The 49,408-nt window shown below is 44.5% G+C and carries 47 protein-coding genes, 1 pseudogene and 1 riboswitch; of the genes and pseudogenes, 8 read left to right on the plus strand and 40 right to left on the minus strand.

Features of this window, described 5'->3' with window-relative positions; genetic code table 11:
- The 13 genes from A9E74_RS08475 to lepA form a co-directional block, all read right to left on the minus strand.
- Positions 1-328, minus strand: a 328-nt coding sequence (locus A9E74_RS08475; protein WP_176718915.1) for a choice-of-anchor K domain-containing protein, incomplete at its 3' end; no start/stop codon positions are given.
- An 18-nt stretch (positions 329-346) separates the two neighbouring features.
- A riboswitch (cyclic di-GMP riboswitch) is annotated at positions 347-424 on the minus strand.
- A gap of 80 nt (positions 425-504) precedes the next feature.
- Positions 505-1,842: a 23S rRNA (uracil(1939)-C(5))-methyltransferase RlmD gene (gene rlmD / locus A9E74_RS08480; protein ID WP_069296200.1), complete on the minus strand. Its 1,338-nt coding sequence runs from the start codon at positions 1,840-1,842 to the stop codon at positions 505-507.
- Between the two features lie 82 nt (positions 1,843-1,924).
- Complete coding sequence (locus A9E74_RS08485) at positions 1,925-2,521, minus strand: YdbL family probable chaperone protein (protein WP_069296201.1); 597 nt, start codon at positions 2,519-2,521, stop codon at positions 1,925-1,927.
- 11 nt (positions 2,522-2,532) lie between these two features.
- Positions 2,533-4,554, minus strand: coding sequence for a translocation/assembly module TamB domain-containing protein (locus A9E74_RS08490; protein WP_141696791.1), 2,022 nt, complete (start codon positions 4,552-4,554; stop codon positions 2,533-2,535).
- Positions 4,555-4,601: 47 nt separating this feature from the next.
- A complete protein-coding gene (cysM, locus tag A9E74_RS08495) occupies positions 4,602-5,489 on the minus strand; it encodes a cysteine synthase CysM (RefSeq protein WP_069296203.1) in 888 nt (295 codons plus the stop codon).
- Positions 5,482-5,871 (minus strand): holo-ACP synthase, encoded by a 390-nt coding sequence (gene acpS / locus A9E74_RS08500; protein ID WP_069296204.1) that lies wholly within the window; start codon positions 5,869-5,871, stop codon positions 5,482-5,484. Before acpS ends, cysM begins: the two co-directional genes overlap by 8 nt.
- Positions 5,868-6,599: a pyridoxine 5'-phosphate synthase gene (pdxJ, locus tag A9E74_RS08505; protein ID WP_069296205.1), complete on the minus strand. Its 732-nt coding sequence runs from the start codon at positions 6,597-6,599 to the stop codon at positions 5,868-5,870. The genes acpS and pdxJ overlap by 4 nt, the downstream gene beginning before the upstream one ends.
- A 12-nt stretch (positions 6,600-6,611) precedes the next feature.
- Positions 6,612-7,328: a DNA repair protein RecO gene (gene recO, locus A9E74_RS08510; RefSeq protein WP_069296206.1), complete on the minus strand. Its 717-nt coding sequence runs from the start codon at positions 7,326-7,328 to the stop codon at positions 6,612-6,614.
- A gap of 12 nt (positions 7,329-7,340) precedes the next feature.
- Complete coding sequence (gene era, locus A9E74_RS08515) at positions 7,341-8,246, minus strand: GTPase Era (RefSeq protein WP_069296207.1); 906 nt, start codon at positions 8,244-8,246, stop codon at positions 7,341-7,343.
- A complete protein-coding gene (gene rnc, locus A9E74_RS08520) occupies positions 8,243-8,926 on the minus strand; it encodes a ribonuclease III (protein WP_069296208.1) in 684 nt (227 codons plus the stop codon). The genes era and rnc overlap by 4 nt, the downstream gene beginning before the upstream one ends.
- Positions 8,923-9,303, minus strand: coding sequence for a DUF4845 domain-containing protein (locus A9E74_RS08525; RefSeq protein WP_069296209.1), 381 nt, complete (start codon positions 9,301-9,303; stop codon positions 8,923-8,925). The genes rnc and A9E74_RS08525 overlap by 4 nt, the downstream gene beginning before the upstream one ends.
- A 30-nt stretch (positions 9,304-9,333) precedes the next feature.
- Positions 9,334-10,134 (minus strand): signal peptidase I, encoded by an 801-nt coding sequence (gene lepB, locus A9E74_RS08530; protein ID WP_218104302.1) that lies wholly within the window; start codon positions 10,132-10,134, stop codon positions 9,334-9,336.
- A gap of 12 nt (positions 10,135-10,146) precedes the next feature.
- Positions 10,147-11,943, minus strand: coding sequence for a translation elongation factor 4 (gene lepA, locus A9E74_RS08535; protein ID WP_069296211.1), 1,797 nt, complete (start codon positions 11,941-11,943; stop codon positions 10,147-10,149).
- Between the two features lie 277 nt (positions 11,944-12,220).
- Here lepA and A9E74_RS08540 point away from each other — a divergent pair, with 277 nt between their 5' ends.
- Positions 12,221-13,576: an MATE family efflux transporter gene (locus A9E74_RS08540; protein ID WP_069296212.1), complete on the plus strand. Its 1,356-nt coding sequence runs from the start codon at positions 12,221-12,223 to the stop codon at positions 13,574-13,576.
- An 83-nt stretch (positions 13,577-13,659) separates the two neighbouring features.
- Here A9E74_RS08540 and A9E74_RS08545 read toward each other — a convergent pair whose 3' ends face one another.
- From A9E74_RS08545 to rpoE, 8 genes are all read right to left on the minus strand, one after another.
- A complete protein-coding gene (locus A9E74_RS08545) occupies positions 13,660-15,654 on the minus strand; it encodes a TonB-dependent receptor domain-containing protein (RefSeq protein WP_069296213.1) in 1,995 nt (664 codons plus the stop codon).
- Between the two features lie 138 nt (positions 15,655-15,792).
- Complete coding sequence (locus A9E74_RS08550; protein ID WP_069296214.1) at positions 15,793-17,142, minus strand: sensor histidine kinase; 1,350 nt, start codon at positions 17,140-17,142, stop codon at positions 15,793-15,795.
- A complete protein-coding gene (locus tag A9E74_RS08555; RefSeq protein ID WP_069296215.1) occupies positions 17,139-17,843 on the minus strand; it encodes a response regulator transcription factor in 705 nt (234 codons plus the stop codon). Before A9E74_RS08555 ends, A9E74_RS08550 begins: the two co-directional genes overlap by 4 nt.
- Positions 17,844-18,037: 194 nt before the next feature.
- Complete coding sequence (locus A9E74_RS08560) at positions 18,038-19,468, minus strand: DegQ family serine endoprotease (RefSeq protein ID WP_069296216.1); 1,431 nt, start codon at positions 19,466-19,468, stop codon at positions 18,038-18,040.
- On the minus strand, positions 19,468-19,890 hold the full coding sequence (locus A9E74_RS08565) for a SoxR reducing system RseC family protein (RefSeq protein ID WP_069296217.1): 423 nt from the start codon (positions 19,888-19,890) through the stop codon (positions 19,468-19,470). Before A9E74_RS08565 ends, A9E74_RS08560 begins: the two co-directional genes overlap by 1 nt.
- On the minus strand, positions 19,887-20,867 hold the full coding sequence (locus tag A9E74_RS08570) for a MucB/RseB C-terminal domain-containing protein (RefSeq protein WP_069296218.1): 981 nt from the start codon (positions 20,865-20,867) through the stop codon (positions 19,887-19,889). The genes A9E74_RS08565 and A9E74_RS08570 overlap by 4 nt, the downstream gene beginning before the upstream one ends.
- A gap of 3 nt (positions 20,868-20,870) precedes the next feature.
- Positions 20,871-21,440 carry a sigma-E factor negative regulatory protein gene (locus A9E74_RS08575; RefSeq protein ID WP_069296219.1) on the minus strand — a complete coding sequence of 190 codons (570 nt, stop codon included), beginning with the start codon at positions 21,438-21,440 and terminating at the stop codon, positions 20,871-20,873.
- 5 nt (positions 21,441-21,445) lie between these two features.
- Positions 21,446-22,021, minus strand: coding sequence for an RNA polymerase sigma factor RpoE (gene rpoE / locus A9E74_RS08580; RefSeq protein WP_069296220.1), 576 nt, complete (start codon positions 22,019-22,021; stop codon positions 21,446-21,448).
- Between the two features lie 128 nt (positions 22,022-22,149).
- Here rpoE and nadB point away from each other — a divergent pair, with 128 nt between their 5' ends.
- Complete coding sequence (gene nadB, locus A9E74_RS08585) at positions 22,150-23,751, plus strand: L-aspartate oxidase (RefSeq protein ID WP_069296221.1); 1,602 nt, start codon at positions 22,150-22,152, stop codon at positions 23,749-23,751.
- On the opposite strand, the gene A9E74_RS08590 is transcribed toward nadB, so the two are convergent.
- On the minus strand, positions 23,726-24,163 hold the full coding sequence (locus tag A9E74_RS08590; RefSeq protein WP_069296222.1) for a protein YgfX: 438 nt from the start codon (positions 24,161-24,163) through the stop codon (positions 23,726-23,728). The genes nadB and A9E74_RS08590 overlap by 26 nt on opposite strands.
- A gap of 80 nt (positions 24,164-24,243) precedes the next feature.
- On the opposite strand from A9E74_RS08590, the gene ygfZ reads away from it, so the two are divergent.
- Entirely contained in the window at positions 24,244-25,155 is a 912-nt protein-coding gene (gene ygfZ / locus A9E74_RS08595; protein ID WP_069296223.1) for a CAF17-like 4Fe-4S cluster assembly/insertion protein YgfZ, read from the plus strand.
- Between the two features lie 6 nt (positions 25,156-25,161).
- Here ygfZ and A9E74_RS08600 read toward each other — a convergent pair whose 3' ends face one another.
- The 5 genes from A9E74_RS08600 to suhB form a co-directional block, all read right to left on the minus strand.
- Positions 25,162-26,517, minus strand: coding sequence for a sigma-54-dependent transcriptional regulator (locus tag A9E74_RS08600; protein WP_069296224.1), 1,356 nt, complete (start codon positions 26,515-26,517; stop codon positions 25,162-25,164).
- Positions 26,514-28,109, minus strand: a complete 1,596-nt coding sequence (locus A9E74_RS08605) for a sensor histidine kinase (RefSeq protein WP_069296225.1) — start codon at positions 28,107-28,109, stop codon at positions 26,514-26,516. Before A9E74_RS08605 ends, A9E74_RS08600 begins: the two co-directional genes overlap by 4 nt.
- Positions 28,109-28,327, minus strand: a complete 219-nt coding sequence (locus A9E74_RS08610; RefSeq protein WP_069296226.1) for a PP0621 family protein — start codon at positions 28,325-28,327, stop codon at positions 28,109-28,111. Before A9E74_RS08610 ends, A9E74_RS08605 begins: the two co-directional genes overlap by 1 nt.
- 64 nt (positions 28,328-28,391) lie before the next feature.
- On the minus strand, positions 28,392-30,224 hold the full coding sequence (gene typA / locus A9E74_RS08615; RefSeq protein WP_069296227.1) for a translational GTPase TypA: 1,833 nt from the start codon (positions 30,222-30,224) through the stop codon (positions 28,392-28,394).
- 64 nt (positions 30,225-30,288) lie between these two features.
- Complete coding sequence (gene suhB / locus A9E74_RS08620) at positions 30,289-31,083, minus strand: inositol-1-monophosphatase (RefSeq protein ID WP_069296228.1); 795 nt, start codon at positions 31,081-31,083, stop codon at positions 30,289-30,291.
- 223 nt (positions 31,084-31,306) lie between these two features.
- Between suhB and A9E74_RS08625 the strand changes: the two genes are divergently transcribed.
- Positions 31,307-31,606, plus strand: a complete 300-nt coding sequence (locus tag A9E74_RS08625; RefSeq protein WP_069296229.1) for an Lpp/OprI family alanine-zipper lipoprotein — start codon at positions 31,307-31,309, stop codon at positions 31,604-31,606.
- Between the two features lie 86 nt (positions 31,607-31,692).
- On the opposite strand, the gene A9E74_RS08630 is transcribed toward A9E74_RS08625, so the two are convergent.
- Positions 31,693-32,856 (minus strand): L,D-transpeptidase family protein, encoded by a 1,164-nt coding sequence (locus tag A9E74_RS08630; protein ID WP_069296230.1) that lies wholly within the window; start codon positions 32,854-32,856, stop codon positions 31,693-31,695.
- A gap of 146 nt (positions 32,857-33,002) precedes the next feature.
- Between A9E74_RS08630 and A9E74_RS08635 the strand changes: the two genes are divergently transcribed.
- The gene (locus A9E74_RS08635; protein WP_176718916.1) at positions 33,003-33,785 is read left to right on the plus strand and encodes an outer membrane protein assembly factor BamD; all 783 of its coding nucleotides are present in this window, start codon (positions 33,003-33,005) and stop codon (positions 33,783-33,785) included.
- 28 nt (positions 33,786-33,813) lie between these two features.
- On the opposite strand, the gene A9E74_RS08640 is transcribed toward A9E74_RS08635, so the two are convergent.
- From A9E74_RS08640 to sucC, 4 genes are read right to left on the minus strand one after another with little or no spacing between them, the layout of a single operon-like run.
- Complete coding sequence (locus A9E74_RS08640) at positions 33,814-34,152, minus strand: P-II family nitrogen regulator (RefSeq protein WP_069296231.1); 339 nt, start codon at positions 34,150-34,152, stop codon at positions 33,814-33,816.
- Between the two features lie 8 nt (positions 34,153-34,160).
- Positions 34,161-35,804, minus strand: a complete 1,644-nt coding sequence (locus A9E74_RS08645) for an NAD+ synthase (RefSeq protein ID WP_069296232.1) — start codon at positions 35,802-35,804, stop codon at positions 34,161-34,163.
- Positions 35,804-36,676: a succinate--CoA ligase subunit alpha gene (sucD, locus tag A9E74_RS08650; RefSeq protein WP_069296233.1), complete on the minus strand. Its 873-nt coding sequence runs from the start codon at positions 36,674-36,676 to the stop codon at positions 35,804-35,806. Before sucD ends, A9E74_RS08645 begins: the two co-directional genes overlap by 1 nt.
- A gap of 6 nt (positions 36,677-36,682) precedes the next feature.
- Positions 36,683-37,846 carry an ADP-forming succinate--CoA ligase subunit beta gene (sucC, locus tag A9E74_RS08655; protein WP_069296234.1) on the minus strand — a complete coding sequence of 388 codons (1,164 nt, stop codon included), beginning with the start codon at positions 37,844-37,846 and terminating at the stop codon, positions 36,683-36,685.
- Positions 37,847-37,986: 140 nt separating this feature from the next.
- Between sucC and pip the strand changes: the two genes are divergently transcribed.
- The 3 genes from pip to A9E74_RS08670 are packed head-to-tail and all read left to right on the plus strand — an operon-like array spanning position 37,987 to position 40,026.
- A complete protein-coding gene (gene pip / locus A9E74_RS08660) occupies positions 37,987-38,952 on the plus strand; it encodes a prolyl aminopeptidase (protein WP_069296235.1) in 966 nt (321 codons plus the stop codon).
- Positions 38,949-39,392: a D-aminoacyl-tRNA deacylase gene (dtd, locus tag A9E74_RS08665; protein WP_069296236.1), complete on the plus strand. Its 444-nt coding sequence runs from the start codon at positions 38,949-38,951 to the stop codon at positions 39,390-39,392. The genes pip and dtd overlap by 4 nt, the downstream gene beginning before the upstream one ends.
- 13 nt (positions 39,393-39,405) lie before the next feature.
- Entirely contained in the window at positions 39,406-40,026 is a 621-nt protein-coding gene (locus A9E74_RS08670; RefSeq protein WP_245652118.1) for a lytic murein transglycosylase, read from the plus strand.
- Here A9E74_RS08670 and A9E74_RS14750 read toward each other — a convergent pair.
- From A9E74_RS14750 to ccoG, 8 genes and pseudogenes are all read right to left on the minus strand, one after another.
- Positions 40,011-40,976: a putative bifunctional diguanylate cyclase/phosphodiesterase gene (locus A9E74_RS14750; protein WP_281198093.1), complete on the minus strand. Its 966-nt coding sequence runs from the start codon at positions 40,974-40,976 to the stop codon at positions 40,011-40,013. The genes A9E74_RS08670 and A9E74_RS14750 overlap by 16 nt on opposite strands.
- Positions 40,955-41,488, minus strand: a complete 534-nt coding sequence (locus A9E74_RS14755) for a diguanylate cyclase domain-containing protein (RefSeq protein WP_281198094.1) — start codon at positions 41,486-41,488, stop codon at positions 40,955-40,957. Before A9E74_RS14755 ends, A9E74_RS14750 begins: the two co-directional genes overlap by 22 nt.
- A complete protein-coding gene (locus A9E74_RS14760) occupies positions 41,479-43,350 on the minus strand; it encodes a PAS domain S-box protein (RefSeq protein ID WP_245652119.1) in 1,872 nt (623 codons plus the stop codon). The genes A9E74_RS14755 and A9E74_RS14760 overlap by 10 nt, the downstream gene beginning before the upstream one ends.
- Before the next feature lie 38 nt (positions 43,351-43,388).
- Positions 43,389-44,563 (minus strand): annotated as a pseudogene (locus A9E74_RS08680) (ABC transporter substrate-binding protein).
- Entirely contained in the window at positions 44,544-44,756 is a 213-nt protein-coding gene (gene ccoS / locus A9E74_RS08685; RefSeq protein ID WP_069296237.1) for a cbb3-type cytochrome oxidase assembly protein CcoS, read from the minus strand. The pseudogene A9E74_RS08680 and the gene ccoS overlap by 20 nt, the downstream one beginning before the upstream one ends.
- A 3-nt stretch (positions 44,757-44,759) precedes the next feature.
- Positions 44,760-47,216 (minus strand): heavy metal translocating P-type ATPase, encoded by a 2,457-nt coding sequence (locus A9E74_RS08690; RefSeq protein WP_084003013.1) that lies wholly within the window; start codon positions 47,214-47,216, stop codon positions 44,760-44,762.
- Positions 47,217-47,248: 32 nt separating this feature from the next.
- The gene (locus A9E74_RS08695; RefSeq protein ID WP_245652120.1) at positions 47,249-47,755 is read right to left on the minus strand and encodes a FixH family protein; all 507 of its coding nucleotides are present in this window, start codon (positions 47,753-47,755) and stop codon (positions 47,249-47,251) included.
- The gene (gene ccoG / locus A9E74_RS08700) at positions 47,752-49,173 is read right to left on the minus strand and encodes a cytochrome c oxidase accessory protein CcoG (protein WP_069296239.1); all 1,422 of its coding nucleotides are present in this window, start codon (positions 49,171-49,173) and stop codon (positions 47,752-47,754) included. The genes A9E74_RS08695 and ccoG overlap by 4 nt, the downstream gene beginning before the upstream one ends.
- Positions 49,174-49,408: the final 235 nt, after the last annotated feature.

The following is a 49,408-nucleotide window of genomic DNA, read 5'->3' on the forward strand; positions in this document are numbered from 1 at the left end:
AATCTACACTATCTGCTTGTGTGCCAGAGTAAATGATACCGTTGTAGAAATTTAGGTAACCAGCAATAAATTTTTGGTCAACATCTACATTGAAACCTGTCCCAGTCATTTTTAATTTACTTGGGTCTTCTTGACCAACTGGGAAAAACCAAAAGTATTGTGTAGCGCCTTGACCCCAAGTAAATTCATTTGTACCAACACCAGTTGTTACCATGCCGGCAGGGCCAGTAGGGTTTTCAAATGTGCCAGAGGTACTGCCTTGGAATGTAGCAGCATTAGCTGTCAAAGAAGCAGCCAGAAGTGAAGCAAAAAGTAGCAAATTTTTCATAAAATTTCCTTTTCAGAAAAAAGCAACCCGGCTATCTTTTTTTAAGACCCGTGGCTTTCCGTCTCTTGGCTCACACCAAGGTTGGCACTCAGTTAATTAATATTGTTCCGGTTACCTTCTGGAGCAATGGTGCCTATCTTAGAGAAAAAAATCCTTGAAACAATTGTACCTTGGTACTAGCTAATAACTTTTTTGAATAAAGCGATAGATTCAACGTGGCTGGTGTGTGGAAACATATCCATAATTCCAGTCTGAACTAATGTATATCCATACTGGTTTACTAACTCTCCGGCATCACGAGCCAGGGTTGCCGGGTTGCAGGAAACATAAACAATGGTTTCAGCTCCCAAATCGGCAATTTGACCGAGTACTTCAAAAGCACCGCTTCTTGGAGGGTCTAATAACACTTTAGTAAACCCGGCTTGAGCCCAAGGATAATCTTTAAGTTGTGTCGTGGTGAGATCGGCCATTTCAAATTCAGCATTATCCAAACCGTTAATTGTGGCATTGCGCTGTGCATGGGCTATCAATGATTTATCGCCTTCAACACCAATGACACTGCTGACTCGCTTTGCCAGTGGCAGGGTAAAATTCCCTAAACCACAAAATAAATCCAGAACGCGATCATTTTGCTGCAAATCCAGCAGCTCAATCGCTTTGGCAATCATTTTATGGTTAATACCCGCATTGACCTGAGTGAAATCACCCGGTGCAAACTCCAGTCTGAGCCCCTCCTCCGGCGCATAATGCAATTGCGGTACTTCAGGCCATAATGGACTGACGGTATCCGGACCACCAGGCTGCTGATAGATCCACAAATCATGCTGTTGACCATAGTTGATCAGTTTTTGCTTATCCGTTTCACACAATGGATCCATATTTCTAAACACCAATGCGGTATGGGCATCGTCCATGGCAACTTCTATCTGTGCGATGCGATTGTAGGCTTCAAGACTAGCAATCATTTTGCCCAGCTCTTCCAAGCGTAAGCCAACCCGAGGGTCAAGTACTTCACATTGAGTGAGTTCAGCTAGATACGGTGTGCCTTTTTCACGAAAGCCTACCAATACTTTTTCTTTTTTAGTGACATAACGCACGCCCAGCCGAGCTTTACGACGATACCCCCACAAGGGTCCAGTTAAAGGTGGCAACCAATGTTCAGGAGTAAGTTGACCAAAATGTGACAGCTGTTCCTTCAACGTATCCTGTTTCAAGCTTAGCTGTGCTTCAGGTGCCATGTGCATCAAACTGCAGCCGCCACAAATACCAAAATGTTGGCATTTGGGTTCTACGCGATCTGCTGACGCATTTTCAACAGAAACTACTTTGGCTTCGTCGTATTTTTTATGTAGCCGGGTATACATGAAAGAGACATTCTCGCCTGCCAATGCCCCATCAACAAAAACCGTTTTGCCGTCAATTCTGGCAATGCCACGACCATCATGTGAAAGGCTTTCTATAACAGCCTGGACAGCTTCTGCAGGAAGCCGTTGTTTGTGATTACGTCGTGCCATTTATTCAAACCTATAAACTGAAATTACATAAAAAAAGTCCGGCTATGCTTTTGCATAACCGGACTTTCACTTGATTAGAAAATTATTTTTGTTGCCAACTGCCGCCTTGTTGGAACCACCAGCCTTTAGCTGCGTTACTAATCCAACGTCTGGCAAAGGTTTCCTGAATATCAGATTCCCATTCTGGATGACCATTCGCACGGGCGATTTCAGCATATAAAGCTTTACGATCCTGATTCTCTTCGGCAATAAGTGTATTTACTGTATTACGATCTTTAAGCGGTACTGCTGAGGCTTCACGTAAGGTAATCAAACCGTTACTGGTCAGGCCAATAGCGCCCGTTTGATAAAACGGATGTAACAGCTCATGGCGTTGCTTCATTTTAGCCTGCAATGCATTAATTGCCGGTGAGTTAATATTCAGATTAACTTCTGCTTGAGCAGGTGATACCAGCCAATTCAAAACCTGCATCGCGAGCGGTAATGTTTGTTTCAGCTCGCTTGTATCTTCCGGAGAAGTTGATTTCGGTTGGGATTGAACTTCCCGTCCCCAGACGTCTTCAATAATGCGGTCTGCGGCTTTTTCAGCAGCAGCGGCAGGAAAATAAATATTTATCGTGACACAGGAAATCAGCATTAAACCTGCTGTGCTTCCCATTAACCATTTTAATAAACGCATTCGACTTTCCTTTATTGAATAACTGGCCCGTCACTGTGACGAACCGCTTTTAACCTGGCTATTAATTCAGGCCAATCTACTTCCCGGGTAAACCCCACCACATTAATCCATGGAGGAAGACCGCCACCTTTGACAATATAGTACCCCTGCTCAGTCGGTTCGACACCATCCATCTGGCAAACTGAATTCATCAAACGACAACTTAGACCAATTTTTTGATAGGAAAAATCTTCAAATAAGCCCATAAATCCTCGCGATAAAATTGCTGAAGGTCCGCCACCGACTTGCGAAATATTATTTACAGCCCGCTGACTGATTCGCCGCCTTCCAGGATCTTTTTCCGGCGTCATAAAGACCGCGTCGAACTGTACCGGCTCCCAGTTTGATAAGCGTAGATTATGTATCTTGCCATCAATTTTGCCGCTTATATTACCAAAATCAAACGTGCTGGTGAGGGTCTGCAGATCTAAACGACTAATATCAATATTGGCGTATAGCTGCGGCAAACTGCCAAATGGCTGCTGTAAACGTAAATCTCTGATGACGGTAGTGCCATCAAATATTTTCAGCAATAACGCACCGTCTACAGTAATCACTTCGTCCCGATAACTGACATTTGGAATCATGCCGGACAATTTCCCCTGTAACTCAGGCCATCCCATCAAGCTGCTTAATTGATCCATAGATACCGGACTAAGCAAGCCTTGAAACTGCCATTGCATTCCTTGTTCTCCTGCCAAACTTAGCTCGAAATCATTCAGTGATAATTTCCCATCTAGAATCGGCAGTGATAGGCTTTCAGTAAAACGAATCTGATTCTGGCTAACCTCAGCCAATAGTTTCGAGCCACCTAGCGGTAAAGACAACACCGAAGCCGATTGCCAGCTTAAATCTATCGGCAAAACTGAGGCCTGATTGGTCCAACCCAATTGACCGTCCAGATTTTCAATGCTGAACCGCCCTGCCTCATCGGAAATACTGACGGACTGTAAATCTATATTGAATTGATATTGTTCAGCCTGCCATTGCACATCGGCTTTAAGTTCTCCGGTCGTTTGTAAACGACTTAAAGATGAACCTGGAAAAAAGGGTTGTAACCAACCTTTATACAGAGAATCCACATCATCACTCTTAAGCGCCAGTTGCAAGCTCGTTAATTGCAAAGCCTTGCCTTGTAGCTGCCCTGTTGCCTGAACAGAGTCTCCCTGTTCTAATCCAAAACGGTTTACCTGCCACTGAAGATTCTCTTTAGCAAAATGGCCTTCACTGTGAATGGTCACTGGTTGCTCGGCCAAATCGAGAAAGATTGGCTCAAAATAGGCCTGACCATCATCTATCGTGAGGGTTTGTTGCCAGTTCCAAGTGCTCGAATCGGCTTGTAGTTGCAATCTGACCTCTGCTGCTAAAAGCTCACCGACATAACTTCCGCTTGGATCAGAAAAGCCGACATTAGTTAATTTACCGCTAACATCAGCCGAATTGAGTTGTTGTTGCTGACCACTAAGTTTGGCATTGATATCGGCTTTGGCATTTACATTCCATTGGGAAAGCGTCGTAAGTTGCTGCTCAGTGAGATAGGTACTGACAAAATTGACCAGATCCGCCAATTCTATTTGTTGTCCCGTTAGATCGGCTTGCCAGTTTCCCTGCTGGTAATTTGCCTGAAGATCGACACGACCTTGCTCTATTCGAATACCGTTAAGTGTTAACTGATAACTTTCTTCTTCCGCTCTGGATTGAACTTTAAATGTAATTTGTTGATTGCCCCATTGTGCATGGGTGAAGTCCAATTGACCGGCCAGGCAATCAAGTTGGCCGGAAAACCAGCGCAACGTATCACAACGAAGTCTGACATTGGTCAATTGCCCTATAGGTTCAACTAATTGAACTTTTCTGGTACTGGCGGTAACTGCCAGTCCCGATGACTTGAGGCTAATGTCAACTTGCAGATCAGTGATATCAAGCTGCTCGCTTGACCAGAGGCCTATCTGAATAGCGACCTGATCTATAGCACGTACGGAGGTGGTTACCACGAGTAACAAAACCATCAAAACGATTAAATTTCTCGTGTTGAATGGCATTAGTCTGCTGGAAACACACCCGTGGAAAGATAGCGATCACCACGATCACAAATGATGCAGACAATTACTGCATTGTTAACTGTTTCGGATAGACGTAAAGCTGCAGCGACATTGCCGCCCGATGAAACGCCACAGAAGATACCTTCTTCACTGGCAAGTCGGCGCATGGTTTCTTCAGCAACTTCCTGCTGCATATCCAGAGTAATATCTACCCGTTCAGGTTCAAATATTTCCGGTAAATATGCCGCTGGCCAACGGCGAATACCGGGTATTTTTGCCCCATCCACTGGTTGCACACCGACAATTTGTACTGCTGGATTTTGTTCTTTTAAATATCGGGAAACGCCCATGATGGTACCGGTAGTGCCCATGGCACTGACAAAATGTGTCACTTTACCTTTTGTATCTCGCCAGATTTCCGGCCCGGTAGTTTCATAATGCGCTAATGGGTTGTCAAAATTACCAAATTGATTCAGTACCTTACCTTCTCCCATCGCCTGCATTTGGAGTGCCAAATCACGAGCCGATTCCATACCGTCGGTCAGAATGATTTCAGCACCATAAGCCCGCATTGATGCACGGCGTTCCAGACTCATGCTTTCCGGCATAATCAAAATCATCCGATAGCCAAGAAGGGCAGCGACCATCGCCAGAGCAATACCGGTATTACCACTGGTGGCTTCAATCAAGGTATCGCCGGGCTGAATATCACCTCGTTGCTGGGCATGGCGGATCATGCTGGCAACTGGTCGGTCTTTAACCGATCCAGCCGGATTATTGCCTTCGAGTTTGGCCAGAATAGTATTGCTGGTATTTCCGGGTAAACGCTGCAAACGAACTAGCGGCGTATTGCCAATGAATGATTCAATGGTTGGATAGTCAGTCATTCTGGCCTTCCACTAAAACAACGTAAGCTGTGGCGTAATCACCATCGTCACTGAGACTGAGCATGGCGGTTTGGATATTTTTTTCAGATAACAATTGCACGGCATAGTCATGAAATACCAGCTCGGGTTTACCCAGACTATTATTACGCACAGCGATATGTTGCAGGCTCAATCCATCGCGAAATCCAGTGCCTAATGCTTTGGCGGTGGCTTCTTTTGCGGCGAACCGTTTGGCCAGAAATGCCGCAGGTTGTTTGTTTTGTTGAAACTGCTCGAATTCAGTTATATCCAGGATGCGCTGCGCGGCTTTATCGCCGTACTTGCTTAACATTTCAGCTATGCGGGGAATATGTACTAAATCCGTGCCAATACCGCTAATCATCCGCGACGGGCTTCCAGCATTAATTGTTTCATTTCACGCACCGCAGTCTGAAAGCCGGTAAAAAATGAGCGAGCCACAATGGCATGACCGATATTGAGTTCAACTAATTCTTTAATGGCCGCAATAGGCTGCACATTATGGTAATGCAAGCCATGACCGGCATTGACCTGCAATCCCAGCGCATGGGCTTGTTCAGCCGCTTTGCGAATAACCTTTAGTTCTTTCTTGGCTTCAGCCGCTGAACTGGCCTCGGCATAACGACCGGTATGCAATTCAATGACTGGCGCACCACAGGCAACCGCCGCTTCAATCTGTTTTAATTCAGGATCGATAAATAACGAAACTGTTATTCCAGCTTCTGCTAAACGCACGCATGCATCGTGCATCCGTGATTGCTGGCCAGCTACGTCCAGTCCACCTTCTGTCGTGAGCTCTTCACGACGTTCCGGTACCAGGCAGCAATCAGCCGGACGATAAAGTTCAGCAATACCGAGCATTTCATCGGTAACCGCCATTTCCAGATTCATTTTTGTTTGTAGGATATCGGCCAGCATTCTGACATCACGATCTTGGATATGACGCCGATCTTCGCGTAAATGCAGCGTAATACTGTCAGCTCCGGCTTGTTCAGCTTCAATGGCCGCTTGAATCGGATCGGGGTAACGGGTACCGCGGGCTTGTCTTAACGTAGCCACATGATCAATATTGACGCCAAGATAAATCGACATGATGTTCCTTAATTAACTGTTTTTAATGCCGGCATAACGCTGCATTTCAGCAAACAACTGCCGGCTTTTCAGCGGTTTGCCATCTAAATAGTAATTTATTATCAAACGCATCAACTGCTTTGTTTCACTGAGGCTAACAGGATCATTGAGGTTTTCCTGTTTTAGCTGTAACAAACTAGCGCCTGAAATAATACGTTTGGTGTCATTTATTAAACACGGCTGCAATCCTAGTTCTGGCTGATAACTGTAATGTAGATGCGCTTCTACCGGGTCACCCTGATTATCAGTAGTCAGATCCAGTCCATAGCCTAATGCTTCCAACAAGCGTTTTTCAAAAAGTCTTAACACCTGTTCAGCCTGCTCGGCTTGTTGCAGTCCTTCTAGTACTTTTTGATAGGCATCAAACACTAAAGGTTCGGGCTGTTGTTGCGTTAATAATCTGACGAGTAATTCATTAATGTACAAACCACACAAGGTGGCATGGCCTTGCAACCAATAAGGTGCATTGGTGGTTTCAATTTTACTCAATGTCAGCAAATCACCGCGACCAAACCAGTTCAACCAAACCGGTTGGAATAATTGCAGAGGATTAGAGTGTCGACGTTTGTTTTGCCGCATGCCTCTGGCAACCAGACTTAAGCGACCATAATCTGCGGTAAAAACATCCACCAGCAAACTGGTTTCCCGATAGGGGCGTTGGTGTAAAACAAATGCCTGGGTGAACTCCACCGGGTTGCCTAATCAAAGATCGTCGTTGTAGCCCAGACTTCTTAACATGCGCTCATTATCAGACCAGCCTTCACGAACCTTGACCCATAATTGCAGGAACACTTTGCAGCCAAACAGCTTTTCCATATCTTCCCTGGAATCTTTGCCGACTTGCTTGAGCAGCTCGCCTTTTTTGCCGATAACGATGGATTTCTGACCACTGCGTTCGACATAAATAACAGCACTGATGCGATACATACCGTTGTCATCTTCAAACTGTTCGATATCAACCGTTAATGAATATGGTAGTTCTTGCCCAAGGTGACGAAACAGTTTTTCACGCACCATTTCGGCTGCGAGAAAACGTGAACTGCGATCGGTAAGCTGATCTTCATCAAAAATCATCTCGCCTTCAGGCATCAATTTATATATCGACTCTTCAAGGGATTCCAGATTGATCCCTTTACGCGCAGATAAAGGCACGATATCCGTAAATTTAAATAAAGCAGCGAGCTTTTCTACCTGAGGAAACAAAGTCGCTTTATCTTCTAATTTATCAATTTTATTCATCACCAAAATGACTGGCTTGGTGGTTTCCTTTAATTTCTGTAATACCCGCTCATCCTCTTCGGTCCACTTCATACCTTCAACAACAAAGACCACCACATCGACATCTTCCACCGAGGCCGCCGCAGCACGATTCATATATCGATTCATCGCGCGTTTACCGTCACTATGAATTCCGGGTGTATCGACATAGATAAATTGACTTTGTTCTGTCGTTTTAATACCCAAAATACGATGGCGGGTTGTTTGTGGACGACGAGAAGTAATACAGAGTTTTTGTCCCAATACCCGATTAATCAGAGTCGATTTACCGACATTAGGACGACCGATAATGGCGACATAGCCGCTACGGAAAGCTTGTTCTTCATTCATAATTTTGACTCGATTAGCGTCAGGGCACGTTCAGCGGCTTTTTTTTCAGCCTTACGATGACTGCTTCCTTGAGCCACGACTAATTTATTCAATAAACTCACCTGACAGGAGGCCTCAAATACAGGCTGGTTATCGGCGGATTCAATTTCTTTCACACTGTAAAGTGGTAATGGTAATTTGCGGCTTTGCAATAATTCCTGCAAACGGGTTTTCGGGTCTTTAACTGTTTCAGTGACGTCGATAGAATCCAGACGCTCATCATAAAGTCTCAGGATAAGTGGCTTGACGACATCCATACCACTATCCAGAAACAGCGCGCCTAAAATAGCTTCTAATGCGTCCGCCAGAATTGATTCACGGCGAAACCCGCCGCTTTTTAATTCACCCTGACCGAGAATTAACACTTCACCTAATTTAAGTTCGCGGGCTATTTCTGCCAGTGTTTCGCCTTTTACCAAGCTGGCTCGCAGACGGCTCATTTTGCCTTCTTTGGCCTGTGGAAAACGGTTAAATAATTCTTCGGCAATCACGAAGCTTAATATCGCGTCACCCAGATATTCCAGTCGTTCATTATTCTTTGGGGCCGCACTGCGGTGCGTCAGGGCCTGCAATAAAAGATCGTCGTTATTAAATTGAATGCCAAGTTGCTGGCACAGTTTTTTCTGCTTGATGTTTATCATCGAATGGCCGGTTCCACATCCACTTCGGTAACAAAATGTCCGACTAAATCAATATGGGCGATGAACGGTTTACGCACTTCATAATCAATAACGATTTTAGTGACGTAGGTATTACTTCTGCCTCGGAAGAGTTCGATGTTTTCTTTCTTAACACTGGAAATATAACCGGTGTTAAAACGACGACTGAGTAACAACATCACCTGTTCATTGGTGAGTTTATTATTTTTTAATTCGGTTTCCATCGACTTCATGATTTGTTGCACGCCGTAGTATTCCTGATACATCGGCAGCAACCGCATGGTTAAGGTGGCAAAAAATGCAATGATTGCCAGCACAATCACCCAGCTGATTAACGTCATTCCCTGTTGTTTTTTCATGATGCACTCCTCGCGCCTTTGTGACGTTTTTTAATTCACAACACAAGCGGCTCTGAAAGTTAAATAGACCTTAGTTAATTGAACGACCACCCTAGACCAGACAATGCCACCATCATCCCAATTCCAGCTCATCCAGATAAAAAACGCTTTGCCGACCAGATTTTCTTCCGGCACAGTTCCCCATACTCGGCTGTCATTACTATTATCGCGATTATCGCCCATTACGAAAAAGTGACCTTCTGGAACCGTTATCTCGCCCTCCATAGACATTCGTTGCGGATCCAACAATATGTCATGTGAAGCTTCGGTTAACTGCTCCTGCTTAAGCTCGGCACGTGGTGCAATCATACCCGCCAACTCTGCAGGTTTCTCTCCAGCTTGCTGCTTGATTTCCTGACCATTAATAAACAGTGTTTTATTGAAATATCCCACTGTGTCACCAGGCAAGCCAATAACCCGTTTGATGTAATCAATTTCCGGTTGCTGGGGATACCGAAACACCATCACATCGCCACGTTCCGGGCTACCGGTATTCAGAATTTTAGTGTTAATCACTGGCAGTCTAATGCCGTAGGAAAACTTGTTCACCAGAATAAAATCACCGATATGCAAAGTCGGTAACATCGAAGATGATGGAATACGGAACGGTTCAGCGACAAATGAACGAATCACCAGCACCAATAAAATAATCGGGAAAAATGATTTGGCGTATTCAACCATCGCCGGTTCATTTTCATTGGCAGGACGCTGGCGCGCTAACCAGAAACGATCAACTAACCATATCAGGCCGGTTATCGCGACCAGTAACACCATTATTGCTGGGAAACTCACTTGACGCTCCTATTATGATTTCTTGGATAACTGCAAAACCGCCAAGAAGGCTTCCTGCGGCACATCCACTTTGCCGATGGATTTCATACGTTTTTTACCGGCTTTTTGTTTTTCTAGCAATTTACGTTTGCGAGAAACGTCGCCTCCGTAACATTTTGCTAAGACATTTTTACGCATTGCCTTCACTGTTGAGCGCGCAATAATATGTCCGCCAATGGCTGCCTGAATCGCCACATCAAACATTTGACGCGGAATCAATTCCTGCATTTTTTCAACTAACTGGCGACCACGCGATACACTTTGGTCTTTATGTACAATCATCGATAAAGCATCCACTTTTTCGCCATTGATTAATACATCCAGCTTCACCAGCGCGGCGGCTTCAAAGCGAATAAAGTGATAATCCAGCGATGCATAACCGCGACTGACCGATTTAATACGGTCAAAGAAATCGATTACTACTTCATTCATTGGCAATTCATAACTTAAGGCAACCTGTTTTCCCATGTATTGCATGGATTTTTGTACGCCGCGTTTTTCGATACATAAAGTTATGACCGCGCCAAGATAATCCTGTGGCACCAGCATATCGGCAATAACGATAGGTTCACGAATTTCTTCAACTGAACCGGCATCCGGTAATGAGGCAGGATTTTCAATCTTGATCACGTCACCTTTTTTGGTAACGACTTCAAATACAACGGTCGGTGCGGTGGTGATCAGATCCAGATCATATTCACGTTCCAGCCGTTCCTGAATGATCTCCATATGAAGTAAACCAAGGAAACCACAACGGAAACCGAAGCCCAGAGCTTGGGAATTTTCCGGTTCAAAAAACAACGAGGAATCATTTAAACGTAATTTACCCAATGCTTCACGGAATGCATCGTAATCATCACTGCTGACCGGGAATACCCCAGCATACACCTGCGGTGTGACCGATTTAAAACCGGGCAACATTTCGGTTGCGCCATGTTGAGCCGTGGTTAAGGTATCGCCCACCGGCGCACCATCAATTTCTTTGACACCGGAAATCACATAGCCAACTTCACCGCAGTTCAGCGCAGGACGTTTACTACGTTTTGGAGTAAATACACCAACTTCATCGACTTGATATTCTTGACCGGTCGACATGACTTTGATTTTGTCACGGGTTTTCAGTCGGCCCTGTTTGATACGAACCAGCGAGATAACCCCCACATAACTGTCGAACCAGGAATCAATAATCAAAGCCTGCAATGGTCCTTCCGGATCACCTTTTGGTGGCGGAATACGGGCAACCAGCTCTTCTAAAACTTCATCAATACCAATGCCCGTCTTGGCGCTGCAGCGAACTGCATCAAGCGCATCAACACCGATGATATCTTCAATTTCCTGCGCTACACGATCCGGTTCTGCTGCGGGCAAATCAATTTTGTTTAAAACCGGCAACACTTCTAGACCAAGATCGATGGCGGTATAGCAATTCGCCACACTTTGAGCTTCAACACCTTGTGCGGCATCAACCACCAGCAATGCGCCTTCACAAGCCGCCAATGATCTGGAAACTTCATAGGAAAAGTCAACGTGGCCGGGCGTATCGATAAAGTTGAGGTGATACGTTTCACCGTCTTTCGCGGTGTAATCCAACGAGACACTTTGCGCCTTGATGGTAATGCCCCGCTCTTTTTCGATATCCATCGAATCGAGAACCTGCTGGGACATTTCACGTTCAGTCAAGCCACCACAGATTTGAATAAAGCGGTCTGCGATGGTGGATTTACCGTGGTCAATATGAGCAATAATTGAGAAGTTTCTAATATTTTTCATTGAGTAGCGATTTTGAACGTATCGGAGGTTGAAATATGGTGTTGCAAGATGTGTTCAGCTCCATGATTTAGGATATGTTGCCAACGCGGATCCCGCATCGTGCAAATGACCCGGTATTATACGCACTTAACTGAGTTATAACGATAATAAATACTGGCATACCAAATTGATCTGTCTTAATCAATCCAAAAAATTGATAGTAAAAACATTGCTTAAATATTAGGGATCGTTAGCATTAAGCGCTTTCACGCCTTTCTTCTTTGAAAACGGAAACTACATGCAGGCTAGCCAAATCGACAATGACGTCCTCAATGGTCCGATTATTTCCACTTTCTTACGCTATGCCATCCCTTCCATTCTGGGCTTACTGGCCATTACCACCGCTAGCATTGTGGACGGAATTTTTATCGGCCAATTTGTCAGTTCGGAAGGCCTGGCAGCCATTACCTTATTGATTCCATTTTTTACCCTGGTTTTTGCCATCGCGCTGATGCTGTCGATTGGCGGTGCCGTCCGAGCTGGAAGTTACCTTGGACAAAATAAAACTCAAGCAGCTTCTGCTGTTTTCAGTAAATGTCTGATAAGCATTTTTATCGTTGGCCTGTTGTTTATGGGCATTTCTTTAATGCTGGATCAACAGATACTAGCGCTACTTGGTGCCCCGGATGAGTTAATAACGCTGGTATTGCCTTACTTTCGTATTATTTGTGTGGTGCTGGTTATACAGATAACCAGCATGGTGCTCTATTACTTCATCCGACTGGATAACTGCCAAAAATTGGGGACAGCAGCTCTGATTGCTGGTGCGCTTATTAATATCGGGCTCGATGCGCTGTTTATTATTGGACTGGAAATGGGCTTAAGTGGTGCTGCCTGGGCCACATTGATTGCTCAGATAGTCCAGATGCTGATTCTTGCAACTTATTTTCTCAATAAACAACGGCGATTAAAGTTGATTTTACGTCCTGGCAACTGGTCAGAAGTCGGCAAAGTTGCCTATAACGGCCTATCCGAATTTGTTAATGAACTCTCCGGGGGCATGGTTATTTTGTTGCTGAACTGGTTATTGATCATCTACCAAGGGGTGAGTGGTTTAGCGGCATTTGCTGTCATTAATTATCTGATTTTCATCAGCCTGATGATCTACTACGGTATTGCTGACGCGCTGCATTTATTGATCAGTCAAAATCATGGGGCAAGACAAGCTCGGCGGATCCGTGATTTTGTCACGACAGCCTTAGGCATGGTGTTTGTTATTTCAATGATATTAGTGAGTATTTTATTGCTTTACCCACAATGGTTAATTCAGCTCTTTTTACAAGATGATGCATTGGAAAGCCAACTACTCTCAGCTGAGTTTATTCAATTGGTTTGGCCATTATTTGCGGTGAACGGTTTAAACGTCACTTTATCGGTTTATTTAACAGCTATGCAAAAGCCTTTGCCATCTATGTTTGTCGCGTTGTCTCGCGGTTTAATCCTGCCTGTCAGTTTATTATTTCTGTTATCAGCCTGGTTGCCCGACAAGCAGTTTCTCATCGCACTTCCTCTTGCTGAAGGATTGACCTTTATCCTGGCATTATTTCTTTACTGGCATTTTTCACCCAGCAGGATTATCAAACAAAATTTTTAACATACCCAGAAAAAAGCCGGATGTCATTGCAACATCCGGCCAAAACTCATCAAGCATTTATTCAGGGAATACAGCTTGATGAATTAAAACTGCCAAGCTACGCTCAGGCGAACATCCCGGCCGGGTTCGTTATAACCTCTGACGAGACCATAGCCTGGTAAATTGGTGAAATCGGCAACGCTTGCGTGATCGATATAATCTTTATTAAAGATGTTATGGATGGTTAACGTAATACGGAAATCTTCTGAAGTTGACGGAATCCATTGAGTATAGAAGTCATGTACTCCATAGCCAGGTTGATCCACTTCTGCATCTGGATAGGTTGCTTGATCACCAAAATCAATATCATCACGTCCTTTCACAAAACGTGCATTCCAACCAAAATTCCATTGTGAATTAAGTTGGTATTCAAGTTGAGCTAATACTGTGTCACGAACAGTATTAGCTATACCGTTATGATCATAAGCATTCGCTTCCACACCATCCACTTCAGCATCGTTATAGTGATAGCTGACGCGAGCCATTAAACTATCCCAGCGATGACCTAATTCCAGAATATAACCATCTGATTTTAACTCGCCCAAATTATCAAAGATATTTCTTGCTGGCCCTACCGTTCCTGAAACCCCAATAACATCTTTGATTTCACTTCTATAGGCCTTGGCAGAACCAAACCATGTTGCTGAATCATACGCAACGCCGAATTCAATATTCTCTGCCTTTTCAGGTTTCAAATCTTCAGCTTGAGTTGTAAAGCCGAGTTTAAACGCATCTTGTGCTAAAGGTCCCTTAAAGGCTTCAGCATAAGAAGCAAAGGCACTCCAGTTATCTGTAAAATGATAATTCAGACCGATATTCGAACTGACATCGCTTTCATTATGAGAAGTATTGCCAAAATCAGTATCTAATTCATAATCATCATAACGAAGACCCGCGCTTAACAATAAGGCATCGGTTAACTGGATATCATCCTGAAGATATACGCCTTTAACCTTGGACTTATCTTTGTAATTCTCACCATCACCATCGGCAGTGGACTCATCTTCACGATAATCAACACCATAGGTGACCTTGTGCATACCTATGACAGACGTATTACGTAAATCAAAGCCAGTACTCTCGCCTGTGCCTGTGAATGGACCAAAAAAACCGTCTTGAAAAAACTCTGTCTCAGTATTGTAAATGGTCAGTGCCAAATCCAAATAAGCATTATCAAGTGGGTTTAATTCATAGTTAAAAGTGGCTGTTTTACGTTCACTGTCAATTGGATATATCAGATTCCCACGGTTAGCTGGCGCTCCTAGTGGTGGTGGACTGAATATCCATTGAGGGCGCTGGGTTCTATCACCCTCATCTTTGTGTTTTTCGTAACTGAGACGGACAGTTTGACTGTCAGTCAAGTGCCCGACAACTTTTGCAAACAGATACTCTTGATCAGCTTCTGTTCCTAATACTTCATCGCCATTACCATCTTCATAATTGTCGACATCTGATTGCGTATAGGAAACCATGCCGCTCCAGTCTTCGGTCAGTTTTCCAAACAGAGTGGTGCTTGTTTTAAAACTATCTGTATTGCTTGAGAACATGCCTTTTACCAAACCACCGAAGTTTTCACCTGGCTTGAGCATATCTTCTGGATCTTTGGTCACAAATTTAACTGAGCCGCCTAATGCACCTGGACCAGACAAAGCATTACCCGCCCCAGCATTGACTTCAACACGTTTTAGTAATTCAGGCTCAATACTTATACGGCCAGCGTGGTGGAATTGACGGGTCGCCTGTTGGGCACCATCAATAGTGATATTTAACAACTGATCTTCGATACCCCTAACGTAAAGTTTTTGGGCAAACCCCGGTCCTCCACCAATTGTCACCTCAGGTGATTGGCTAAAGAGATCTTGTAAATCAGTTGCCTGAAGTTTTTCAATTTGTTCAGCTGAAACACTGTTCGTTTCTGGAGTAACGGTATTACTCGTTACTTTTATAGCCTCTAACTGAACACTTTCATTATCATCTGCCCAAACAACCTGGCTTGAGAAAGCGGCGGTTATTGCCAACGTTAAGATCTCGGCCGACATACAAAACTGCGGTTTATTTTCACTCTAACCTCGCTAATAATAATCATTATCAAATAGAACAGATTCGCATTCTAGTCAGAGTGAAGCCAGATTAAAATCAAATTTACAATTGTTACAATTGAGCTGTTATTCAGCTAACTAACTTTCCTCCGTTATCGGCAATTGCATGATCATTCTCAATCCGCCGAATTGATGAATTTGTGCCCATAATTTGCCCCCTGTCGCTTCGACTTGCCGCCGGGCAAGTGCCAACCCAACGCCAAAACCTTTTTGTTCGCTTGAATGGGAGCTAGGTAAACGGAAAAATGGTTTGAAAATATTCTGTAAATGCTCTTCTGGTACCCCAGGCCCCTCATCATCAATTTGTAGCTCATAGCGATCCAGATGCTGTTGCAAGCTGATGCTTACCTCTCCATTGGCTGGAGTATACGAAAGCGCATTACGTAATATATTTTCAATGGCATGTCCTAACGCGCGATCACTGCTTTGCTGCAGACAAGCCGTTTCGGGCGTTTGCACAGTAATCAGATGGTTGGGGAATTCAAATCGCGCATTCTCCACAATACTGTCTATCAAATCCGTCAGATCCAATGATTCATTGCGTAAAGCGGGTCGCTCGTTTTCCAACCAGGCAAGGGTTAATGCATCCTCGACTAATTCACGCATCTGCTGACATTCATAGCGGATCCGTTGCAACGATTCATTCTCAGGAGTGCTTTGTTCAGCAATACTAAGCGCTAACTCAACCCGCGTTAATGGGGTACGCAGTTCATGTGATAAATCTGAGGTCAGGTGACGCTGTGTCTGTATCTGCTCGCCAATTCTCTCTGCCATGCTGTCGAAAGTGCCAGCAAGAACTGCAATTTCATCGTTACGTTTTCCCAAGTCTTCCCGCACTCGCACGGCAAAATCACCATCGCTGAATTGTTTGGTGGCTTTTTCAAGCTGTCTTAAGGGTGACATAACGTGCCGGTAAATCACTGCACTCAAGATCGCCATCAACAACATAGGCAAGGCAATTTGCAATAACAAACTGGCATAAGTCCAATAACCACCGGGGCGCATACGTTGTGGCAAGCGGATCAAAAAATGGGTATGTCGGTCTGCAAACATAATATCCATGATCGGATTTTGAGCAAAATACAAATGAATTTTCCAACTGACATCCCGGCCCAGACTGAAAGTATCGATAAAATAATCGTCCATTTCACTGTCGGCCAGAAGCGTTAGCTGCGATTTCACTAAAGCGACCCAAGTATCTTCCTGCAGCTGAATGGTGTTAATCCATTCGGCCAGTTTTTCTTCTTCGCCTTGTAGATACAGTGATTCTGCATGTCTGGCATAGTCAATTAACTGCTGCTGATACTGCTTATCAATAAAACTCATATGCTGCTCAGTTCGCAGAATCAAATGATGAATTATCCAGAATAATGCAATTGTGCCGATGGTAATCGTTGCACATAATTTCCAGAATAAACGACGTTTCATAGCAACATATAACCTGTACCATGAACTGTTTGCAGCCTATCGACGGGCATACCGACATCCATTAATTTGCGCCTGACCCGGCTCATATGCATATCCAGACTGCGATCGTATCGGCTGAAATCGCGTTCCATCACTAATCGATATAACTGCGGTTTACTTAGTAGATGATTGGCATGTTGCGTCAAAGTCCAAAGTAATTTGAACTGGATCGGAGTAAGTTGCACATCATGCTCATGAAAATAGACCCGTTGTTTTTTCCTATCCAGCTTCAGGCCTTCATGCTGTAAAACCGAATCTTCCTGTTGAGAATGATCGATGATTCCGGCTCGTCTCAGAATTGCTTCAATACGCAACACCAATTCTGTGAAATTAAAGGGTTTTGGCAGATAGTCATCCGCCCCGTTTTTAAACCCAATAATACGTTCTTCTTCAGCACCATGAGCCGTCAAGATGATTACCGGAGTCTGTCGACTTTGGCGAAGAATGCTTAATACAGAATAGCCGTTACGCTCAGGTAGGCTGACATCAAGTAAAATCAGATCAAACTGGCCGCTCACCGCAGAGAGTAAACCCTCTTCACCATTAAAGCTTTGGGTAACGGTAAAGTTTTGTTGTTCAAGCAACTGCTTTAACTGATGATTTAATACCGGATCGTCTTCAATAATGAGAATGCTGATAGCAAGTTTGTTTTTATCGGTCATGGAATATGTGATGCTTCACGCCTAGATGATAATAATTATCATTAATGATAAAACGAAATTGCCCAAATAAGAAACTTTGTTTTATTCAACGCTTTTGACAGACAAAAAAAAGCAGCTGATGAATAACCATCAACTGCTTTTCAAACCAGCAAACAATAACTTTTACATTATTGAGCTATCTATTTCTCCGGATATTATTCCGGAATTTTCAAAGCCAGAAATTGCGAAGCACCAGAGCGTTGTACCAACACTGGAATAGCTTTATTGGTTGGCAGATTTTTAGCCACTTCAATAAACTGTTTTGCATCGACAACCTTCTCGTTATTAATGCTCAGAATCACATCGCCCGGCGCAATACCTGCTTCTGCTGCAGGACCAGACTCAATTTTTCTGACTGTTACACCACTTTGATTTGGTCCTAACTCAGCACGTTGTTCGGCTGATAAGTCAGTGACTTCCATCGCCAGTCGACTATCATGGAACTGCCCGGTCCGAGGTGAACTGCCACTGGCAATTTGCTCATCTTCGGGTAATTCTTCAACAACGACTGAAAGCGTCATCATTTTGTTATTACGCATAATTTCCGCTTTGGATTTTTTACCTATTGCGGTACGACCAACAATTGGAGGTAAATCTGATGAGGCATCTACAGTGCGATCATCAAATTTAAGAATAACGTCGCCCGCTTGAAAACCAGCTTTCTCAGCAGGGCTTCCTGCAATTACACGAGACACCAAAGCACCACGCGGTTTGCTAAGACCAAATGATTCAGCCAATTCACGGGTTACATCCTGAATTACCACACCCAACCAACCACGACTGACATAACCTTGTGACTTGATTTGATCAACCACATCCATAACCACGTCAACCGGGATAGCAAATGAAACGCCCATAAAGCCGCCAGTACGGCTGTAGATTTGCGAGTTGATACCAATCACTTCGCCATCAAGATTAAATAGCGGACCGCCTGAATTACCTGGGTTAATGGCAACATCAGTTTGAATAAAGGGAACATAACTGTCGCTTGGCAGACTACGACCTAATGCACTGACAATCCCGGCAGTAGCCGAATAATCAAAGCCAAAAGGTGAACCAATAGCAAGTACCCATTCACCAACTTTCAGATCATTAGAGTCGCCTAATTTAACGGCTTTTAAATTCATGCCTTCTGCATCGACTTTCAATAAAGCCACGTCACTACGCTCATCACTGCCTAATAATTCAGCGACCAGTTCGGTGCGATCACTGAACCGAACGATAATTTCGTCAGCATCTTTAATGACGTGGTGATTAGTTAAGATAAAACCATCCGCCGACAATACAAAACCAGAACCTAATGAACTGGGTTGTGGTGCACGGGGTTGAGACGGGTCACCAAAGAAACGTCTGAAAAAATCATCAAATGGCGTACCCTCTGGCATTTCCATGCCTGGCGGAAATGGCGAGGAAGCCATCGCTTCGCTTGGTTTACTTTTGGTGCTGATATTGACGACGGCTTCGCCATTTTCAGCCACTAATTCTGTAAAATCAGGTAAACCGCCACGTGCATGTGCGGTTGAACTCAACATTAACCACATCAGCAATGCCATGATCATGGCGCCAGTTGTTTTGGATTGCGTCATTATTTTTCCTCTATTAATTGAGTTTCGATGGCAATTTTCTGGTTTTTGAGTCGTTTTTTAACCCAATAGAAGCCAAGCATCAGACCAGCCAATCCAGCAATAATTTCCACTAATTCATTGGCAAACATAAATCGACTGAATCCGGCGCCGGCAAACATGAACAATATCGGTAGCAGATACATCATGTAGGCACCGTGCAATAAGGCTTCTTCCGGAATAGATACGTTCATTTGCTGGCCGGGCTGCACGGGATGTTTTTTAGGTACGCTAATCGTTGAAAACCGTCGTCCAACATGTTCACTTAACAGTCCGGTACCACAGCCTTTTTTTACCTGACATTTATCACAGGTGGATTGGCGTTCAGCCTGCAGCCAGATGGTTGATTCATCTGAACGAATCACTTTGGCTTTTTGTTCGATCATCTCGACTCAGGTCCAGCGTATTGAATCGCCGCACCGATTTTTTCCACAGTCACTGCCGGGACTTCACCTACCACGGTGACAAAATGTGCATGAATAACGCTACCGAAAGCATTAACTGCTCCCATATGAGAACCGCCATGGAAATGATTATGTTGAGAACGCATTTTTTCGATAAATACCGATACTGAACTCAAACCATCGCTATAGACACGTTGTTCGACATGGGCGCCGTTGTTGGAGCGTAAGCGATTTTGATGGGCCACCAGCATAAAACCTTCAGGCAACCATTTTGTCTGCCAATTTGAAAATTTCGCCAAATCCTGTGTGGTCATTTCACCTGGTTCGGTACGATTCCATACCATTTCATTACCGGACATTTGTGCTTTCAACGAGGCATCTGGAATATCGACACCGGTTTGGATATCAGTAAATTCAAAGGTTTCTAATACTTCACCTTGCTCATCAATCAGTTCAGATTTAAGTAGCAGATCTGTTTCTTTATCCATCCACAACCGATAACCGTAGCGATAACTATCAACAGGCTTGATATCGACTCTCTGAGTCAATTTGCCGGCGATACGATCCTCATCACCCAGCTTTAATTCGTAAAAAGCAGTTGCTGAGCTTAAGCGGCGCGGTAAATCGCTGGGAAAGCCTCGCCCTAAAGGACGTTGACTCACATTAATTTGTTTGCCGTCTGGATTGATGCAGGTAACGGTGTCGTCCGAACGAATGACTTCCCGAGCAGCGCCATTTAAAGAAATAAGTCGTTCTGATTCGGTACCGTCATCGTTACGATGGTAAATACGCACTGATTGGAATGTTTTACCACTTTGGTAGGCAAAAACACCTTCATAGTTGAGTTGCTTGGCTGCTTGGCTCATTCGCTCGAGTAATTCTATCGAAGCGGATTCTGCCTGTACTGTCGGAATGAACAACACCAACAGCGCAACACAAAAACGAAATCCTTGGCGCATTTTTTAACGCTCCGTGCCGTAAGAGACGACACGCCCGTAAGAGAACATTCCTGAAGCACCAACATATTCGTTGTGATCAACCAGATAAGTATTGAGCCTGTCTTCAATTTCCGGCTCGGCGACTGTCCAGCGATTAGAAGTCTGACTGACCATAGTTGCTGGTGCTTCATTTGCAACGACGCTTGCGACCGGAATGTTATTTGTTGCAGATTGCTGTTGAACTACACCCACTACAGCAAGCGCACCAATTGAAGCCGCCATCGCCAGGCCAGTTGCCTGTTTCCAGAAGTTTTGCGGGAAGCGAATCAGTTTTGCAGTAGATTTGTTTTCGATTGCCATTGAATAAGCCGGCTCATCATCAAGCGCAGCAGAAATTCGTGAGGTTAAATCTAAGGGGCTCAGATTAATGCTTCGGGTGTATCCATGCAGGATATCGCTAGCTTGCTGGTAGCGCATAAACGCTTCACGGGCAGAATTGTCGTTGGCGATCAATTCCAACGCTTGTTCAAGTTCACTACCGGTCAGCTGGCCATCAACCAAAGCAGACACTAATTCGAGATGATTAATTGCCATTGTTATTATTCCTCTTCACCCATAACTGACTTAACTTGTTTATCGATAGCTTCCCGTGCCCTAAAAATCCGCGACCTGACGGTACCAATCGGACAATCCATCGCTTCTGCGATTTCTTCATAACTCATGCCTTCAAATTCACGCAATTTGATTGCGGTGGCTGTCTCTTCAGGCAAGTCTTCAATCGCTTGCTGAATCGCTTCTTCCAACTGCACACACATGAGACTGTTTTCAGGGGTCTCAAATTCCTTAAGTTCTGGCGCATCGTAATAATTTGTTGCATCCATCGCATCGACATCACTCATCGGAGGTCGACGGGAACTGGCAGTAAGATGATTTTTTGATGTGTTGATAGCGATACGATACAGCCACGTGTAGAACGCACTGTCGCCACGAAAGTTCGGCAATGCTCGATATGCCTTTATAAAGGCTTCTTGCGCAACATCCATTGCTTCTACTGGGTCATGCACGAAACCGGTTATCACATGTATGATTCGCTGTTGATATTTCATTATCAGCAGATCAAAGGCTTTTTTATCACCCGCCTGCACCCGCTGAACTAATTCCTGATCCACGTTCATTTTTTTATCCGGCCTACTCCGACAAGCCGGAGACGATTTCTGTTTAATGCTTGATTGACCAATGTCATTTATTTTTGTTCCACAATCAGTGCACAATAATTGTTGGCATTCTACCTGTAACAGGACCCATGACGACAACTCATCATTTTGATCTGCTGATAATCGGCAGCGGTACGGCAGGTTTAACCTTGGCATTAAAGATGGCAGACCAAGCCCGCGTTGCCGTTCTATCCAAAAGCCAGCTTGAGGAAGGGGCATCACTTTATGCTCAAGGCGGCATCTCAGTTGTACTCGATAAAGCCGATTCTTTGCAATCCCATATCGATGATACTTTGCGCGCCGGCGGCGGATTATGCGACGAAGCAGTCGTACGTTTTACCGTTGAACATGCGCGGGAAAGTATTGAATGGCTAATTGAACAAGGCGTTTCCTTTACCCGTGATGATATGACCACCGAGTCTTATCATCTGACTCAGGAAGGTGGCCATAGTCATCGCCGGGTCATTCACTCGGCGGATGCAACGGGTCGTGCGGTAGAAACCACATTGTTGGATAAAGCCAAAGCGCATCCGAATATTTCTTTATTTCCCTATCACATCGGCATTGATCTGATTACTACCCGCAAACATTTGGCTGCAGAAGACAATACCTGTCTGGGTTGTTATGTTCTGGATATTAAAGCCGATCAACCAAAAACCTTTCTGGCACCGGTTACCGTGCTGGCTACTGGCGGGGCAGGAAAAGTCTATCTCTATACCAGCAATCCGGATGTCTCCACCGGTGATGGTATTGCAATGGGCTGGCGAGCAGGCTGCCGAATCGCCAATATGGAATTTATTCAATTCCATCCAACTTGTCTTTATCATCCAAAAGCCAAATCTTTTTTAATCAGTGAAGCCTTACGCGGTGAAGGCGCAACGTTAAAACTGGCTGATGGCACGCGCTTTATGCCGGCATTTCATCCGCAGGCTGAACTAGCACCGAGAGACATTGTGGCAAGGGTGATTGACCATGAAATGAAACGTCTGGGTCAGGATTGTGTATATCTGGATATCAGTCATCAACCCAAAGAATTTATTACTTCTCACTTCCCCACCATCTATAAGCGCTGCCTGCAATTTGGTGTGGATATGGCAAAAGAACCCATACCAGTTGTGCCTGCAGCACATTACACCTGTGGCGGCGTCATGACCGATATGCATGGCAGAACGGATATTGATGGTCTGTATGCTGTTGGGGAAACTGCCCATACCGGCTTGCATGGTGCGAATAGGATGGCCAGTAACTCATTGCTGGAATGTCTGGTGTTTGCCGATGCGGCGGCAAAAGATATTGCCAATCGCCCGAAAAAACAACTACCTGAAAATATTCCACACTGGGATGATAGCCGCGTACATCCGGCTAAAGAGGCAGTTGCGATTAGCCATAACTGGGACGAGTTACGCCGTTTTATGTGGGACTACGTGGGCATAGTGCGCAGTACTCAACGACTCAATCGTGCTCGTCAGCGCTTGTTTTTATTACAACAAGAAATTAATGAGTTTTATAGTCAGCACCATATCAGTAACGATTTATTGGAGCTACGTAATCTTGCGGATGTGGCGGAATTGATTATTGAATCGGCATTGCAACGCAAGGAAAGTCGAGGGTTGCATTACACACTGGATTATCCTGAAATGTCTGATGGTAATGCCAGTAACAGTATCATCGCTGGAAAAACGCCAACCTGATTCGCACGCGTAATTGTCGATATTGTTGTTTATCAACAGCATCTTTCAACACCATTACTGATAAACGTTGATTAGTATCCGTCTTAAAATTGAGGATAACAGCTAGTCGTGTTACCCATGAAGATTCCAGCGATAACGTAGCAGAGAGTGATTCATCCGCGTAGCTGATTTGCCAAAATTCCTTATCCGAGTTCATTAATGTAATTGGACGTTTAGAATATCGGCCGATCAGACCAGAGCGATAAAGCTGAACTAGCAAACTCAGTATCAGTGCTAACACGAAGAATATTTTAAAAACGAATTCCACAGCCATTAACGACACACTGACTGCGGCCAGAAAATGCATCATAACGCTGTAAATCAACAGATATCTAGATGATTTTAATGGTAGAAAAAATCCTTTTTCTCGCATTTTGATTCCATATTTTCGGTAATGCCACAAACTCGTTACAATGACATGCTCAAATCTATCTTATGCCTAAGAGTAAATTCATGACTACTGACTATCAATCCATTTTGCAACAACAGTCTTCTGCCGGACTCGCAGAGAGGAATGATGACAAACACTTTGTGATCCCATTACCCAGTTTTGGCGTCATCACGGTCACCGGAGAGGAAGCCAGCAACTTCCTGCAAAATCTGCTCACCAACGATGTTAAACAATTAGATAAAGCCAGCTCGCAGCTAACCGCTATGTGTAACCCCAAAGGACGTTTGCTGGCGCTTTTTACACTGATTAAAACACCCGATGGTTACCAGTTAGTGTTACCCAAAAGCCAATGTGCTTTTCTGGCGCAGCGGCTGCAGATGTTTAAATTACGCAGCAAAGTTGAAATTATTGACCATAGCGAAGACTTACAAGTGTGTGGTTTGCTCGGCGATGCTCAACCATCTTCTGCTATCGCATTACCATCAACCTCCCACGCATTGTTGATTACAACGACTGACCAGATGGCCTCTGAGCTGGCATCATTAATGGAAAATGGTTGGCAGCTTGCTTCTGAGGCGAGTTGGCATATTGATGAAATTAATGCAGGCATACCTTACATTTTGCCGGAAAGCCGCGAGCTGTTTACCGCACAACAGTTGAATCTGGATTTAGTTGGTGGGGTCAGTTTTCGTAAAGGCTGTTATCCCGGACAAGAAGTGGTTGCGCGCCTGCATTATCTGGGTGAACCAAAACGTCGTTTGTTTCACGCTGTGGCAAACACAAATAGCCTGCCAGCAGTGGGAGAAACCGTTAATGACAATGAAGGTGCGGTGATCGGCCATATCGTTAGAGCCATTCACGGCCCTGATCAAAACTTGTTTCTGCAATTAAGCTTAAAACTGGAAGGCGCAAATCACGATTTGTTTTTAAACGATGGCACAGCTATTGATCAGGTTCAGCCATCTGCTGCCTAAGAAAAGTTATTCGAGGTCCAGTTTTTTTAGTTTGTAACGTAACGCACGGAAAGTAATACCCAGACGTTTAGCGGCAGCCGTTTTATTCCAACGGGTTTCATTAAGGGCTTTTTCGATTATCGCCCGCTCTTGATCTTCAAGATGACTTTCCAGATCCTGATTGATTTCGGGCTCAACTAAAGCAGATATCGACATAGTGTTTTTTGTCGATGATGTTGCAACCGGTAACATTAAATCAGCAGCGGTGATGCGTGTGCCTTCAGCCCAGGTCAACGCCCTTTCAAGCGTATTTTCCAGCTCTCGCACGTTCCCTGGAAAAGGATACTGCTGCAGGGCTGTAATGGCTTCTGGTGTTAATTTGGTGACAACTGAATGCGTTTTACCAGCCAGATTTTGCAAAATATGTTCAGCCAGTAACTGTATATCGGCTTTGCGTTCTCTTAAGGGCGGCACCTGCAGTTCAATGACATTCAGTCGATAAAACAGATCCTGGCGAAATGTTCCCTCATCCACACACTCCGCCAGATTTTTATGCGTTGCCGATAAAATCCTGACATCAACATTGATTTCTTCGTGCCCACCTACCGGACGTATCGCTTTCTCCTGAATCGCCCGCAATAATTTGACTTGCATCATCAGGGGTAAATCTGCGACTTCATCCAGAAACAAAGTGCCACCATCGGCATGTTGGAACAGACCCTGTTTATCGGCCACCGCTCCGGTGAAAGCACCTTTTTTATGTCCAAAAAATTCGCTTTCTACTAACTCGTTGGGAATAGCGCCGCAGTTAACCGGTACAAATGCTTTGTCCGATCTTGCACCCAGATCGTGAATTAAACGTGCAACTAATTCTTTACCGGTTCCGGACTCACCACTGATATAAACCGGCGCCTGGCTACGAGCCAACTTGGCGACTTTTCCACGCAACTCACGCATTAACTCGGTTTCACCCAATAAACGATCACGCGAGCGTCGGTCATTTTTATGTGGTCTATTTGGTGAAAGTTTTAATGCGGCTTCCACCAGTTCACGTAAAACCCGTAATTTCAATGGTTTGGATACAAAATCAAATGCACCTGATTTCAATGCCGTGACTGCTAAATCCATATTGCCGTACGCTGTTATCACCGCAATGGGTAGCTCGGGATGAGTAGCTTGAATACTTTTAACCAACTGCAAACCATCACCATCCGGCAAACGCATATCGGTGAAACATAGATCAAACGATTGCTGTGACAACAATCTCTCCGCTTCAGCAATGCTCTCCGCCGTCACACAATCAATTGACATACCGGACAAGGTCATTGACAGCAAATCAAGGATGTCAGGCTCATCATCGACAATCAACGCTTGTGGATTCATTGAATAAACTCTTGTCTTTGCGGTGGATAACTTATTCTGAAACAACTTCCTAATTCAGGCAGATAACTTAATCTGGCACCATTCGCCTGACATAACTCACGTGCCAGATACAATCCTAAACCGGTACCGCCTGTACGTTCTGAATGAAACGGCTCAAACAAATGTTGCATGGCTTGAGGACTCACGCCCGCTCCATTATCGATAACATCAATATGGATATCCTCTGAGAGCAGTGTGACACGGATTTCAATGGGTTGGGTCTGCTCTTTATCCGCATAGTGCCATGCATTATCAATAAGATTCCACATCACTTGATGTAATTGCTCTTCATCAGTACAAATTCGAGCTAATGGTGCCGTTGACGTTAATAAAATTTGCTGTGGTGGTATATGTTTGATTTCACAATATTCCTCCAGCAATTTTTCCAGCCATGGACTTAATACCACAACGCTTGGCTCGACATTCTTGCGTCGACTCATTTCCAGGATGGTTTCGATAATACTGTTCATCCGCACACTATGGCGCTGAATGATGCCGGTAAGCTTACTGACTGATGCATCATGACTCACTGTTTCAGCTAACAATTCACCCGCATGACTGATAGCACTCAATGGATTACGAATTTCATGTGCAATACTCGCCGTCAAACGCCCCAAGGAAGCCAGTTTTAGTTGTTGGGCATGTTGAGCCAGCGCAGTGGTATTTTCGATAAATACCAACACTTCACCAGAATCAAGCTGCGTGGCACGGGCCAATAATTCTGGCAAATCTGCCCGTGCCTGAAACGGTTCAAATGCATCGGGTAAATGTTGTTTCCAACGCCAGATTTGATCGGCTAATTCAGGCACATACTGTTTGAGCAAAAATTCTTTCGGCGCATGTTCAATGCCCATAAATTTTGCGGCAGATTGATTGCATAATGTCACTCTACCCTGTTCATCAACGACCAATACCGCCACTTGCATACGACTGATGATGTGTTGATTCAGATTAGCGAGTTTATTCAGATCCTGCGCTTGTTGCTCTGCCAGCATTTGTGAGCGCTGCATAGTGCGTGACAGCAGATGTGCCAGCAGTGCGGTAATGAAAAATATCGCACCCAGCATGCCCGCTTGAGCAAAATGACTTTGGCCGACTCCGGTCAATTCTGCATAAACCGCTTCCAGTAGAACCGATAAGGTTGCGATAGCCGCGATAAACACTGCAAGTCGACCTGGAATCAATGCTCCACCAGCAACGACTACAACAACCAGCAATGCGCCAAGACCACTTTGCAATCCGCCAGCTGCATGAATAATTAATGCTAGAGCGATAATGTCGATAATCAGCTGAATGCTGCATTGGGTAACAAAGATTCCCCAGTGGCGACTGGAAAATATCATCAGCAATACAGCCACCATCAAATAACTCAGGCTGACAAAATGATGTAATAAAGGGTATTTATTACCGATGAATTCTGGAGCTAATTGAAGATAAAAAACCACAAACAAAATGGCCGCCAGAAACAGACGGTAGCCGGAGAATAAGGTTAGCGCCCGCCAGGAGGCCTGATCTTGTTCTGATTTAGTGGTGCTGAAATATTCGCCAACCATTATTTTTGATGCTGATAAGCCTCAAGATGCTCTGTGGTACAAAAATAATGCTGATTTTTCTGAATTGCTTCCTGTTCCAGCAAATGCAATCCACATTGTTCGCAGCGCACCATTTTTTCAGTTTGTTCGATTTGTCTTTCGTTTTTTATCTGCCGGTATAAATTCCGGAAGATGATAAATAGCAGCAGGCCTATCGCCAGCAGGAGCAAAATTCGCATGGTTTACCTCAAAAAAAAGGGCATCCGTTATAGGATACCCTTTCTTGTTCAGTTGGCGATACAACTAGCCACGTGAAGCGCGCTTACGCTCGTGCTCCAGCAGGAATTTCTTCCGTACTCTGATGGATTTAGGCGTTACTTCCAGTAATTCATCGTCACCGATAAATTCCAGCGCCTGTTCCAAACTCATGCGAATTGGCGGAACTAAGGCCACTGCTTCATCAGAACCTGATGCACGCATATTGGTTAGCTGTTTACCTTTTAACGGGTTAACGACCAAATCGTTATCACGTGAGTGAATACCGATAACCATACCTTCATAGACTTCATCGCCATGGCCGATAAACATACGACCACGGTCCTGCAGGTTAAAGATAGCAAATGCCACCGCTTTACCCACACCATTGGCAATCAATACACCATTGATGCGTTTACCAAAAGTACCCGGTTTAACTGGTGCGTAATGATCAAATACGCTGTAAATCAAACCGGTACCTTGAGTGGCAGTTAAAAACTCAGTACGGAAACCAATCAAACCACGTGATGGAATAATAAAGTCGAGACGCACTCGGCCTTTACCATCTGGTGACATATCTTTCAGTTCACCACCGCGAGTACCCATTTTTTCCATTACCGAACCTTGGTGGGTATCTTCAACATCAATAGTTACCGCTTCGTATGGTTCTTCTTTGGTGCCGTTCACTTCACGAATAATAACTTCAGGACGGGATACACCCATCTCGAAACCTTCACGACGCATGTTTTCGATCAATACAGAAAGATGTAATTCACCACGACCAGAAACACGGAATTTATCGGGATCTTCAACCAGTTGTTCGACTTTTAAAGCGACGTTATGAATCAATTCACGATCCAGACGTTCTTTAATTTGGCGGGTAGTAACGAATTTACCTTCTTTACCAGCAAACGGAGAATTGTTGACCTGGAACGTCATGGTGACCGTCGGTTCGTCAACGCTTAACGGTGGTAAAGCTTCAACAGCATTAGGATCACATAAAGTATCTGAGATATTCAGCGGATCCAGACCAGTAAACGCAATAATGTCACCAGCATGTGCTTCTTCAACTTCTTCACGGCGCAGTCCCATAAAGCCCATGACCTGCATTACACGGCCATTACGTTTTTTACCTTCGGGATCAATTACTGTCACCGGCATGTTAGTTTTAACTTTGCCGCGCTCAATACGGCCGATGCCGATAACACCAACATAACTATTGTAATCAAGTGAAGTTACCTGCATACGGAAAGGACCTTCAGGGTCAACCGCAGGAGGACTCACTCTATCCACAACCAGTTGGAATAAAGGCGTCATATCACCATCACGCACGGTATCTTCCATACCAGCAAAGCCATTCAGACCTGACGCGTAGATAACATCAAAGTCCAACTGTTCGTCGGTGGCATCCAGATTGGCGAATAGATCAAATGTTTGATCCAATACCCAGCCTGGACGAGCACTTGGTTTATCAATCTTGTTGATAACTACGATTGGTTTCAGACCCAGTGCTAATGCTTTTTGCGTAACGAAACGCGTTTGTGGCATCGGACCTTCTGATGAATCCACCAGCAACAATACGGAATCAACCATAGACAGAACACGTTCAACTTCACCACCGAAATCAGCATGGCCCGGTGTATCGACGATATTGATGCGGTAATCATTCCAGCGGATGGCGGTATTTTTGGAAAGGATGGTGATACCACGCTCACGTTCCAAGTCGTTCGAGTCCATCACCCGTTCTTGCAGCTCTTCATGTTCACTGAAGGTACCGGACTGACGCAGCAGCTGATCAACCAAAGTTGTTTTACCGTGATCGACGTGAGCGATGATGGCTATGTTACGTAGTTTGTTTATATCTCTAGAATTATTACTCATAAAATCAGTTCATTAAGGCATGTCTGGCATGCGCTGTTAAAAAATGTCCCGGTGGGGACCTCAATCACTTCAGGTTACCCGACACAAACGGGGCAATACTTTTTTGCAGATGAGCATGGATCGATAAGTTGCCCGCAATTACGTGTCCCTTATCCAAAACCTTGTCACCGCCGGTAAAATTCGTCACCGAACCACCCGCTTCTTCAACTAACAATTTACCGGCTGCTAAATCCCAGTTTTCCAGTCCGATTTCCCAATAACCATCCACTCGACCGGCGGCGACATAGGCTAAATCCAACGCTGCCGAACCGGCACGACGAATATCCGCCACTTGTGGAAAAACTGCGGCAAACATCTGCATATAAACATCAATATGTTGCGGATATTTGAAAGGGAAACCGGTGGCAATCAATGCACCATTGAGATCTTTGCGCTTCGTGACACGCAGACGGCGATCATTGAGCTTGGCGCCTTCACCACGGCTTGCGGTAAATAATTCATCACGCATCGGGTCGAAAACCACAGCATGGTCAATACGGCCTTTGACCATCACACCAATCGATACGCAATAATGCGGAAAACCGTGAAGATAATTTGTTGTTCCATCCAATGGGTCGATAATCCAGACCACATCGTTTTGACCTGTTTCACCAGACTCTTCCGCCATAATGGCGTGGTCAGGATAAGATTTTTTAATGGTGTTGATGATTTCCTGTTCCGCAAGGCGGTCAACATCGGTAACAAAATCATTCAATCCTTTAGCGGTAATTTCCAAATGATCGACATGTTGTAAAGAGCGCATAATCAGGCTACCTGCCTGACGAGCCGCACGTACGGCTATATTCAGCATTGGATGCATAGAACAAATTTTTCCAGAGCAAAAAAAAGAATGCGACAAAAATAGTAAATACTATTCCAGTCCAAAAAAAGAGAGCATAATTATAGCAACTATCGCCACTAATTCGCAGTTTAAATTTGTGGCAATAGACAGCATAAATATTTCCTGCTAGCCTTTTGTCAGGCTTGCATTTACAAACGAAATGGAAATGCTACCAACCCTAGTACACTTTAAGGAGATACAAATGAAATCATTAGCTAAACTGAGCGCCGTTATCCTGCCTTTGGCATTACTGACTGCATGTGCAAATACTGCTGAAATGGAAGCATTAAAAGGTTCAGTAGAATCTGCACAATCAACAGCTGATTCTGCTTTAGTTGCAGCTCGCAACGCGCAAAGTACTGCTGATACTGCACAACGTACTGCTTCTGACGCTGAATTAGCTGCTACAAATGCACAAAAAGCGGCTGAAGATGCACAAGCACAAGTTGATGCTTGCTGTGCAAAAATCGATCGTATGTTTGAAAAAGCAATGAGCAAATAATTTAAATAATTATTTTTTCATAGCTTCAAAACAAAAAAGCCGGGATTAATATCCCGGCTTTTTTGGTTCTGCAGTTTGTAAATTTGTTAAAACATTTCTTCTGATAAATGCGCAGGCCACACCGGGATACCCGCTGCTGCAGAAATTTTATCCGCCGCTTCACGCGCAGCTTCCAAATTTTCAAATGGTCCTACGACCACTTCGTTTATCGCTTTATTTCTTAACGGCCAGAATTTATCCTGCATGTTTAAATCTTGTAACGCTTTGCGCATTTTTGCCCCAGTGTTCAGTTGCAAGCCACCATGTACAAACCAGACATTATCAACAATCTTTTCTTCCTGCTGATTGATTTGCTTAACAACACCATGTGTTGTCATCACGATTTCTTCTGCAAACGGCCAATCCTGCTCTGATAGCATACTATCCTGAGCGTTTAGGATAGCCTGAATCATTGGAGTCATATTGCCACTTACTTCTTTATACATTTCAGGAATTGGGGCATGGGCTTCCAAAAACAATTTGCCATTTGAAACGGCTGCTTTATATGGCTGGTGAAGAATATTTACCTGTGTATTAAGTGAAACCAGGCTGTATAAATGTTCAATATCTTCTGGGTACAAACGTATACAACCACTGCTGACGCGTAAGCCAACACCATATGGTTTAGCTGTGCCATGAATCAGATAACTTGGGTTGGATAATCGTATTGCACGGGTACCCAGTGGATTATCCGGACCAGGTGGAACGACTGCTGGCAGAATATCGCCGGCTGCTGCGTGTTCTCTACGAACAGATTCAGGCGGTGTCCATGAAGGGTTCTCACGTTTTTGAATAATTGATAATTTACCTAGCGGTGTATCACGACCTTCACGACCGATACCAATTGGATGGGTAATTACTTGTTGTAATTGATTAGCTTGTTTTGGCGGAAAGTAAAATAACCGCATTTCCGGAATATTAATCACAATGCCTTTTTGCGGCGCATCGGGCAAAATGAATTTATTTGGAATCAATACCGGTTTGTTATCACCTGGCAACCAGGGATCCAGATTAGGGTTGGCCGCAGTCATCTCGGTATAGCCCAAATCAAATTTACGACCGATATCTAATAACGTGTCTTCGTGACGACTGTAAACAACGAGGTTGTGTCCGATGACACGCGTTTCCTCATCAGCCAATTCAAAGGTGGTTGCACCGACTGGAAGTACTAATAAACTACTCGCCAAACCGATAAATAAACGACTAATCATTACAAACCTATAGAGTTAAGGGTGAATAAACAGCGGCTATTGTACAATGATCCGCGAAAACTGTTATTGCTAGTGATGCTTTGCCAAGTTAAACAGTCTACAATCTCAGGCTGTGAAATTTTTGTTTTGATTCAAGATAGAAGCCAATGATGAAATACATCCTGCCGTTGTTCCTGATACTGTCACTGACCGCCTGTTCTTTCTTTTCAGGCAGAGAGCCTGTAGTTGCTGAAGAAAGCTGGACCGTAGAACGGGTTTATGCCGAAGCCAAAGCCGCTTTGAATATTAATGATTATCGAACAGCTATTGAATACTACGAACAGCTTGAAGCGCGTTTCCCTTTTGGACAATATGCGCAACAGGCTTTATTGGATTCCGCTTACGCGTATTACAAAATGGACGAACCGGAAACGGCTATCGCAACTCTGGATCGTTTCATGCGGGTCTACCCATTAAACGAGCATATTGATTATGCGATGTATCTGCGTGGTCTAATCAACTTTAATCGTGACATGGGTATTTTGGAAAAATATATTCCGCGTGATGAAACGCAGCGTGATCCTGGCACTGCACTGAATGCGCTCCGTGATTTCACCACTTTGGTTAACCGTTTCCCGACCAGCCGTTACAGTGATGATGCAGCACAACGTATCGTGTATCTGCGTAATCGATTAGCGCAACATGAATTGCACGTTGCAAACTACTATATGCGTCGCGCTTCTTACCTTGCAGCAGCCAATCGCGCCAAATATGTGATTGAAAACTACCCGCGCACGCCAGCAATGCCAGATGCATTAGTGATTATGGCCAAGGCTTATAAAATTCTGGAATTAGATGATTTATCAGAAGACGCTTTACGCGTTTTGGAAAGAAACTACCCTGGTCATGCCGGTGTAGCCGATGTACGTAAAACGACGCTGTTTGATTAACAGCGTCGTTTCTTTGATTACAGTTAAATTAGATAGCCTCTTCGCCATCTTCACCTGTACGAATACGGATAGCGCGTTCCAGCGGTGAGACAAAAATCTTGCCATCACCGATGCGACCAGTATGTGCGGCCTTGGTGATTGCTTCAATACAAGCATCTACCTGATCATCTGCCAGCACGATCTCCATTTTCACCTTCGGTAAGAAATCCACAACATACTCGGCACCACGATACAGCTCTGTATGACCTTTTTGCCGCCCAAAGCCTTTGACTTCAGAAACCGTCATGCCGGTCACACCGATATCCGATAGTGCTTCACGCACATCATCCAATTTGAATGGTTTGATTATGGCTTCAATTTTTTTCATGTGATTGCCTATTCTATAGTTGACGTTACGGTATAACCTGATGTTATCGGATAGCGACGGTCTCTGCCAAATGCCCTGCCGGTAATACGAATACCGGGCGGAGCCTGACGTCGCTTGTACTCGCTACGATCCACCATTTTGATAACCTGTGCAACCGTTTCAGCATTAAATCCTGAGGCCACCAGATCTTCAAAACAACCATCATTGGCGACATAGGCTTCCAGGATGGCATCCAGCACTTCATAAGCAGGTAATGAATCCTGATCCAACTGATCGGCAGAAAGCTCAGCTGAAGGTGGTCGGGTTATAATTCGTTCAGGAATCGCTTTCGACAGGCTGTTGCGATAATCCGCGAGTTTATAGACCAGCGTTTTGTAAACATCTTTCAATGGCGAAAAACCACCTGCCATATCGCCATACAGGGTGGAATAGCCCACGGCCATTTCACTTTTATTTCCGGTAGAAAGCACCATTGCACCGGTTTTATTGGAGATTGCCATCAACAACACACCACGACAACGAGCCTGAATATTCTCTTCAGTGGTATCTGCCTGAGTGCCGGCAAACACCTCTTCTAGCTCATGGAGAAAGGTCTGAAATAAGTTTTCAATTCCTAAGACTCGATACTGGACCCCCAAAATACTCGCCATCTCTGCAGCATCATCCAAACTGATTTGTGCGGTGAACCTTGACGGCATCATCACCGCTTGTACGCGATCAGCTCCTAAAGCATCAACTGCCAGAGCCAAAGTTAAAGCTGAATCGATTCCACCAGAAAGCCCTATCACCACGCCAGGAAAACGATTTTTTTCCACATAATCTCGTAAGCCACAAACCAAGGCTTGATAAATGGTTTCCAACTCGCCCATCAATGGCTGAAGTGAACCTTCAAGCTGAATACCCTGCGGGGTTTTGCTGATATTTATTGGCACCAACGCTGTCGCAAACTGAACGGCTTGAACACATTTTTCACCAATGGCATTCACCGCAAATGAAGCCCCATCAAACACCAGCTCATCCTGTCCGCCCATTTGGTTGACATACAAAACCGGGACTGAATTCTCGCGCGCCCGCTTGCTAACCTCAGTCTCTCGCAACTGTGTTTTATCTTGCTTAAATGGCGAGGCATTCAGATTGACTATGATTTCAGCTCCGGCATCCACGGCTTGAGCTGCAGGCTCAACAAACCAGATATCTTCACAAATGGTCAGGCCAATTTTGATCTGGTTTATCTCAATAATGGTGGCTTCTCGGCCTTCAATGAAATAACGCTTTTCATCAAACACACCGTAATTAGGTAGTTTATGTTTAAGATATTGAGCAGTGATTTGATGCTTACTGATAACTGAAGCGGCATTAAATAATTCTTTACCGACTTCGCCAAGAGGATGACCGACAATAATAGTAATATCGTCAACTTGCTGACACAGTGTTTGCAGTGATTTATTGACTCGCTTTATCAGGCCCGGTCTTAATAATAAATCTTCAGGCGGGTAACCTGTCAGACATAATTCAGGAAACACAACCAGATCAGCAGCATGAAGTTTTCTGGCTTGTTCGGTGGCGACAATCACCTTTCGGGTGTTGCCGGCAACATCTCCGACAATTGGGTCGATTTGTGCCAACACCACCTGAAGTTGATTTTTTGTCATTAACGTTCCATCAGTTGCAACATGGTTGAGCCGATTTCAGCTGGTGATGCGGCAATCGCCACACCCGCAGCTTCTAATGCTGCCAGTTTTGCTTTGGCAGTGCCTTGACCGCCGCTGATGATTGCACCGGCATGACCCATACGTTTACCGGCCGGAGCAGTTAATCCTGCGATGTAAGCTGTGACCGGCTTACTGACGTATTGTTTGATGTAATCAGCCGCATCTTCTTCTGCCTGACCGCCGATTTCACCAACCATGACGATCCCCTGTGTTTGTTGGTCGGCCTCAAATAATTCCAGACATTCAATAAAGTTCATGCCGTGGATGGGATCACCACCAATACCTACGCAGGTGCTTTGCCCCAGCCCATTTTGAGTAGTTTGGAATACCGCTTCATAGGTCAGGGTTCCAGAACGCGAGACAATACCAATTTTTCCCGGCAAATGGATGCTGCCAGGCATAATGCCGATTTTGCATTCGCCAGGGGTTATGAGGCCAGGACAGTTGGGTCCGATTAACTTGGCATCGTAAGATTTCAATGCATGTTTTACCCGCAGCATATCCAGTACTGGAATACCTTCAGTAATACAGGCAATGACTTTAATACCCGCATCAGCCGCTTCCAAAATCGCATCAGCAGCATACGCTGCAGGCACATAAATCATCGAGGCATCAGCACCGGTTTCAGCAACGGCTTCATGAACCGTATTAAATACAGGCTTATTCAGATGCGTTTGCCCACCTTTGCCTGGTGTGACACCGCCGACAAATTGTGTGCCATAGGCAATCGCCTGTTCTGAATGAAAAGTGCCTTGTTTTCCGGTAAACCCCTGACAGATAACTTTGGTGTCTTTATTAACCAAGATACTCACGTTTTATTACTCCCCTGCCGCAGCGACGGCTAAGGCTGCTGCTTCCGTTAAATCCTGTGCCACTCGTAGATTCATGCCACTGTTTTCCAATAATGTGCGGCCTAAGTCGGCATTAGTACCTTCCAAACGCACCACCACGGGTAATGCTAAACCGACTTCTTTAGCTGCCTGCATAATGCCTTGCGCAATAAGGTCACAACGCACAATGCCACCGAAGATATTGACCAGAATCGATTTCACTTTTTTATCAGATAAAATCAGTTTGAAAGCTTCGGCAACCCGATCGGCTGTGGTACCACCACCGACATCAAGGAAATTGGCCGGTTCACCGCCCTGCTTTTGAATCAAATCCATGGTGGCCATCGCCAATCCTGCACCATTGACCATGCAAGCCACATTGCCATCTAGGGCAATGTAGTTCAGTCCGAAATCACGGGCGATTACTTCAGCTGGATTTTCCTGAGTTGGATCAAATAAATCTGCCAAATCCGTGTGTCGGTATAACGCATTCTCGTCGACATTGATTTTGGCATCCAGTGCCAGCAAGTCTCCGCTATCAGTGACAACTAATGGATTGATTTCCAACAAACTAATATCTTTTTCACAAAACAGCTGATAGAGGTTTTGCATCAGTTGCTGTAATTGCTTGAATGCAACACCAGTCAACTGCAGAAAGAAACCGGCCTGACGGCATTGATAAGGCTGCAAACCTGCTACTGGGTCAACGTATAAACTAAGGATAGCCTCGGGAGTTTTCTCTGCCACCTCTTCAATATCCATTCCGCCCTCGGCAGAAATCATAAACACCACGCGTTGGGTGACACGATCCACCAGCAAGGCTAGATATAATTCACGAGTAATCGACGACGGTGTTTCAATCCAAATTTTATTAACCGGTAAACCTTCAGCGGTAGTCTGATGTGTGACCAGTTGGCTTCCAAGCAGCGCAACAACGGCTTCTGTTACGGCAAAAGAACTTTCTTCTACTCGAACACCACCTGCTTTACCACGGCCGCCACTATGTACTTGCGCTTTTACCACCCAACGTTCACCACCAATTGCAGCAAGAGCCGATTCCACCTCATCCGGACTGGAGATCATCCGCCCATTGGGTGTATTAATGCCGTATTGGTTAAACAATTGTTTTGCCTGATACTCATGCAGGTTCATGTTGTGTTCGCCTTATTTATCTTTGCGGCTGCTGACGAGACATGGCAGCAGTTAAACGTCATATTTTCGCCCATCAAGGTAATAATTACCATCATCTGACATGATATAGTTGCGGGCTGAAAACCAAGATGGAACTGTAAATGCGTACTCTGTACCCTGATATCGAACCTTTCCACCACCAGCTGTTAGCTCGTGAAGAAATATCAGCTGGACGCCGCCATGAAGTTTATGTTGAACAGTGCGGCAATCCACAAGGTATTCCAGTAATTTTTTTACATGGTGGGCCCGGCTCAGGCTGTCGTTCGCAGCACCGTTGTTATTTTGATCCTGAACGCTATCACATTATTTTATTTGATCAACGTGGTTGCGGTCGTTCGCTGCCCACTGGTGAATTGGAACACAACACCACGGATTATTTAATTTCGGATATGGAAGCCATCCGCACATTATTGAATATCGATAAGTGGATGTTATTCGGCGGTTCATGGGGAGCAACTTTGGCTTTGGCCTATGCCCGACAACACCCACAACATGTTTTAAATATGGTGTTGCGTGGCACCTTTCTCGGCCGACAACAGGACATAGATTGGGTTTATGCGGCAGGCGGTGCTTCCAGAGTATTTGCTGAAGCATGGCATGCTCTGGTCAAAGATTTACCGGCCACCGAACAAACCAAGCCATTAACTTATTATTATCAGCAATTAACTCAGACAGAAGAACAGCAACAACAAATTGCTGCCAACACTTTGCAAAATTGGGAAGGCACTATTGTCATGCTGCGGGATCAGCATTATCAACCCGATGCTGAGCAATCTGCGGGGCCTTTGGCGCATTCTCGAATTCAATTGCATTATGCATTGAATAGCTGTTTTCTTGGTGACACCCCAATACTCGACAGTATCAAACAAATTAATCATATCCCTGCCGTGATTATTCATGGGCGCTACGATATGGTGTGTCCGATGCAACAATCCTGGGAAGTTTACCAACGCTGGCCAAATGCTCAGTTTGAAGTATTACCACTTGCAGGACATGCAGCGAGTGAACCTGCCATCATTGATGCACTGGTTCGAACAACTGATCAATTAGCCTCACAACTCACATGATTGCATTGTTACAACGAGTGACTCAGGCAAATGTCACCATCGATAACCATCAGAACATCGCTCAAATCTGCCAAGGTTTGCTGGTATTGATTGGAGTAGAAAAAACAGACACGGCAGCCATAGCAGATCGACTGTTACAACGCGTTTTAAATTATCGCGTATTTAGTGATGCCGACGACAAAATGAATTTAAGTTTGCTGGATATAAAAGGTGACTTATTATTAGTGCCACAATTTACCTTGCCCGCGGATACTCGCAAAGGTAATCGCCCAAGTTTCACTCCCGCCGCTCCCCCTGAACAAGGCAAACAACTGTTTGATCATCTGCTAAATCAGGCGAAGCACCACAGCATAGCGGTTGAATCTGGCCAGTTTGGCGCGAACATGCAAGTTTCTCTTACCAACGATGGACCGGTCACTTTCTGGTTACAGGTTAATTAATTTCGGATTTTTTATGCGTATATTGCTCAAATTTTTACTTGGTACAGCTTTAGTTATTGTGGGTATTGCAGCGTTAATGTTTGTCCCTTCGCCTCAGCCAACAGCGCCTAAACCTTGGGAAATAACCATCATGCCTGATGAGCAAATTGAAGTGATGGGCGTTCATTTAGGCAGCACCTCCTACGCAGAAATTCAGCAATTATGGCGTGAGGCTGGAGAAGTGGCTTTGTTTATGACCGAAAACCAGAATATCTCGGCTGAAGTTTTTTTTGAATCGATCAATCTCGGCGGACTGTCTGCAAGAGTCGTGGTGAATTTGCTGGTCGATGAGGATGAGTTAAATAGTATGGCGTCTCGCGCCGCTTCAGCCAAATTACAGCCAAGTGGTGCACGACGTTATGATCCGGCTTTTGATGACAAACACCGTTTACTGACAGCTCCGGTAATCGCCATCACCTATATCCCAACGGTTCGTATTGATGCAGATATGTTATTGCATCGTTTTGGTGAGCCCGAGAATATCAGTGATGAAGCTGAAGAAAGTTCAGCACAAATTTGGCACTATCCGCAATTTGGGCTGACGATTCGGTTACACCCGGATGAACGGACTGTAATGACTTACATAGCCCGTTGAGATTGTTCAGCTTGTTTTATATATTCCATCAGCTCATTCAAGTTAATAGCTTTGCTGAAATAAAACCCTTGAGCACGTTTACACTGACTTTTTTGTAGAAAAGCGAGCTGCTCGGCAGTTTCAACCCCTTCAGCGACGACTTGTAAAGCGAGACTGTTTGACATTGCCAGGATGGCATTTACGATGGCAGCGTCATCACTGTCTTCGGTTACATCACGAACAAAGGTACGATCAATTTTCAACACATTGAGTGGAAACTGTTTTAAATATGAAAGTGATGAATAACCCGTACCAAAATCGTCGATTGCCAGCGTGATCCCCAATTGGCTTAACTCGCGTAAGGTTTCAACTGCTTGCTCAGTATTTTCCATTAACAGGCTTTCGGTGATCTCCAGTTCCAGGTTTTTGGCCGGCATTCCAGTTTTATCCAGCAAATCACGAATAAAATTGACCAGTAGATTGCCTTTAAACTGGCGTCCTGAAAGATTAACGGCCATTAAAAAATCATCTGGTAAATTGTGACGATTGGCCATGAAAGCTTCGCAGGTTTGTTTCAATACCCATTCACCCACCATATTGATCAAGCCAGTATCTTCAAGCACCGGTACAAATATCGCTGGTGAAATGTCCCCCCATTGTTCGGTATGCCAACGTAATAAAACTTCTGCCCCGGCTACACGGCCAGTTTCAAGCTCAATTTGAGGCTGAAATTGTAGATAAAACTCTTGCAGATCGACCGCACGACGTAAGCCGGTTTCCATTGCCAAACGCTGCGATGCCTGCGCATTCATATCGGAAGAGTAGAATTGAAAGTTATTACGGCCGGTACTTTTAGCGTAATACATGGCTGCATCGGCATTACGTACGAGCATATCCACATCACGGCCATCGGCAGGATATAAACTGATACCGATACTAGGACTGATATTTACTTCAATGTTATCCAGCATATACGGCAAAGCGTAGTACTGAGGATTTTTTCAGCGACTTTTCCGACGTACTGAGCCGAATGAATATCCTCCAACATAACTGTAAATTCATCACCGCCCAGTCTGGCAACCGTATCACTGTCTCTGACACAGGATCGGATACGACGCGCCACTTCACACAGCAAAATATCTCCGGCTTTATGCCCCAGTGAATCATTGATATGTTTAAAGTGATCCAGATCCAGAAAGAAAACGGCCAACCGGCCATTTTGTCGCTGCGCTTTATGAATAGCGTGTTCTAAACGATCTTTAAATACTCCACGGTTTGGCAAGCCGGTCAGGATGTCACTGCTGGCTAAACGTGTCAGTCGCTCTTCATTTTGCCGCTGATGGGTAACATCTTCATAAAGCCAGATGGATCCCTCAGTCGGGTTCTCCGGGTTTATTACCTGACCTGACACGGCACACCAGAACTTTTCGCCGTTGGCACGTACCATTTCGACTTGGGCTTCAAAATTTTCTGCTACTGACAAAGTGTTATAGCTTGTTCGCCAAAGCGTTCGAAGGCGTCTTCGCTGGGATGAATGCACAATGTACTTTGCCCTTCGATATCCTCACGAGCAAACAAAAACAATTGTTCAAATTTAGTGTTGACCCGAATAATCTGCCGGTTTTTGATAAAGGCAATACCCACCATGGCATTTTCAAGAATGGCGTTTAATTCATTACTGGTCTGAAGTAATGCTTGTTTGGTGAGTTTCCAGCTGCTTATATCAGAAATAACACAGACCCAGATATCATCATCGAATTCTGACAATGGATTAAGCGAAAACCACATAGAGAAGGTTTCACCAAACCAGTTCCGGCCTTCAAACTCATGGTTGGCTTGTTGCAGTTGAGCAAGATCGGCAAGCGAATGAATGTCTGATGATGGGGCGAAAAACTGCAGAATATTTTGTCCTGCCAATTGTTGTTCATTGGCCTGTAAGATTTTTTCTGCTGCAGGGTTACACGAACTGATGGAGCCATCCGCCTGAATGGCAAGAATCGCTTCTGGTACGCCATTAAGAATGGCTCGAAGCCGTGTTTCTCGAATCTCCAAAGAATGTTTGGTTTCATCCAACTTGGTAATTAAGGCTTGTGTTTGTGCGGCAAAAAGGTTGAAGTCCTTGGCGAGTAAATTAAACTCACTCTGACCATTGTTGGTTGGCATACGGGTATCAAACTTTTCTGCCGACAAGTCATGCATCGCCATACGTAACCGTTGCATAGGCTGATTAATACGCGATGTCATGGCTAACACAAACCACGTTAAACCAAAAGCAATCACCAAACAGCTGATAATCATCCACCATCTTGCTGTTTTGGCCAGTGAGGCTGACTGCTGGGTTCTGGACAAACCCTGCTCACCAACTCTGGCAGAAAGGGTATTCAGGTTTTGCATTAAAACTTCCAGGATATTCAACCCCTGCTGCTGCACCGCCTGAGATTTTTCAAAGGTCTCTAGTTGCCGAATTCGCAGTTGATATACGGAGTTATTATCATCAATTACCTGGCGGGTAAACGAATTAATTCCCTGTTGTAACTTATCAACCAAGGTTAATAATTCAGGATAATTTTGCAGATTCTGTTTGATGATCAAAATGTCACTACGCAGCATGGCCTCCTGTTCCCGGATATCATTTTCCCGGATACTGAGTAGCAAGTCTGGATTTTGTGCCTCACGAATCTGTTGGCTCAGCTGGCTAATCCGCAGTACATTCAACATCAAGGAATAACTGCTTCGTTCTACCGCGGTGTAATTTTCAATTAACGCTGTTTTGTCCGGCTGACTCAAAACCTCAGGGTTACTTAAGGACTGCATTTGACGAGTTAAGGTCAAATCAATTCTGCCGGTAATGGCTTCAGCCAACTGCTGAATCTCATCAGCCAACAGATTCACACTTTTTGTACGTTGATCAATTTGTTCGGCGAGTTGATGTTGGGACTGCATTTGTTGCAGCAATAAACTGTCCGTTTCTAAAAATTGCTGATAATAATCACTCAACACACTGGTCAGTTCGGGAGCTATATCCAACTGCTCAACACTTTGCAGTAAACGATTCCAGGATTGTTCAAAGTCTGCTTCCAGTGGCTCTCGTGCTGAAACGTTGGCAAGCTCATCGGCATTGCGCGCACTGATAATTTGTTTTTGTCTGGAAATAAACGCAGCTGCGCTGCTACTTATTTGTCTGGCATTGTCCACCAGTGGAAAAACCTGCTCGGTCAACAGAAGTTGATTTTTGGTGTAATGATGATGACTGAACATGGCAATTGCAGCCATCAGTAATACCATCAATACGGTAATGACAGCCCAAAAATGCAGCAGTGTTCGGATGCTCCAATTGTTAAACATGTATATCCATATCCATTTTTTTACATCCTGTTATGAGGCTATTGTGAAAAATTTGCGTTTACCCACTCAAATGAATGGAACGCTCCGTTTTCCAATTTACTCAGCCAAAGCATGTGGCTGCCTTGCTGCTGATCTTTAGCCAGATTAATGTTGCTGCCTAGACCAATATCCAAATCGACCAAGGCATGCAAGGAGTCGATCATTGTTTCCCGATTGATTGGTCCATCCATACTTAGCAATGCCTCAGCTAAGATCCTTGCAACTATATAGCCTTCCAGAGAAATTGTATTCGGTTGTAAATCACTATCATATTCTTTTAATGCTGCGCGAAACTCTCTAACAAGTGGCAAATCAGCATCAATTTCTGGAACAACTTGACTGACAACCACGTTGGCATTGATGCCATCTAACGACTTTTCCAGTACATGACTGCCGACAAAAGATACATTGACGAACCAAAGTTCCGGCCTATCTTCGTATAACAGTTTAATAAATTTGGCTGAAGGCGCGTAACTGCCGCCCATCAGGATCACTTTCGGAGGAATATTGGCTTTAAGAATAGTGGCGACGGCACTTTCAACATTTAAGGTGTTGCGGCTGTAATAGGCATGCGTAAGGTAATCGACCTGATAAAACCCTCGGGCTTGTAATGCCATTGCGGCAGCGTGATAAACAGCATTTCCGTAACTATCCTGTTGAGTGAAAAATGCGATTTCTTCAGGTCGGATGCCGGCATTCAACACGCCATCAATCAGCATCTCAACTTCTTGTTTATAACCAGGCCGATAATTGATGATATATCGACTGGGAGGATTGGGTCTTAAAACATCGCCCCCCGAAAAAGCACCCACCAAAGCCACCTGAAGCTGTTCTGCAATCGGTGCCGTGACCACCGCTGTAGGTGTTCCGACACTGCCCAGAACAGCAACCACTGCATGTTCATTAATAAGTTGACGCATATTGGCAGCGGCTTGATCTGGTTCGTAGAATCATCTATTGCCAGCAACTCAATCTGCTGACCTTTAATTCCACCATGCTTATTTAGTCTGGAAAAATAGGCATTTATACCCGTCTGCATAGACAGACCCATTTCCGATAACGGACCCGTCAAGGGACCACTCATGCCAACTTTTATGTCTGCCGCTAAAACATCTTTCGTGAGTAATACACCAACACAGCATAAAGCAAAAAGCCTAATCAGACTTCGGTTCATTTTTTTCTTCGTTATTCGTTGAATCTATTTCCGGTTCGCTTTCGGGCGGATGGTTATCATCGTCCATCAACACACGATTTGCGGCACCTTCCATATCATCATATTGACCACTGCGAACGGCCCAGAAAAAGACTATGACACCTACTAAACCCAGCAATAACATGCCGGGTAAAAGTCCGTATATGACCTCCATGACCTACCTCTTAAATATTCGGCTAATTCTGGCAGCATTGCCTATGACAAGTAGCGAACTTATTGGCATTGTGATTGCTGCCAGTAAGGGACTGACTAGCGCCATCATTGCTAATGGAACCATAATCACGTTATAGCTAATGGATAATACAATATTCTGTCGGATGGTGCGTAAGGTACGGGCGGCTAGTTTACGCGCTAAAGCCACCTGACTTAATTGATTATGCGATAGCACGATATCTGCACTTTCAATGGAAACATCCGTTCCTGAAGCCAGTGCAATACCAACATCGGCTTGAATCAAGGCCGGTGAATCATTAATACCGTCACCTACCATCGCCACACAATCACCTTGTTGTTGCAACTGTTGAATAACTTGGCGTTTATCTGCCGGCAGGACTTCTGCCAGGCGCTGGATATTACCTAAATCCGCTGTCACCGAATTCACCACCTGTTGACGGTCTCCGCTTAAGACGGTGACTTTCAGGCCGTTTGCCAACATATCGGCAATCATGGTTTTAGCATCGTCACGTAGTGTGTCAAACAATCCCAGGATACCTATCAGCTTTTGTTCGCTGGCAACAAATACACAACTGATACCCTGCTGCTCCAGCTGATCAACCTTTGATTGCCATTGACTATTAAGCGTCACATCGTGCGAAATCATCCAGTCTGCTGTACCTACGAAGATTTTATCTCCGTCGATTTGTGCTTCGACACCTCTTCCTGGTGACGCATAAAACGCAGAGATATTTAACAAAGTCAGGTTTTGCTGTTGGGCTGCTGAAACAATTGTTTTCGCAATTCCATGTTCAGATTGTTGTTCGGCCGAGGCCGCGATCTGCAATAGTGATTGTTCTGAAATACCTTCAGCAGGGAAACTTTCAACCAGTTGCAATCGCCCTTCCGTTAATGTCCCGGTTTTGTCAAAAACATAATGTGTCACCCGCGATAAAGATTCCAACGCTACGCCTTGCTTGATCAAAATACCGTTGGTCGCTCCAACCCCACTGGCAACAGCAATAGACATTGGCGTGGCCATACCAAAAGCACAGGGGCATGTCACCACTAAAACAGATGCTGAAGCCAGTAAGGCTATTTCAAAATCACTGCCCATCCAAAACAAAAAGGTTAATGTCGCTAAGGTAAGTGTGATCACAACAAACCACGGTACGATTTTATCTGCCAGCGTCTGAATCGGTGCTTTTGAAGTTTGAGCTTCATCCATCAGAGCAATGATTTTGGCTAAGGCCGTATGTCGCAATACTTGCTCGGCTCGCACAGTGAAGGCACCTTCACCATTGATACTACCGGCTACAACCGTATCATTAAGTTGTTTACGAACCGGCTGTGACTCACCCGTCAACATCGATTCATCTACTGCACTTTCACCATCTGTCACCACACCATCAACTGGAATATTTTCTCCTGGACGTACTAACACCAGATCTCCCACTTTAACGGAGCGAATCGGTAGTGTTTGCTGTATCCCTTCAGTGATGACGGTTGCCAGTTTTGGTTGCAATTCCAGCATCCGGCGAGTGGCTGAAAGCGCATTACGTTTAGAAAGTGCTTCTAAATAACGGCCAATTAAAATAACGAAAATAAAGTTTACGACCGTATCAAAAAATACCTCCCCCTCCAGCGAACCAGTAAAAGTGATATAGCTTGAATAGAGATAGGTAGCGGTGGCACCGATAGCAATCGGTAAATCCATCGTTAAATAGCGGCTACGCAAGCCACTGATTGAATTTCGAAAAAAGGGATAACCTGAATAAAGCAAGGTTGGTGTAGCAATAATAAAACCAACCCAATGAAATAGATCTCGGAACTCATCTTCTGCCGCACCCGAATACAGGGCGATAGAAACCCACATCAGGTTCATCATCGCAAAACCGGCAAAGGCCATGCGGTAGACTAAACCGCGATGTCGTTTCGCTAAAGCGCCTTCTGCTGTATCCGGGTCAAATGGCACCGCGGCATAACCTAATTTGGCGAGATGCTGCATTAAAACCGATAACGAAGTTTCGCGATTATCCCAGCGGATTCGACAGCGTTTAGCGGTTAGATTGACATCGGCAGCTAAAACGCCAGGTAATTTGTAAAGTGCATGTTCGATTAACCAGACACAGGCTGCACAATGAATCCCTTCGATTAACAGATGTATCGTGCGTTTTTCATCAAGTGAATCAACATAATCTGCTTGGATTTCATCGATATCGTAGGCGTGAAAATCATTAGCTGTATCAGGTGGTGGAGCGAGCGATTCGCCCTCTGGAGTTTTATTGTAGAAACTTTGCAAGCCGGCAGCGTAGATAGTTTGACAGGCCATCTTGCAACCATGGCAGCAAAACTGATGCGAAGTTGACTGGATAAGAGCAACAAATTCACCTTGGTGCTTTATTGGAAGACCACAGTGAAAACAATCGCTGGTATTAACTTGCGTAGTGGCTTCAGACAAAGAAATTCAACTTACTTATTACAAACGATATTTTATGGATCGATAAAAATTCGTCGGGTGATTAAAAACTCATCGTCACCACGTTTTGCCTCAACGATAATGTCCCAGTTACCCGGCAAGCCAAACTCAATATCAACCGCATAACGGCCGAGGCTCATAGGATTCATTTCCACCGAAAAATCTTCACGCATATCAGATGGGCGATAAGCAAAGAAGGTGACGGAATCTAATTGAACCGCAGCAGAATTCTTACCATGAATGAAGACTTCATAAGGCTGACGTTGATTTACCCTGCTTTTCGGCGGAGCCATAATCACGCCATTCCAGCCTAATTGTTTTTCCTGTTCCATTTGCAATTCTTGCTGGGCGTACTTCTTACCACGCTCATAATAGTTATCAACCACTAGATTGGGCGGTGAACTGAATGCAAGATAAATGAAAATAATATTGACGGTTACAAAGGTGCATAAAAACGCCAAAAAGCCTAACACCCACGGGTTTTTTAACGCTTGATTATTCTCTTGTGAAATAGCCATCATTTCGGTCCCATAAAGATACTTTCATATTGCACAGAGATATCTGGATTAGAAATGACATTGGCAGTAAATGTCAGATGTTCCAGTTCTGTCTGGAGTTTACCGTCCGGTATTCGAACCAAAGCCTGTAATGGGCTAACCTTTCCTGGTTCAATGATAACGCTCTCATCTATGCCATGCAAAGTTGCTCCGTCTAAACCGCTGATGGTGTAACTAACTTCAATATTCTCATTGGTTTTATTAAGCATTTTCAATGTATAGCGGTTTTGGATAGAGCCGTCACTCAGTTGAACAAATACCGGTTGCCTGTTGTGAATTACCTGGAATTCTGTGGTGGATAATGTTGCAAAGCCATAGCCAACGCCAGAAAATGCAACCATTAAAATAAATGAATAGATGAGAACTCTGGGGCGTTTATACAAAGCGGCTGGTGGAGCATTGTGATGTAAATCTTTGTATGAAGCATAGCGGATCAAGCCACGTGGCTGGTTAGTTTTATCCATGATACTGTCACAGGCATCAATACACATACCACAGGTGATGCAACCTTCCTGCTGGCCTTTACGAATATCAATACCGGTAGGGCATACAGCAACACAGACTTTGCAATCAATACAACTGCCTTTAGTGGAGTCAACTGCACCTTTTTTAAGTTTGCCACGAGGTTCGCCCCGTTCTGCATCATAAGCAGGCAAGACGGTATCTTGATCATACATAACCCCTTGCAGACGGGCATATGGACATAACCAAAAACAAACCTGTTCTCGCATAAATCCAGCAAAAACATAGGTCCCTACGGTAAACATACCTAATACGATCCAAGCCACCAATGAGGCTTGAAGCGTGAAAAAATCATGCCAAAGCTGGAATACATCAGTGAACCAGGCGGCAAACGTTAGACCGGTTAATAGTGCAATTGCCAGCCACAAACTATGTTTAAGTGTAATACGTGAAATTTTACTGAATGAGGCCGGAGCACTTTTAAACTTCATTGCCTTCTGCGGTGTATCACCTTCAATACGGGTTTCAATAAAAGTAAAAACGTCAGTCCATACTGTCTGAAAACAGAAATAGCCACAAAACACCCGACCGGCGATACTGGTCACTGCAGCCAGTAAGATGGCAAAGAACAATAATGTGAGAGATAACATCCAGATATCTTGCGGGAAGATAGTGATATCAAAGAAGTGGAATTGACGATTGGGGATGTCGAAAAGGACGGCTTGTTTGCCGTTCCAACGCAAATAAGGACCAATGAAGAAAATCAACCAGACTGACATGCCAAACCATTTCAGTCGTCTGAACCGACCTGACATGCGTTTTGCTACAACTTTAGTTCCGCCGGCGTTAACATGCCAGTCTGAGACCTCATCATAGATGTCGTTAATATTGAGCTCAGCTGACTTCAGATTTTCCGACACAGTTTCGACCTCGTATAGAGCTTAACCGATGGAATTATAACACGATTATGCTCATTAGCTTTTACTAATTTAGCTTCTCACAAATAAAAAAAGCCGATTGGATCGGCTTTTTTTAATCAACTATTGACTTAATTATCGTTGGAGCTATCTTCCATATTTCTAACGACTTTATAAGCAATTACTGCAATTACAACAATTGTCAGAACAACACTTACAATGGCCCCAATCACAACTG

The sequence above is a fragment of the Methylophaga muralis genome (genome assembly GCF_001720165.1).
GTDB classification, from domain to species: domain Bacteria; phylum Pseudomonadota; class Gammaproteobacteria; order Nitrosococcales; family Methylophagaceae; genus Methylophaga; species Methylophaga muralis.

Coding starts and splice junctions, on each gene's coding strand:
- A9E74_RS08540 (WP_069296212.1), top strand. CDS start 12,221: ATGCAGGCTAGCCAAATCGACAATGACGTCCTCAATGGTCCGATTATT.
- nadB (WP_069296221.1), top strand. CDS start 22,150: ATGACGACAACTCATCATTTTGATCTGCTGATAATCGGCAGCGGTACG.
- A9E74_RS08605 (WP_069296225.1), bottom strand. CDS start 28,109: ATGGTTGGCGAATATTTCAGCACCACTAAATCAGAACAAGATCAGGCC.
- A9E74_RS08635 (WP_176718916.1), top strand. CDS start 33,003: ATGATGAAATACATCCTGCCGTTGTTCCTGATACTGTCACTGACCGCC.
- A9E74_RS08555 (WP_069296215.1), bottom strand. CDS start 17,843: ATGACCGATAAAAACAAACTTGCTATCAGCATTCTCATTATTGAAGAC.
- A9E74_RS08575 (WP_069296219.1), bottom strand. CDS start 21,440: ATGGCAATTAATCATCTCGAATTAGTGTCTGCTTTGGTTGATGGCCAG.
- A9E74_RS08565 (WP_069296217.1), bottom strand. CDS start 19,890: ATGATCGAACAAAAAGCCAAAGTGATTCGTTCAGATGAATCAACCATC.
- A9E74_RS08590 (WP_069296222.1), bottom strand. CDS start 24,163: ATGCGAGAAAAAGGATTTTTTCTACCATTAAAATCATCTAGATATCTG.
- dtd (WP_069296236.1), top strand. CDS start 38,949: ATGATTGCATTGTTACAACGAGTGACTCAGGCAAATGTCACCATCGAT.
- A9E74_RS08610 (WP_069296226.1), bottom strand. CDS start 28,327: ATGCGAATTTTGCTCCTGCTGGCGATAGGCCTGCTGCTATTTATCATC.
- A9E74_RS08625 (WP_069296229.1), top strand. CDS start 31,307: ATGAAATCATTAGCTAAACTGAGCGCCGTTATCCTGCCTTTGGCATTA.
- A9E74_RS08560 (WP_069296216.1), bottom strand. CDS start 19,468: ATGACGCAATCCAAAACAACTGGCGCCATGATCATGGCATTGCTGATG.
- A9E74_RS08600 (WP_069296224.1), bottom strand. CDS start 26,517: ATGAATCCACAAGCGTTGATTGTCGATGATGAGCCTGACATCCTTGAT.
- era (WP_069296207.1), bottom strand. CDS start 8,246: ATGAATGAAGAACAAGCTTTCCGTAGCGGCTATGTCGCCATTATCGGT.
- rnc (WP_069296208.1), bottom strand. CDS start 8,926: ATGATAAACATCAAGCAGAAAAAACTGTGCCAGCAACTTGGCATTCAA.
- acpS (WP_069296204.1), bottom strand. CDS start 5,871: ATGATTAGCGGTATTGGCACGGATTTAGTACATATTCCCCGCATAGCT.
- A9E74_RS08525 (WP_069296209.1), bottom strand. CDS start 9,303: ATGAAAAAACAACAGGGAATGACGTTAATCAGCTGGGTGATTGTGCTG.
- sucC (WP_069296234.1), bottom strand. CDS start 37,846: ATGAACCTGCATGAGTATCAGGCAAAACAATTGTTTAACCAATACGGC.
- A9E74_RS08485 (WP_069296201.1), bottom strand. CDS start 2,521: ATGCGTTTATTAAAATGGTTAATGGGAAGCACAGCAGGTTTAATGCTG.
- A9E74_RS08550 (WP_069296214.1), bottom strand. CDS start 17,142: ATGAAACGTCGTTTATTCTGGAAATTATGTGCAACGATTACCATCGGC.
- suhB (WP_069296228.1), bottom strand. CDS start 31,083: ATGCATCCAATGCTGAATATAGCCGTACGTGCGGCTCGTCAGGCAGGT.
- rpoE (WP_069296220.1), bottom strand. CDS start 22,021: ATGAACGTGGATCAGGAATTAGTTCAGCGGGTGCAGGCGGGTGATAAA.
- A9E74_RS08640 (WP_069296231.1), bottom strand. CDS start 34,152: ATGAAAAAAATTGAAGCCATAATCAAACCATTCAAATTGGATGATGTG.
- A9E74_RS08545 (WP_069296213.1), bottom strand. CDS start 15,654: ATGTCGGCCGAGATCTTAACGTTGGCAATAACCGCCGCTTTCTCAAGC.
- A9E74_RS14760 (WP_245652119.1), bottom strand. CDS start 43,350: ATGTTTAACAATTGGAGCATCCGAACACTGCTGCATTTTTGGGCTGTC.
- typA (WP_069296227.1), bottom strand. CDS start 30,224: ATGAGTAATAATTCTAGAGATATAAACAAACTACGTAACATAGCCATC.
- ygfZ (WP_069296223.1), top strand. CDS start 24,244: ATGACTACTGACTATCAATCCATTTTGCAACAACAGTCTTCTGCCGGA.
- A9E74_RS08695 (WP_245652120.1), bottom strand. CDS start 47,755: ATGATGGCTATTTCACAAGAGAATAATCAAGCGTTAAAAAACCCGTGG.
- A9E74_RS08630 (WP_069296230.1), bottom strand. CDS start 32,856: ATGATTAGTCGTTTATTTATCGGTTTGGCGAGTAGTTTATTAGTACTT.
- A9E74_RS08670 (WP_245652118.1), top strand. CDS start 39,406: ATGCGTATATTGCTCAAATTTTTACTTGGTACAGCTTTAGTTATTGTG.
- A9E74_RS14750 (WP_281198093.1), bottom strand. CDS start 40,976: ATGCTGGATAACATTGAAGTAAATATCAGTCCTAGTATCGGTATCAGT.
- A9E74_RS08570 (WP_069296218.1), bottom strand. CDS start 20,867: ATGCGCCAAGGATTTCGTTTTTGTGTTGCGCTGTTGGTGTTGTTCATT.
- ccoS (WP_069296237.1), bottom strand. CDS start 44,756: ATGGAGGTCATATACGGACTTTTACCCGGCATGTTATTGCTGGGTTTA.
- pdxJ (WP_069296205.1), bottom strand. CDS start 6,599: ATGTCGATTTATCTTGGCGTCAATATTGATCATGTGGCTACGTTAAGA.
- pip (WP_069296235.1), top strand. CDS start 37,987: ATGCGTACTCTGTACCCTGATATCGAACCTTTCCACCACCAGCTGTTA.
- A9E74_RS08645 (WP_069296232.1), bottom strand. CDS start 35,804: ATGACAAAAAATCAACTTCAGGTGGTGTTGGCACAAATCGACCCAATT.
- cysM (WP_069296203.1), bottom strand. CDS start 5,489: ATGACTGACTATCCAACCATTGAATCATTCATTGGCAATACGCCGCTA.
- lepA (WP_069296211.1), bottom strand. CDS start 11,943: ATGAAAAATATTAGAAACTTCTCAATTATTGCTCATATTGACCACGGT.
- rlmD (WP_069296200.1), bottom strand. CDS start 1,842: ATGGCACGACGTAATCACAAACAACGGCTTCCTGCAGAAGCTGTCCAG.